General features: G+C 36.9%; 50 protein-coding genes, 3 pseudogenes and 1 riboswitch (2 of these 54 only partly in view). Of the genes and pseudogenes, 47 read left to right on the top strand and 6 right to left on the bottom strand.

The window, feature by feature from the left end; all coding sequences use genetic code 11:
- The 18 genes from ABC382_RS10025 to ABC382_RS09940 form a co-directional block, all read left to right on the top strand.
- Positions 1–645, top strand: partial view of an alkaline phosphatase family protein gene (locus tag ABC382_RS10025; protein ID WP_312505259.1) — the 3' portion only. It extends 192 nt beyond the left edge of the window; only the last 645 of its 837 coding nucleotides appear in the window; the start codon falls outside the window, past its left edge; the stop codon is at positions 643–645.
- A 72-nt stretch (positions 646–717) separates the two neighbouring features.
- Positions 718–1,563: an ABC transporter permease gene (locus ABC382_RS10020; RefSeq protein ID WP_274796064.1), complete on the top strand. Its 846-nt coding sequence runs from the start codon at positions 718–720 to the stop codon at positions 1,561–1,563.
- Positions 1,560–2,345: an ABC transporter permease gene (locus ABC382_RS10015; protein WP_274796065.1), complete on the top strand. Its 786-nt coding sequence runs from the start codon at positions 1,560–1,562 to the stop codon at positions 2,343–2,345. Before ABC382_RS10020 ends, ABC382_RS10015 begins: the two co-directional genes overlap by 4 nt.
- Positions 2,342–3,343, top strand: a complete 1,002-nt coding sequence (locus ABC382_RS10010) for an ABC transporter ATP-binding protein (RefSeq protein WP_341385746.1) — start codon at positions 2,342–2,344, stop codon at positions 3,341–3,343. The genes ABC382_RS10015 and ABC382_RS10010 overlap by 4 nt, the downstream gene beginning before the upstream one ends.
- Positions 3,340–4,125, top strand: coding sequence for a DeoR/GlpR family DNA-binding transcription regulator (locus ABC382_RS10005; protein ID WP_312505261.1), 786 nt, complete (start codon positions 3,340–3,342; stop codon positions 4,123–4,125). Before ABC382_RS10010 ends, ABC382_RS10005 begins: the two co-directional genes overlap by 4 nt.
- Positions 4,122–5,132, top strand: a complete 1,011-nt coding sequence (locus ABC382_RS10000; RefSeq protein WP_322605934.1) for a histidinol phosphate phosphatase domain-containing protein — start codon at positions 4,122–4,124, stop codon at positions 5,130–5,132. Before ABC382_RS10005 ends, ABC382_RS10000 begins: the two co-directional genes overlap by 4 nt.
- Positions 5,133–5,243: 111 nt before the next feature.
- Entirely contained in the window at positions 5,244–6,506 is a 1,263-nt protein-coding gene (locus tag ABC382_RS09995; RefSeq protein WP_412926787.1) for a carboxylate--amine ligase, read from the top strand.
- A gap of 217 nt (positions 6,507–6,723) precedes the next feature.
- Entirely contained in the window at positions 6,724–8,268 is a 1,545-nt protein-coding gene (gene miaB, locus ABC382_RS09990) for a tRNA (N6-isopentenyl adenosine(37)-C2)-methylthiotransferase MiaB (RefSeq protein WP_407133107.1), read from the top strand.
- Complete coding sequence (locus tag ABC382_RS09985; protein WP_274796071.1) at positions 8,269–8,706, top strand: YlbF/YmcA family competence regulator; 438 nt, start codon at positions 8,269–8,271, stop codon at positions 8,704–8,706.
- 133 nt (positions 8,707–8,839) lie between these two features.
- Positions 8,840–9,499, top strand: a complete 660-nt coding sequence (gene cotE / locus ABC382_RS09980) for an outer spore coat protein CotE (protein WP_274796072.1) — start codon at positions 8,840–8,842, stop codon at positions 9,497–9,499.
- A gap of 128 nt (positions 9,500–9,627) precedes the next feature.
- Positions 9,628–12,198: a DNA mismatch repair protein MutS gene (gene mutS, locus ABC382_RS09975; RefSeq protein WP_412926786.1), complete on the top strand. Its 2,571-nt coding sequence runs from the start codon at positions 9,628–9,630 to the stop codon at positions 12,196–12,198.
- A gap of 15 nt (positions 12,199–12,213) precedes the next feature.
- Positions 12,214–14,079: a DNA mismatch repair endonuclease MutL gene (gene mutL / locus ABC382_RS09970; protein ID WP_274796074.1), complete on the top strand. Its 1,866-nt coding sequence runs from the start codon at positions 12,214–12,216 to the stop codon at positions 14,077–14,079.
- Between the two features lie 18 nt (positions 14,080–14,097).
- Positions 14,098–15,591 (top strand): glycerol kinase GlpK, encoded by a 1,494-nt coding sequence (gene glpK / locus ABC382_RS09965; protein ID WP_274796075.1) that lies wholly within the window; start codon positions 14,098–14,100, stop codon positions 15,589–15,591.
- An 18-nt stretch (positions 15,592–15,609) separates the two neighbouring features.
- A complete protein-coding gene (locus tag ABC382_RS09960) occupies positions 15,610–17,256 on the top strand; it encodes a glycerol-3-phosphate dehydrogenase/oxidase (protein ID WP_274796076.1) in 1,647 nt (548 codons plus the stop codon).
- 3 nt (positions 17,257–17,259) lie between these two features.
- A complete protein-coding gene (locus ABC382_RS09955; RefSeq protein ID WP_412926785.1) occupies positions 17,260–18,177 on the top strand; it encodes an alpha/beta fold hydrolase in 918 nt (305 codons plus the stop codon).
- Positions 18,164–19,066, top strand: coding sequence for a tRNA (adenosine(37)-N6)-dimethylallyltransferase MiaA (miaA, locus tag ABC382_RS09950; RefSeq protein WP_322605928.1), 903 nt, complete (start codon positions 18,164–18,166; stop codon positions 19,064–19,066). Before ABC382_RS09955 ends, miaA begins: the two co-directional genes overlap by 14 nt.
- Before the next feature lie 118 nt (positions 19,067–19,184).
- A complete protein-coding gene (gene hfq / locus ABC382_RS09945; RefSeq protein ID WP_274796079.1) occupies positions 19,185–19,415 on the top strand; it encodes an RNA chaperone Hfq in 231 nt (76 codons plus the stop codon).
- Positions 19,416–19,512: 97 nt separating this feature from the next.
- Complete coding sequence (locus ABC382_RS09940) at positions 19,513–19,815, top strand: rhodanese-like domain-containing protein (protein WP_274796080.1); 303 nt, start codon at positions 19,513–19,515, stop codon at positions 19,813–19,815.
- A gap of 45 nt (positions 19,816–19,860) precedes the next feature.
- On the opposite strand, the gene ABC382_RS09935 is transcribed toward ABC382_RS09940, so the two are convergent.
- Positions 19,861–20,256 carry a hypothetical protein gene (locus tag ABC382_RS09935; RefSeq protein WP_312505493.1) on the bottom strand — a complete coding sequence of 132 codons (396 nt, stop codon included), beginning with the start codon at positions 20,254–20,256 and terminating at the stop codon, positions 19,861–19,863.
- A 258-nt stretch (positions 20,257–20,514) separates the two neighbouring features.
- On the opposite strand from ABC382_RS09935, the gene ABC382_RS09930 reads away from it, so the two are divergent.
- Together ABC382_RS09930 and cobT are read left to right on the top strand one after the other, a co-directional pair.
- Positions 20,515–21,369 (top strand): DMT family transporter, encoded by an 855-nt coding sequence (locus tag ABC382_RS09930; protein WP_322605926.1) that lies wholly within the window; start codon positions 20,515–20,517, stop codon positions 21,367–21,369.
- A gap of 41 nt (positions 21,370–21,410) precedes the next feature.
- Positions 21,411–21,586: riboswitch (cobalamin riboswitch) on the top strand.
- Positions 21,587–21,675: 89 nt separating this feature from the next.
- Positions 21,676–22,731, top strand: coding sequence for a nicotinate-nucleotide--dimethylbenzimidazole phosphoribosyltransferase (gene cobT / locus ABC382_RS09925; protein ID WP_412926784.1), 1,056 nt, complete (start codon positions 21,676–21,678; stop codon positions 22,729–22,731).
- A gap of 53 nt (positions 22,732–22,784) precedes the next feature.
- Here the strand turns inward: cobT and ABC382_RS09920 are convergent, their stop codons facing one another.
- Complete coding sequence (locus ABC382_RS09920) at positions 22,785–23,390, bottom strand: trimeric intracellular cation channel family protein (protein ID WP_274796084.1); 606 nt, start codon at positions 23,388–23,390, stop codon at positions 22,785–22,787.
- Between the two features lie 341 nt (positions 23,391–23,731).
- Between ABC382_RS09920 and ABC382_RS09915 the strand changes: the two genes are divergently transcribed.
- From ABC382_RS09915 to glnA, 3 genes are all read left to right on the top strand, one after another.
- The gene (locus ABC382_RS09915; RefSeq protein WP_412926783.1) at positions 23,732–24,982 is read left to right on the top strand and encodes a methionine gamma-lyase family protein; all 1,251 of its coding nucleotides are present in this window, start codon (positions 23,732–23,734) and stop codon (positions 24,980–24,982) included.
- 148 nt (positions 24,983–25,130) lie between these two features.
- A complete protein-coding gene (locus ABC382_RS09910) occupies positions 25,131–25,508 on the top strand; it encodes a MerR family transcriptional regulator (RefSeq protein WP_274796087.1) in 378 nt (125 codons plus the stop codon).
- 55 nt (positions 25,509–25,563) lie between these two features.
- Positions 25,564–26,898, top strand: a complete 1,335-nt coding sequence (gene glnA, locus ABC382_RS09905) for a type I glutamate--ammonia ligase (protein WP_274796088.1) — start codon at positions 25,564–25,566, stop codon at positions 26,896–26,898.
- A gap of 82 nt (positions 26,899–26,980) precedes the next feature.
- Here the strand turns inward: glnA and ABC382_RS09900 are convergent, their stop codons facing one another.
- Entirely contained in the window at positions 26,981–27,289 is a 309-nt protein-coding gene (locus ABC382_RS09900) for a CotD family spore coat protein (RefSeq protein ID WP_274796089.1), read from the bottom strand.
- Between the two features lie 362 nt (positions 27,290–27,651).
- Here ABC382_RS09900 and ABC382_RS09895 point away from each other — a divergent pair, with 362 nt between their 5' ends.
- The 6 genes from ABC382_RS09895 to ABC382_RS09870 all read left to right on the top strand — a co-directional run bounded on the left by ABC382_RS09895 (position 27,652) and on the right by ABC382_RS09870 (position 34,379).
- Positions 27,652–28,656 (top strand): ABC transporter substrate-binding protein, encoded by a 1,005-nt coding sequence (locus ABC382_RS09895; protein ID WP_412926782.1) that lies wholly within the window; start codon positions 27,652–27,654, stop codon positions 28,654–28,656.
- Between the two features lie 129 nt (positions 28,657–28,785).
- Complete coding sequence (locus ABC382_RS09890; RefSeq protein ID WP_412926781.1) at positions 28,786–29,802, top strand: FecCD family ABC transporter permease; 1,017 nt, start codon at positions 28,786–28,788, stop codon at positions 29,800–29,802.
- Positions 29,795–30,835 (top strand): FecCD family ABC transporter permease, encoded by a 1,041-nt coding sequence (locus ABC382_RS09885; protein ID WP_412926780.1) that lies wholly within the window; start codon positions 29,795–29,797, stop codon positions 30,833–30,835. Before ABC382_RS09890 ends, ABC382_RS09885 begins: the two co-directional genes overlap by 8 nt.
- A 45-nt stretch (positions 30,836–30,880) precedes the next feature.
- Positions 30,881–31,708: an ABC transporter ATP-binding protein gene (locus ABC382_RS09880; RefSeq protein ID WP_412926779.1), complete on the top strand. Its 828-nt coding sequence runs from the start codon at positions 30,881–30,883 to the stop codon at positions 31,706–31,708.
- A complete protein-coding gene (locus ABC382_RS09875; protein ID WP_412926778.1) occupies positions 31,705–32,472 on the top strand; it encodes an IucA/IucC family C-terminal-domain containing protein in 768 nt (255 codons plus the stop codon). Before ABC382_RS09880 ends, ABC382_RS09875 begins: the two co-directional genes overlap by 4 nt.
- A 551-nt stretch (positions 32,473–33,023) precedes the next feature.
- On the top strand, positions 33,024–34,379 hold the full coding sequence (locus ABC382_RS09870; protein ID WP_412926777.1) for a YjiH family protein: 1,356 nt from the start codon (positions 33,024–33,026) through the stop codon (positions 34,377–34,379).
- Positions 34,380–34,684: 305 nt separating this feature from the next.
- Here ABC382_RS09870 and ABC382_RS09865 read toward each other — a convergent pair whose 3' ends face one another.
- A complete protein-coding gene (locus ABC382_RS09865; RefSeq protein WP_322611454.1) occupies positions 34,685–34,846 on the bottom strand; it encodes a general stress protein in 162 nt (53 codons plus the stop codon).
- Positions 34,847–34,962: 116 nt separating this feature from the next.
- Here ABC382_RS09865 and ABC382_RS09860 point away from each other — a divergent pair.
- From ABC382_RS09860 to ABC382_RS09830, 7 genes and pseudogenes are all read left to right on the top strand, one after another.
- Positions 34,963–38,772, top strand: a pseudogene (locus ABC382_RS09860) (lectin-like domain-containing protein); the annotation flags it as partial.
- A gap of 36 nt (positions 38,773–38,808) precedes the next feature.
- Positions 38,809–40,977 (top strand): annotated as a pseudogene (locus ABC382_RS09855) (isopeptide-forming domain-containing fimbrial protein); the annotation flags it as partial.
- A 33-nt stretch (positions 40,978–41,010) separates the two neighbouring features.
- Positions 41,011–42,288, top strand: a complete 1,278-nt coding sequence (locus ABC382_RS09850; RefSeq protein WP_409264026.1) for an isopeptide-forming domain-containing fimbrial protein — start codon at positions 41,011–41,013, stop codon at positions 42,286–42,288.
- Between the two features lie 372 nt (positions 42,289–42,660).
- Positions 42,661–42,852, top strand: coding sequence for a hypothetical protein (locus ABC382_RS09845; protein ID WP_322611448.1), 192 nt, complete (start codon positions 42,661–42,663; stop codon positions 42,850–42,852).
- A gap of 264 nt (positions 42,853–43,116) precedes the next feature.
- Positions 43,117–43,737 carry an alpha/beta fold hydrolase gene (locus ABC382_RS09840; protein WP_412926776.1) on the top strand — a complete coding sequence of 207 codons (621 nt, stop codon included), beginning with the start codon at positions 43,117–43,119 and terminating at the stop codon, positions 43,735–43,737.
- Complete coding sequence (locus ABC382_RS09835) at positions 43,712–43,936, top strand: alpha/beta fold hydrolase (protein ID WP_412926775.1); 225 nt, start codon at positions 43,712–43,714, stop codon at positions 43,934–43,936. The genes ABC382_RS09840 and ABC382_RS09835 overlap by 26 nt, the downstream gene beginning before the upstream one ends.
- A gap of 62 nt (positions 43,937–43,998) precedes the next feature.
- Positions 43,999–44,565, top strand: coding sequence for a TetR/AcrR family transcriptional regulator (locus ABC382_RS09830; RefSeq protein WP_312505300.1), 567 nt, complete (start codon positions 43,999–44,001; stop codon positions 44,563–44,565).
- Between the two features lie 127 nt (positions 44,566–44,692).
- Here the strand turns inward: ABC382_RS09830 and ABC382_RS09825 are convergent, their stop codons facing one another.
- Positions 44,693–46,045: a lytic polysaccharide monooxygenase gene (locus ABC382_RS09825; RefSeq protein WP_407133127.1), complete on the bottom strand. Its 1,353-nt coding sequence runs from the start codon at positions 46,043–46,045 to the stop codon at positions 44,693–44,695.
- Between the two features lie 1,450 nt (positions 46,046–47,495).
- Here ABC382_RS09825 and ABC382_RS09820 point away from each other — a divergent pair.
- From ABC382_RS09820 to ABC382_RS09785, 8 genes and pseudogenes are all read left to right on the top strand, one after another.
- Complete coding sequence (locus tag ABC382_RS09820; RefSeq protein WP_274796101.1) at positions 47,496–48,479, top strand: ketoacyl-ACP synthase III; 984 nt, start codon at positions 47,496–47,498, stop codon at positions 48,477–48,479.
- A gap of 199 nt (positions 48,480–48,678) precedes the next feature.
- Positions 48,679–48,963 carry a hypothetical protein gene (locus tag ABC382_RS09815; protein WP_274796102.1) on the top strand — a complete coding sequence of 95 codons (285 nt, stop codon included), beginning with the start codon at positions 48,679–48,681 and terminating at the stop codon, positions 48,961–48,963.
- 122 nt (positions 48,964–49,085) lie between these two features.
- Entirely contained in the window at positions 49,086–49,484 is a 399-nt protein-coding gene (locus tag ABC382_RS09810) for a hypothetical protein (protein WP_269897391.1), read from the top strand.
- A 392-nt stretch (positions 49,485–49,876) separates the two neighbouring features.
- The gene (locus tag ABC382_RS09805; protein ID WP_322611451.1) at positions 49,877–50,554 is read left to right on the top strand and encodes a hypothetical protein; all 678 of its coding nucleotides are present in this window, start codon (positions 49,877–49,879) and stop codon (positions 50,552–50,554) included.
- Between the two features lie 336 nt (positions 50,555–50,890).
- Positions 50,891–51,605: pseudogene (locus ABC382_RS09800) on the top strand (tyrosine-type recombinase/integrase).
- A gap of 64 nt (positions 51,606–51,669) precedes the next feature.
- Positions 51,670–52,224 (top strand): hypothetical protein, encoded by a 555-nt coding sequence (locus ABC382_RS09795; protein ID WP_274796106.1) that lies wholly within the window; start codon positions 51,670–51,672, stop codon positions 52,222–52,224.
- A 299-nt stretch (positions 52,225–52,523) separates the two neighbouring features.
- Positions 52,524–53,048 (top strand): P-loop nucleotide/nucleoside kinase family protein, encoded by a 525-nt coding sequence (locus tag ABC382_RS09790; protein WP_322610336.1) that lies wholly within the window; start codon positions 52,524–52,526, stop codon positions 53,046–53,048.
- A gap of 248 nt (positions 53,049–53,296) precedes the next feature.
- Positions 53,297–53,815, top strand: a complete 519-nt coding sequence (locus tag ABC382_RS09785; RefSeq protein ID WP_274796109.1) for an NUDIX hydrolase — start codon at positions 53,297–53,299, stop codon at positions 53,813–53,815.
- A 366-nt stretch (positions 53,816–54,181) separates the two neighbouring features.
- On the opposite strand, the gene ABC382_RS09780 is transcribed toward ABC382_RS09785, so the two are convergent.
- Positions 54,182–55,051, bottom strand: a complete 870-nt coding sequence (locus tag ABC382_RS09780; RefSeq protein WP_274796110.1) for a LysR family transcriptional regulator — start codon at positions 55,049–55,051, stop codon at positions 54,182–54,184.
- Positions 55,052–55,142: 91 nt separating this feature from the next.
- Here ABC382_RS09780 and ABC382_RS09775 point away from each other — a divergent pair, with 91 nt between their 5' ends.
- From ABC382_RS09775 to ABC382_RS09765, 3 genes are all read left to right on the top strand, one after another.
- A complete protein-coding gene (locus tag ABC382_RS09775) occupies positions 55,143–56,330 on the top strand; it encodes an MFS transporter (protein WP_274796111.1) in 1,188 nt (395 codons plus the stop codon).
- A gap of 436 nt (positions 56,331–56,766) precedes the next feature.
- Positions 56,767–57,312 carry a hypothetical protein gene (locus ABC382_RS09770; protein ID WP_274796112.1) on the top strand — a complete coding sequence of 182 codons (546 nt, stop codon included), beginning with the start codon at positions 56,767–56,769 and terminating at the stop codon, positions 57,310–57,312.
- Between the two features lie 349 nt (positions 57,313–57,661).
- On the top strand, positions 57,662–57,671 hold the 5' portion of the coding sequence (locus ABC382_RS09765) for an MBL fold metallo-hydrolase (RefSeq protein WP_274796113.1). It continues 773 nt past the right edge of the window; only the first 10 of its 783 coding nucleotides appear in the window; its start codon is at positions 57,662–57,664; its stop codon lies off the right edge, out of view.

Below are 57,671 nucleotides of genomic sequence, written 5' to 3'. Positions count from 1 at the left end.
GGAGTTACAAGCAATATGACCGTACGTATATCGAATCAAAAAAGTGTCTTTCATGTCGCAAAGGAACATGGTTTGTCCACTGCAGCCTCTGCTTATTATTGGGTAAGTGAGCTATACAATAGAGCGCCATTTAGCCATATGGAGGATAGATTACAGCTTGATAAACAGTTACCTATTGAAAATGGTTTGTTCTATTTCGAGGATCATTATCCTGATAGTCATGTATTTGCTGATGCAGCATGGTTAATGGATCAAAAGCAGCCTGATTTTCTTTATATCCATCCAATGAATGTTGATGATGATGGTCATAAATTTACGGCAGATTCCGCACAATATCGCAATCGAGTTTTAGCAATGGATGCATTACTTTCCTTATTTATTCCTAAGTGTATGGCACAAGGCTATGAGGTCATCGTTACGGCTGATCATGGTATGACAAGTGATGGCAACCATGGCGGAACTACCCATGAGGATCGACATGTCCCGCTGTTTGTCATTTCTGATTTTGTAAAGGCTGGTATTAAAGAAGGGATTATTTCGCAATTACAAATTGCACCATTATGCTGTCATTTATTAGCTATTGAGCCTGCTGATGGTATGGTACCACTCCTACTAGAAGGTGTGTTTACACCAAAAGAAGTTTAAACAATAATAGTCGCTCCACTTTAACAGGAGCGGCTATTATCCCCCTAAGCCGCAAGTAATTTATAGAAAGAAGTGATTGTGTTGATATCGAAGCGGCAATCCATTGCCTGGCTTTCGCCTTTTCTTGTCTTACTATTATTGTTTTTCTTTGTTCCGTTATTTTATATGCTCATAACAAGCTTTCAAAATAGTGAAGGCTTTACGTTGATGCAATATGAAGCCATTTTTACGAATGACTATATTTTACAAGGTTTTAAAAATAGTATTACATTATCCATTATCTCTGCCTTGATTGCGCTAATTGTCACATTGTTCGCGGTCTATGCCATGATGAAATTTTCTGAACCAGTAAGGGAGAAAATTTTAATTTTATCAAATTTAACTTCGAATTTTTCGGGTATTCCGCTTGCATTTGCTTTTATCGTTTTACTCGGAAATAGCGGGCTATTTACCCTATTATTTGAAAAATGGGATATCGATGTACTATCGTCCTTCTCTCTTTATAGTTGGGGTGGTTTATTATTAATCTACATTTACTTTCAGCTTCCGTTATCACTCATGCTGTTATATCCCATTTATGATGGGATTCAGCAACATTGGAAGGAAGCCGCTGCCTTACTAGGCGCATCTAGTTGGCAGTTTTGGATGAAGATTGGTCTACCTATTATGCTACCAGGTATTGTTGGAACATTTAGTGTGTTGTTCGCCAATGCGATGGGTGCGTATGCTTCTGCCTATGCACTAACAAGCAGTAATTATAACCTCGTTGCGATTCGTATTGGTTCATTAATAAAAGGGGATATCTTTGCTCAACCAGAGCTAGCAAGTGCGATAGCGGTCATTCTCGCTGTAACAATGGTCACTGCTATGCTAATTAGTGAGTGGAGCATCTCAAAAACAAGGAGGAAACTTAAATGAAAAAGCGAGGCTTGGCCGATTTATTTTTCCTCCTGTTAGTGGGGTATTTACTATTACCTGTGCTAGCAACCATGCTCTATGCCTTTGCGTCAAAATGGAACAAAACTATACTACCAGAGGGATTGACATTAAAATGGCTTTCTACGTTGTTTCAAGACACTGATTTTATTCAGGCATTTGGACGTTCTGTACTATTAGCCAGTGGCGCTGTAAGTATTGCACTCCTTGTCATTGTGCCAGCCATTTTCGTCATTGTTCTATACTTTCCTACATACGAAAAATGGATACAAATGGCAGTGGTTATGGTCTATTCTTTCCCAGGAATTATTTTAGCAGTAGGGCTTATTCGTGTTTATAGCCAATTTGGTATACCGATGATTTTTGTTGTTTTAGGAGCCTATGTTGTTGGGATTCTCCCTTATATCTATCAAGGAACACGAAATAGTTTACGAAATATAGATGCTAGGCAGCTACTTGATGCAGCCCAATTACTTGGCGCTTCTAAAAAGCAAGCATTTACAAAAGTTTTATTGCCTACTGTTTATCCAGGTTTATTTGCAGGGGCATTGTTATCCTTCTCTGTCTTATTTGGTGAATTTGTCTTGATTAATCTTGTGGTTGGTTCTCGCTTTGAAACAGTTCAGATTTACTTAATGAAAAAGCTTAGCACAAGTGGACATATTGCTAGTGCAATTGTTTTCATTTATATCGTGCTGATGGGTCTATTAACTTTTGTCATTGCGATAGTAACGAAAAGAACGAAAGGTGCTACAAATCTATGAGTTATCTTGTTATTGAAGGACTTCATAAAAAATATGGGCAATCAGCCGTTTTAACAAATATTACTATGGAAATTAAAAAGGGTGAATTCATTACATTGTTAGGGCCAAGTGGCTGTGGGAAGAGTACTATTTTACGAATTGTCGCAGGCTTAACAGACGCAACTAAAGGTAAGATTTCTATTGAAGGAAAAGATATGACTGGTGTGCAACCGAAGGATCGTCAAGTGGGCATGGTCTTTCAATCCTATGCGCTCTTTCCAAATATGACTGTGCAAGAAAATGTTGCCTTTGGTTTACGTATGCAAAAAGTTGCTACTGCTGAAATGGATAAACGAGTTCAAGAAATGCTATCACTTGTTCATTTAAGTGAAAAAGCCCATGCCTACCCAAAAGAATTATCTGGTGGACAACAGCAACGGGTAGCTCTTGCACGAGCCTTAATTGTTCGTCCCAAAGTACTTCTCTTAGATGAGCCGCTTAGTGCGTTAGATGCGCAAATTCGCAAGAAGCTGCAAGCTGACTTAAGAACAATTCAACGAAAACTCAATATGACGATGATTTTAGTCACGCATGATCAGGAGGAGGCAATGGCTGTTTCAGACCGAATATTCGTGATGAATCATGGTAACATAGCCCAAAATGGTACACCGACAGAGATTTATACAAGACCGACTAATGAATTTATTGCTGGCTTTATAGGGCATTACAATATCTTTACTCGCAAGTCATTAGAGAAAATGCTTGGAAAAACTTTAGCAGAGCAATCCACCAAATTTGCCATTCGACCAGAAGCCCTGCATCTTGAAAAAAGAGAGGGGGATTTATGTCTATCGGGGATAGCGAAGCAATCATTAATGAGTGGCAATATTATTCGAACTACATTTGATGGAGAAACCACATTTACAATGGAACAACTCCATCAACAAGGGTATTCGCTTGAAATGGGCAAATCCTATACGTGTTATGTCGCAAAAGAAGATGTGATTGCCCTATTATGACGTACGCAAAACTTGAGAGATTTGAATTTATTTTAAAACAATTAGATATAGAGGGAAAAATAATCGTTGCAAATATTGCCGATGCCCTTCAAGTGGCACCAGAAACAATTCGCCGTGATTTTGATGAATTAGAGCAGCAGCATTTACTAACAAGGGTTCATGGTGGAGCTATTAAATACACCAACGTTCGAAATGAACCTGCTTTTTTACGCAAGCTACAAATGCAAAAAGAAGCAAAGCGCCAAATTGCTCGTATAGCTGCCAAACGCATTTGCGATGGCGATACCATTGCAGTTGATACAGGGACAACAACAGTTCATATGGCCGATTTCTTACTAGCTGTCGATGATATAACTGTTGTAACCAACTCGATCGCGGCAGCTATTCAATTTAATTTAGCGATTGAAGAGCGACGTATGACAGGCAAGGTCATATTACTAGGAGGTACGGCAAATCCTAAACAATCTTCAGTCGCGGGTGCTATGACATTAGAAATGCTAGATAATATGAATTTTGATAAAGCCTTCTTATCTTGTGGTGGTATTAGTGATGGCATTGTTTATGATTACGATTTAGATGAATCTCTAGTTTCTAAAAAGATGCTCAAGCATAGTAAATTGAGTTATTTATTAGCCGATGCATCTAAGATGGATGGGAAATCATTTTTTCAAATCTGTCATCTAGAAGATTGTACAGAAATTCTGTGTGAAAGCACTTGTCCAATAGAATGGCAGGATTATGAGGAAAAATGGACGGTATGTAATGGAGGGAATAGCGGATGACAATAGATTATCATGTGCATTTAGAAGAAGGACCTTATTCATTTCGCTGGCTAGAGCGTACATCACAAGCATTAGATTTTTTCCATCAACATGATGCGATAGATAAAGGTTCGAAGGCACATATGACCGGTCAACTACAGCGACTAGCAAAGCGAGTACAAGGTGGCTGTTATAGCGAGGAGTGGTTAGATTTATATCTTGAACAAGCAAAACAGCTTGGCTTACGTGAAGTAGGCATTGTGGATCATTTATATCGTTTTCAAGAAACGCGTGCCTATTTCGAGCGCTTTATGCAGCTGGATGATAGTGAAATAGGTCAAATCCAGCGATATTGGCTAGAACGTGTTATGACAGAAAATATAACTGATTTTGTTAGTACCATCCAGCAGGCAAAGGAGAAGTGGCGCCAACAGGGCATCGCTTTAAGGCTTGGTATTGAGGCTGATTATTTTGTCGGCGGGGAGGAAGAATTAACGGCCTTGCTAAATGATTATCCTTGGGATTATGTCATCGGTTCTGTCCATTTTGTTGATGGCTGGGGCTTTGATAATCCTCAAACACAATATCTTTTTGAGCAAATGGATCAATCTGCTTTACAACAAAGTTACGAGGAATTTTTTACAACGGTTGAGAACATGATTCTTTCCAATATGTTTGATTTTGTTGCCCATCTTGACAATTTTAAAGTGTTTAATTATCAAGTGGAGAATCATGAATTTAATGAGGCTTGGTATAAACGTATTGCTCAAGCGCTTACGTCAACGCAAACTGCTACTGAAATTAATGCTGGGCTGTATTATCGTTATCCTGTAAAGGAAATGTGTCCTGGCCCTCGTTTTTTACAAACCCTACTGAACCATGGAGTTGCTTTTACAGTGTCCTCTGACGCCCATTTTCCTGATGATTTAGGTAAATATACATTTGCCAATACAGAATTGCTAAGGAGTTACGGTGTTCAATCGGTGGTCGCCTTTGAGCAACGGGTCAAAAAATGGCTAGATTTATAGTGAGAGTAAAAGGCACTTAAGTTTCAGAGTGCCTTTTAATTGTGTTACATAAGTACAATGGAGCTTGCATACAAATGATTAAATTCAATTTAATATGTGAGGCGAGTCAAATTGACATTCATAAATGAACAACCCTTTTTGCCTATTATTATTCAATCGGGTCAGCATGCCTATGGAGTAGCCCGCTCCTTTTATGAAGCCTATCGTATCAAAAGTCTTGTTATTGAGCCTGCTGTAAAGGATAGAAATATTCGTACGCTCCTATTAGGCGGCTCACAAGGCGTTGCCACACAAAATAGCAGTATATTGGAGTTTCAATATGTAGAGAACTTAGATGAGCCTGCCTACTTTGTACAAGCTTTAATCAGAGTAGCACTGCAGTATCAACAGAAGAAATTGATTTTAATCGTTTGTGACTGCTATTACGCAGAGCTTATCATTGAAAATAAAGTACAGCTTGAAAAATATTTTATTTTACCTTATATTGATCAAACTTTGCTTAAGAGGGTGCAAACGAAGGAAAAATTTTATCAGCTTTGTGATCAGTATCAATTAAACTATCCCCAAACCATCATTGTAACTAAACAGCACCTACCGGGTAAACTCCCTTTCCAGTATCCAGTTATCATTAAACCCTCTAATCCAGTGGCCTATACGAATTGTTCTTTTCCAGAAAAGAAAAAAATTTTTTTTGTGCAGGATGCCGCTGAGATGCAGCATATTATTCAATCTATTTATCGTTCTAGCTATCAAGATGCCTTGATAGTACAAGAATTTATTCCAGGCGATGATTCTTCTATCCGTGTACTAGATGTTTTTGTAGGAAGAGATCACAAAGTCAAATTAATGTGTATCAGCACCAAGCTGCTTGAAGATCCATCCCCACAGAATAAAGGTATTTCTTTAGCTGTTATGACTGATTACGATGAACAGCTAATGGAGTCCATCCGGCACTTTTTAGAGGACATAGGCTATAGCGGTTTTGCTAATTTCGATATGAAATATGATGCCAAAGTCGGAGTATACAAGCTATTTGAAATGAATTTACGTGCAGGGGCTTCAAGTCACTATGTGACAGCAAGCGGTTATAATTTAATGCAGTATATGGTGGATGAGTATTTACTTGGCATACATCATGAACGAACGTATGTCCAGACAAAGCATATATGGTCACTCCTTCCACCGAAAACTTTATTAAAATACATGCGGAATGAAAAATTAAAAATAGAAGCAAAGCGTTTAATGAAAGAAGGACGATATACGGATGCATTGCTTTATAAAAAAGATGTAAATATCAAGCGATGGATCAAGCTGAAATTGTATAATCGATACTTACATGTAAAGTATCACAAGTACTTTCATGAAAGTGATTGATTAAATAAGTGAATAACAGGATTGAACGTCTAAACTGCAGGATAGCACTTAAAATTTAAAAGATATAATGGATAGATATACTTCCAACTTGCTGTAATTAAGTCGAATCCCCGACATTTGAGGCGCAAACCTTGTAGGAAGTATCAACTATTCAGTATAATAGTAAAATGGAAATTCAAGTGCATGGATTTCGTTTGAAAGGAGTTACCTGATTGCGATGAATGAGGAACAACGCTTAGCTAATCAACAGGTCAATCAACCAAAAAAAGAAGACAAGCCTGAAAAGGATTATAGTAAATATTTTGAGAGGGTCTTTACAGCTCCTTCCTTAAAAGATGCTAAAAAACGTGGCAAAGAAGATGTTAAATACCATAAGGATTTCAGCATTGCCGAGGAATTTGCAGGCATGGGTAAAGATCGTACTTTTTACATTCGTACTTATGGCTGCCAAATGAATGAGCATGATACAGAAGTAATGGCCGGGATTTTTATGCAGCTTGGCTACACACCAACAGAGGCGATTGAAGAGGCTGACGTTGTCTTACTGAATACATGTGCTATTCGTGAAAATGCAGAAAATAAGGTATTTGGAGAACTAGGTTTCCTACTAAAATATAAACGTAAAAACCCAGAAATGCTGATTGGGGTTTGTGGCTGTATGTCGCAAGAGGAATCGGTTGTCAACAGAATTTTAAGAAGCTATCCACACGTCGATATGGTATTTGGTACGCACAATATTCATCGTTTACCAAACATTCTTAAAGAAGCCTATATGTCGAAGGAAATGGTTGTAGAGGTTTGGTCAAAAGAAGGCGATGTCATTGAAAATCTGCCGAAAAAGCGACTTGGTTCTATTAAAGCTTGGGTTAATATTATGTACGGTTGCGATAAATTCTGTACGTATTGTATCGTTCCCTACACACGTGGTAAAGAACGTAGTCGACGTCCAGAAGAAATCATTGCTGAAGTTCGTGATTTAGCGGCTGCAGGCTATAAAGAAATTATGCTTCTGGGGCAAAATGTCAACGCTTACGGGAAGGATTTTGAAGATATCGATTATCGCCTCGGTGATTTGATGGATGAATTAAGAAAGATCGATATCCCACGTATCCGTTTTACAACAAGTCATCCGCGTGATTTCGATGACCATTTAATCGAAGTGCTTGCAAAACGCGGGAACTTAGTGGAACATATTCATTTACCTGTACAATCTGGCTCTAATGAAGTTCTAAAAATTATGGCTCGTAAATATACACGTGAGCATTTCCTTGGATTAGTAGACAAAATTAAAGCCGCAATACCTGAAGTTACCTTAACGACAGATATTATTGTTGGCTACCCAAATGAAACAGAGGAGCAATTCGAGGAAACATTGTCGTTATATCGTGAAGTGGGCTTTGAGGCAGCATTTACGTATATTTATTCTCCTCGTGAGGGAACACCAGCGGCTAAAATGATTGACAATGTACCCGAAGAGGTCAAAAAAGAGCGCCTTCAACGTTTAAATGAAGTAGTGGGTGAATACTCTCGCAAAGCATTGGAACGATTAAAAGGTGAGATAGTCGAAGTTCTAGTTGAAGGTACAAGTAAAAAACGCGATGATGTCTTAGCTGGCTATACGCGAAAAAATCGTCTGGTTAACTTTAAAGCGCCAGCTGAAGTAATTGGTCAATTAGTAAAAGTTAAAATAATAGAGGCTACCTCTTATTCGCTTACTGGTGAATTTGTAGAAGTCGTAAAAAATGAAAAGGTGGAAGCGTAAATGACACAAGTCTTATATACAAAAGAAGATTTAATTAAAAAATCACATGAAATTGCACATATGATTGCGAATACGCCAGAGGTTGAATTCTTTAAAAAGGCAGAGGCACAAATTAATGAAAATCAACAAGTACGTGAACGTATTGCAAGTTTAAAAAGCTTACAAAAACAAGCTGTTAATTTCCAACACTTAGGAAAAGAAAAAGCATTGAAAATGATTGAAGATAAAATCGCTAAAATTGAAGAAGAAATTAATGACATCCCAGTTGTGCAACAATTTAAAGAATCACAAGGCGATGTGAACGATTTATTGCAACTTGTTTCGAATACAATTGCTAATAATGTAACAAATGAAATTATTCGCTCAACAGGTGGCGATGTACTTCGCGGTGAAACAGGTTCATACGTAGAAAACTCTCAGCCAGGTAGCTGTTCTTAAAAAATCATAGAAATGAAAGCTCGAATGACAGCATTCGAGCTTTTTTATGTCTTCTTCTATAGAAGGACTCTATCCTATAGTAGACATCTCATGGAAAAGAATCTTGCCGAACCATTACATTCTCTAAAAATATATGTTCACCCAATGGGCGCTACCTGCATATGATGGAGTGAAAAGAGTCGAAGGAGGAATTGCGCTGAAACGTTTACGACAAATCGTGACGAAAGCAGTAGTTGCCAAAGGGAAGAAGAGAACGGAAGAACGTGTCACATTATCACCAACAAATAAACCGACAAGTATTTTAGGATGCTGGGTTATCAATCATACGTGCTCTGCAAAAAGAGTCGGGAAATTTGTTGAAGTAACAGGGAAATTTGATGTCAATGTATGGTATGCGTATAGTAACCATTCGAAGACAGCTGTGTTTTCCGAAACAGTTCACTATAAAGACAAAGTGAAGCTTCACTACCGAGAAGGCGAGATTAGCGTTGGTGAGGATGTTCGAGTACGGGTGTTACAAGAACCAAATTGTATTGAAGCGGTCATCTCTCCATGTGGTACAAAGTTTGAAATTGTAGTAGAACGTGAAGTAGTAGTTGAAGTAATGGGTGAAACAACAATTTGTATTAGTGTCCATCCATTAGACTATGAGGAAGATTGGAACTTTAATGATGAAAGCTCATCATCATCGTCATCAAGCTCAAGCTCAAGTTCAAGCTCATCTTCGAGCTCTGATGGTGAAGGTAGGTATGTGTTAGAGTCTTCATCGTTTCCTGATGAACGACCAAGATAAATCTAGAAAACATCATTTTTTGATACATGCGGAACGCTAGCATCTTAAAAAAGGTGAATCAAGCGTTTCGCATGTATCTTTTGTTATAATAAAAATATCTATTAGGCAAGAGCGAGGTAAATATTTATATGACAACATATACACCAATGATGCAACAGTATCTACAGGTTAAAGAAGATTACAAAGATGCCTTTTTATTTTTTAGATTAGGCGACTTTTATGAAATGTTTTTTGAGGATGCCATTAATGCCTCACAAATTTTAGAAATTACATTAACGAGCCGAGATGCAGGGGCAAAAGAGCGAATACCCATGTGTGGGGTGCCTCATCACTCGGCTAAAAATTATATTGAAACACTTGTACAAAAAGGGTATAAAGTGGCGATTTGTGAACAAACAGAAGATCCAAAGCAAGCAAAAGGTGTGGTAAAACGGGAGGTCGTTCAATTGATCACACCAGGTACCATTATGGAAGGTAAGGCGCTTGACGGTAAATCTAACCATTTTATTGGAGCAGCAGAGCAATTGGATGACACAACTTTTGGCTATGCTTATTTAGATTTATCAACAGGCGAAGCAGTTGCTTCTTCTATAGAAGGCGATGGAAAAGCTCTTTTAATGCAAATGCAAGCTTACGGCATTCGGGAGCTTATTGTGACTGATAGTTTACAACTATTGTTAGCAGAGCATGCCGTCAATGAGGGAATTGTGCTTTCAGTTGAAACTAATGAAATGCCGATCGATCAAGCAGCAAGCTATTTAGAAGCGGTCCCACAACCATTACAAATTGCATGTCTGCGTTTGTTAGCTTATATTGACCAAACACAAATGCGTTCCTTATCACATATTCAAGCATTCACATTTAATGAAATAAAAAATTATTTACGAATTGATTCTAGTTCTAAACGAAATTTAGAGCTGATTCAATCGATTCGTGGCGGAGACCAGAAAGGGACACTTTTATGGCTGCTTGATGATACTGTAACGGCGATGGGTGGGCGTAAATTAAAGCAATGGCTTCATCAACCACTTGCCACTCGATCAGCTATAGAAGCAAGATTAGAGATTGTAACCGATTTATTGGAAGCATATTTTGTGCGAACAGAGCTGCAAACAGCCTTAAAACAAGTATATGATTTAGAACGCTTGGCCGGTCGTGTTGCTTTTGGTAATGTGGGTGGACGTGATTTAGCTCAATTGCGTGATTCACTACGCCAGGTACCAACCATCCAGCAACAATTGCTGGATGCAGACAAGGAAACGCTTCACCGATTGGGTCTAGCACTCGATACATGTACAGATGTTGAGGCACTGTTAGCAAAGGCAATCACAGATAATCCGCCTATTACCATTAAAGAAGGAGACGTCATCCGTGATGGCTTTAATGAACGACTAGATGAGCTTCGCTATGCTGCTCGTAATGGCAAGGATTGGATTGCTCAGCTTGAACAAGAAGAGCGGATGAAAACGGGTATTAAGAATTTAAAAATAGGCTATAATCGAATTTTTGGTTACTATATTGAAATTACAAAATCCAATATCCATTTAGCGGATTTAACTCGCTATGAGCGTAAACAAACACTAGCTAATGCAGAGCGCTATATTACCCAGGAGCTAAAAGAAAAAGAAGCGTTAATTTTAAATGCAGAGGAAGAAAGCTTAACTTTAGAGTACAATCTGTTTGTGGAAATTCGAGATGCATTAAAAGCATATATTCCCCGTGTCCAAGCACTCGCAGCAAGCATTAGCGAGCTAGATGTTTTACTAAGCTTTGCAAGTGTTTCAGAAAAGTATCGTTTTACGAAACCAGAATTTCATGGTGGACGTGCCTTAGAAATTATCGAAGGCAGACATCCCGTTGTTGAAAAAATGTTAAATAAACAAATGTATGTACCAAATGATTGTGTGTTAGAAGAGCAGAACAATATGATGCTCATTACAGGGCCAAATATGTCTGGTAAAAGTACCTACATGCGTCAAGTTGCCTTGATTGTTGTGATGGCGCAAATGGGCTGCTATGTACCTGCTGAAAAAGCGAAGCTACCGATTACCGATCAAATTTTTACTCGAATTGGGGCGGCTGATGATTTAGCAGCAGGACAATCCACATTTATGGTCGAGATGCTTGAATCCCAGCATGCCATTATGCACGCAACGAAAAATAGCCTGATGCTATTTGATGAAATTGGGCGTGGAACATCGACGTATGATGGTATGAGTTTGGCCCAGTCAATGATGGAATATATTCATGACAAAATCGGAGCCAATACGTTATTTTCTACGCATTATCATGAGTTAACAGCACTTGAAAAGGATTTACCTCGTTTACAAAATGTACATGTCTCAGCCACAGAAAAAAATGGGACGGTTGTCTTTTTGCATAAGGTAAAAAAAGGAGCTGCTGATAAATCCTACGGTATTCATGTGGCGCAGCTTGCGCAATTACCAGAGGAAATTTTAGCGAGGGCACGTGTATTGCTAGAGAATTTTGAAGCAGGTAAAGAAGTAGTAGCCGAAAAACAGGAAATAGCCGAACAACCCGTGCAAATGTCCTTATTTGCTGAGGAGGAATCAATTTTGCCAGCTGAGGCAGAGGTGCTAAAAAAATTAGAAAAAGTAAATATTTTAGGAACTTCACCAATGCAGGCAATGAATATTTTATATGAACTACAGCAAGAGCTTATTAACGCCAAAAAATAAAGGAGTGATTCGTTAGTGGGAAACATACAAATTATGGACGAGTGGCTATCCAATAAAATCGCAGCAGGAGAAGTGGTAGAAAGGCCAGCTTCTGTTGTCAAAGAGTTAGTTGAAAATGCTATTGATGCTGGAAGTACGTCCATTGATGTGTTTTTACTAGAAGCGGGTCTTACTTCTATTCAGGTAATTGATAATGGTGGCGGTATGGATGAAGAGGATGCCTTAATGTCATTCTCTCGCCATGCTACTAGTAAAATTCATCAGGAACATGATTTATTCCGCATTCGTACATTGGGGTTCCGTGGAGAAGCATTGGCATCGATTGCTTCTGTTTCTAAAATGACATTAATTACATCGAATGGGGAATCTGGAACACATTTAGAGCTTGAAGGGGGACATATTCTAACACATAAGCCCGGTCCCTTACGTAAAGGAACGGATTTAACGGTTTCACAGCTCTTCTTTAACACACCCGCTCGCTTAAAATATATGAAAACTATTCAAACTGAACTAGGGCATACAATAGACTTGATGAATCGCCTCGCGCTTAGTAATCCTCAAATTGCGTTCAGATTACTGCATAATGGTCAACAATTATTGCAAACGAATGGACGAGGAGATGTGCAACAAGTTCTTGCTGCTATCTATGGTATACATAATGCCAAGAAAATGGTGTCGTTCCAGGGAGAGTCACATGACTATCGAATTTTTGGCTTTGTAACCTTGCCAGAGGTAACACGTGCATCTAAAAATTATATGTCCTTATTTGTTAATGGTCGCTGGGTTAAGCATTATTTAGTACAAAAAGCAATTGTAGATGCCTACCATACGTATTTACCTATCGAGCGTTTTCCAATCGTTGTCCTCTACATTGAAGGTGATCCATATTTAACAGATGTCAATGTGCATCCTGCGAAGCATCAGATTCGTTTAAGTAAAGAGCCAGAGCTTTTGAAATTAATAGAAGAAACCATTCGAGAAAAAATTCGCAGTGTTATTCGCGTTCCACAAATGGAGAAGAAGGAAAAAAGCGTCAAACCTGTGACGGAGCAATTAAATATTTGGAAACCTGCGCCCAAGATAGATGTTGAGAAGATGAATGCAATCGTAGAAAAACTGTACGATGTACAAACTATTCAAGAAAATAATCAACAGTCAGTTGAGCCAGAGCCTATTCCTGATGTTGTGGGGGATAAGGATAATTGGCAGCCAGCCCCTCAAATAGAGACTAATGAGGTTGAAGAGGTAAGCATTGTAGAACAACAAGAAGTATTAGAGGATGAGCCAACGAAAGAACCGTTTCCCGAACTGGAAGTAGTAGGACAAATCCATGGCACATACATTGTTGCACAAATGGAGGATGGTTTTTATTTAATTGATCAGCATGCTGCACAAGAACGGATTAAATATGAGTTTTTCCGTGAAAAGGTTGGTCAGGTCAATCCACATGAACGTCAGGCATTACTGCTCCCACTAACATTCCACTATGCTGCCGATGAGGCACTTATTTTACGAGAACATAAGCAAGAGTTAGAAGCTGTAGGTGTATTTTTAGAGGAATTTGGACAGTCATCTTTCGTTGTCCGTGAGCACCCAAGTTGGTTCCCACAAGGGGATGAACAGGAAATCATCGAGGATTTAATTGAACAAGTGCTGACAACGAAAAAGGCTGATGTCAAAAAGTTACGTGAAGCAGCAGCCATCATGATGAGCTGTAAAAAATCGATTAAAGCCAATCATTTTCTAACAAAAGAACAAATGGAAACATTGCTGCGAGATTTACGCAATGCAGATAATCCATTTACATGCCCACATGGACGTCCAGTGCTTATTCACTTTACATCGTATGAAGTGGAAAAAATGTTCAAACGGGTAATGTAGTAAGAAGGGAGAATAGGAATGGGCGAATTTATTTTAGCGATTGATCAAGGAACGACAAGTTCAAGAGCCATTTTATTTAATAAAAAGGGTGAAATTGTTCATGTAGCACAAAAAGAATTTCAACAAATTTTCCCGAAGGCTGGGTGGGTAGAGCATAATGCAAATGAGATTTGGGGTTCTATCTTATCTGTTATCGCCGCTGTATTAACTGAAAGTGGACATGAAGCAAGTGAAGTCCATGCAATTGGCATTACCAATCAGCGGGAAACAACGGTTGTCTGGGATAAACAATCAGGTCAGCCAATTTACAACGCTATTGTCTGGCAATCACGCCAAACACAGGATATTGTGAATACGTTAAAAGAACAAGGACATGAAGAACTATTTCAGCAAAAAACAGGATTACGTTTAGATGCTTATTTTTCAGCCACAAAAATAAAATGGATTTTAGACAATGTGGAGGGTGCACGTGAACTCGCTGACAATGGAGACTTGCTATTTGGAACGATTGATTCTTGGATTGTTTGGCGATTATCAAAGGGAAAGGCCCATATTACGGATTATTCAAATGCAGCACGAACAATGCTTTATAATATTCATAAATTGCAATGGGATGAGGAACTTTGCAAGCTGTTAGATATCCCTATGTCCATGCTCCCTGAAGTGAAAAATTCATCAGAAATTTACACAGAAACTGCTCCAAGTATTTTCTTTGGTGAAAAAATTCCAATTGCTGGTATTGCAGGTGATCAACAGGCAGCTCTATTTGGGCAAACTTGTTTTACCAAAGGAATGGCCAAAAACACGTACGGCACAGGCTGTTTTATGTTAGTAAATACGGGACAGCAGGCGGTAACATCTGAGAATGGATTATTGACAACCATTGCATGGGGAATAGATGGGAAAGTGACTTACGCATTAGAGGGTAGTGTTTTTGTAGCTGGGTCAGCTATCCAATGGCTACGGGATGGACTACGAATGATACGCACCGCCGAAGATTCTGAAACCTATGCTACAAAAGTAGATGATACGGACGGTGTCTACGTTGTACCCGCCTTTGTGGGACTAGGTACTCCTTATTGGGATACAGATGCTCGTGGTGCCATTTTTGGCTTAACACGAGGAACGTCTAAAGAACATTTTATCAGGGCAACACTTGAATCACTAGCTTATCAAACGAAGGATGTACTAGATGCGATGGAGGAAGCGGCTGGCACACCAATTGAAGTGCTGCGTGTAGATGGTGGGGCCGTCAAAAATCAATTTTTAATGCAGTTCCAAAGTGATATTTTACAGCTCCATGTAGAGCTAGCAAAGCTCAATGAATCAACAGCACTAGGCGCGGCCTATTTAGCAGGGCTTGCTACTAGCTTCTGGCCAAACCAAGAGGCTTTATCGGCATTATGGATGAGTGGTCAAACCTACCAACCACAAATGGATGAAGAACAAGCCACAGCTCTTTACACAGGCTGGCAAAAGGCTGTAGAAGCTACACGAATTTTTAAATCATAGCTATTGGGGGAAAAAAGTATGTTTTCATATGAGCATCGTCCAAAAATTTTATATTATCTTGAGCACTATAGCTTTGACGTATTAGTCATTGGTGGAGGGATAACAGGTGCAGGTATTGCATTAGATGCTGCATCGAGAGGACTTTCAGTTGCATTAATAGAAATGCAGGATTTTTCAGCCGGTACCTCTAGCCGTTCAACAAAACTTATTCACGGCGGTTTACGTTATTTAAAGCAATTTGATGTGGGTGTCGTAGCAGAAGTGGGACGTGAGCGTGAGATTGTGTATGATAATGCGGTTCATGTAACAACGCCTGAAAAAATGCTCTTACCTTTATATAAAAAGGGCTCGCTCGGTCCTTTCACAACATCTCTAGCATTAAAGGTATATGACAGATTAGCAGGTGTAAAAAAACATGAACGAAGAACGATGTTAAACGCTCAAGAAACACTAGCATTAGAGCCATTACTCAATCAAGATGGACTTGTTGGTGGCGGCTATTATGTTGAATATCGAACGGATGATGCACGTCTGACGATTGAGGTATTAAAGAAGGCTGCTGAATATGGTGCACTGTGTCTTAATTATGCAGAAATGAAGGAATTTATTTACGAAAAGAAAAAGCTTGTTGGCATTAAGGTGGAGGATCATTTAACGGGGAGAATACTCGATGTTCATGCTGCACAAATTGTCAATGCTACAGGGCCTTGGGTAGATGAAGTGCGACAAAAAGATAAAGTAGCTGATAACAAGCAATTACGATTAACAAAGGGTGTTCATATTGTCCTAAAACAAAAGGACTTTCCACTGAAGCAAGCTGTTTATTTTGATATTGCCGATGGGCGTATGGCCTTTGCCATTCCACGAGATGGCAAAACCTATGTAGGGACAACTGATACTGTCTTTGAAGGTGATCCTGTACATCCTATTGCAACCCAGCAAGATGTGGATTATTTAATTGATGCAGCTAAACGTGTTTTTCCAACAGCTACAATTACTAGAGAAACAATTGAATCCACTTGGGCAGGAGTACGCCCACTAATTTATGAAAAAGGAAAGGACCCTTCTGAAATTTCAAGAAAAGATGAAATTTGGACGGCACCAAGTGGTTTAATGACGATTGCAGGTGGAAAACTCACAGGTTATCGTCAAATGGCAGAGACAATTGTAGATAAAATTGTTAAGGTTCGTCGTTATAAGCATGCGAGTGAATGTTTAACTCGTGAGCTATCACTCTCGGGTGCAAAGGGAATCAACGCTATTAATTTCCCTGACTATATAGCCTATAAAGCACGAGAAGGTGTCCAATATGGCTTGAATTATGATGAAGCCAAACAGCTTGTACAAAAGTATGGTACGAATGTTGATGCGTTATTTGATCGTGTGAAATATTTACATGAACATGGCAGTACAATGCCTTTAGCCTTACATGCCATGCTATTGTATGGCATTGAAGCAGAAATGGTCTATACACCGAGCGACTTCTTTATTCGTCGTACTGGCTTGTTATACTTTGATATTGAAGCAGTGAAGCTCTATAAGCAACAAGTGGTTCAAGTAATGCAACAACACTTGAATTATACGGAAGAACAAAAAAATACTTATATAGCTGAATTAGATCAAGCTATCATGGATGCGACAAATTTTGTAAATGAAGGGGAGTAAGGGATGGAGCGTTATATTCAAATGTCGGATGATCAATTTGTCTTCACGCGAACATTGGAGCCATCAACGCCATGCATTGGTCATATACACATTTTGCATGGTATGGCAGAGCACAGTGGTCGTTATGTAACATTTGCCAAAACACTCAATGTATTTGGCTATGCTGTAACGATGCACGATCATCGTGGACATGGTGAAACGGCCGCTTATAATGGCACATTAGGCTTCTTTGCTGAAGAAAACGGCTTTGAACGTGTTGTAAAAGATGCCCATGAAGTGATAATGCAATTACATGCACCGTTTGCAGATGTCCCATTCATTCTATTTGGTCACAGTATGGGTTCATTCATTACACGGCGTTATATTCAACTATACGGAGAGCAAGTTGATAAAGTAATACTTTGTGGTACCGGAAATGTTACAGCTTTGCATGCAGTGGGAAATATTGTCGCTAAAGCATTAGCGAAGGGACTTGGTAAAGAGTCGGAAAGTAATTTGTTAAATCAGCTGAGCTTTGGTAGCTTTAATAAACAGTTTCCGAATCCAAAAACTGCCTATGACTGGCTATGCTCAGTACAGAAAGAAGTCCAAAAGTATATTGATGATCCCTATTGTGGCTTTATTCCGACCAATCAATTTTTCGTTGATTTAACGTCGGGCTTAACAACACTAAATCGTAAAAAAGAATTAGCGAAGGTAAGACAAGATCTTCCTATCCTCTTGATTAGTGGTAGTAAGGATCCCGTAGGTGAACAGGGGCTAGGGGTTTACGCAGTTGCTGAACAATTAACTGCGGTAGGTGTAAAAGATGTAACGGTTTATTTATTTGAGGATAAGCGGCATGAGATTTTAAATGAAGACAATCAAGAAGAAGTCTTTCAAGTTATATTACGGTGGTTAAAAAAATATGATACAAACTAGATTACAGCAGGCAGAGGTCGTAGCTATTGTGGGGCCAACTGCTTCTGGGAAAACAGCTTTAAGTATTGAACTTGCAAAAAAATATAATGGTGAAATCATAAATGGTGACTCCATGCAAGTTTATAAAGGACTGGATATAGGGACTGCTAAAATTACGGAAGAAGAGATGGAGGGTATCCCACATCACCTACTAAGCTTTTTAGAGCCGACAGAATCTTTTTCAGTGGCAGATTATCAAAAACTAGTGCGAGCCAAAATTGCAGAAATCCAATCTCGACATAAGTTACCCATTATAGTAGGTGGCTCGGGCTTATATGTACAAGCTGTCTTATATGATTTTCAATTTACTGATGAAAAAGTCGATGAGGCTGCACGTAAAGCCTATTATGATGAATTAGCAAAGCTTGGCCCAGAGGCAATGCACGATAAGTTAAAACAACTAGACCCTCAAACGGCTGAAACGATACATCCAAACAATACTCGACGTGTGATTCGGGCATTGGAAATGTTAGAATTAAGCGGTGTATCCAAAGCTGCAGAAGCACAAAATCGAGGTGAAGTGCCTCTATACAAGCATGTCATTTTAGGGCTAGGTCAAAATATGTCACGTGAAGTGCTGTATGACCGCATTAACCATCGTGTTGATTTGATGATGGAAAAAGGTCTTTTAGAAGAGGTTAAAGGATTATGGCAGCAAAATATTCGAGATGTTCAGTCCATACAAGCGATTGGTTATAAGGAACTATATGATTATTTGGATGGAAAATGTTCCCTTGAGGAAGCGATAGACAGTTTAAAACAAAATTCTCGCCGCTATGCAAAAAGACAGCTTACCTATTTCCGCAATAAAATGGATGTCTATTTTATGACGACACATGAGCAATTATAAAAGTTGACATATTTTCTTGCTAATTAAAGAAATATTTCTAAAAATTACTAATTGATAAATTGGTAGAACGTGCTACTATAGGAATGAAGAGGTAGAAAGTTAGTAGGGAGGCTATTTGATGAAATCAATCAACTTGCAAGATACGTTTTTGAACCAACTACGTAAAAACAGTGTTTTTGTAACTGTATTTCTGTTAAATGGATTTCAGTTAAAAGGGACTGTGAAATCATATGATAATTTTACAGTTTTATTATTAGATGCTGAAAATAAACAGCACCTAATCTACAAGCACGCCATTTCTACATTCGTTCCAGCTAAACAAATAGATTTTTTAGAGACAGAAGCATAAAAAGATAGTATTAAACAGTTAGTGTTCTCCACACTGGCTGTTTTTTTTTCTTCAGGCTATAATGATAGAGGAAATTGATATTTGGAGGACGAGTTTTATGAAATCGATGGAAACAACGCAATTATTAGATCTATTGGATGCTAATGAAGACCTATATATTATTGACGTTCGAGAAGACGAAGAAGTAGCGCATGGCATGATTCCTGGCGCTCAGCATATTGCCCTTGGGACAATCCCAGAGCGTTTAGATGAATTAGATGTAGAAAAGCCGTATATTGTTGTATGTAAGGCTGGTGCTCGTTCTGCGAATGCTTGCGCCTATTTAGAAGCTCAAGGATTTGATGTAACAAATCTTGAAGGCGGCATGCTTGCATATGATGGAGAATTAGAATTTAAATAATGTGATACGTAAAAAGAAAGAGTGCCTACTCTTTCTTTTTTAGCTCTATTCTTTTAATGAATTCATAATGTAACCAAAGTTTTCTGCAAAATTGTTATAAAGATTCACATTTTTTTGTCCTTTAATCTTTGCAGCATAACTGGCAAAGTTCAAACCAGCCCCGTAAACTTGTAGTGCACCATTCGCAAGATCCCCCTTTTGGAGAAGCTCAATACCATCCTTTAAAAAATTGTCACTTTCATCAAAGTGACACTCCGTAATGTATTTATGTCCGCTATGAAATAATTTTAAATTTTTTATAATTGTATGTGCTGTTTCTTCGCTGATAGATGCGTCGATGTCCATTAATAACTGATTAATTGGTTTTACGAGCTGGGCATACAGGCTATCATGAGTTTCACATGTTTCAGCAATGGCGTTTCTTAATTCTTTTGCATTCATCGTATCTTCTCCTTTTTCATCATTTAGATTATTGAATAATTTACCTCATTTTTTCAAAGACAAACTCTCCTGAATTTTCAGAAATATGTTATGATAACATGAAATGAAGGAGGGATTTTGTATGTTTCGATCAATAGCACCCCCAACAATGTCTTTACATTAGAATCTACTGTTTAGGCATCCGATAACTGATTGCTCATTCTTATTAGATTCTACTGTATAGGCTCAAACTATATGCGTAGAAAGTAGGAATTTTTAATGAGCGGAAAATTAGCATTTGTATTATCTATGGTTATTTTTGGTGCTGTCGGTGTTTTTGCAAGGTATATTCCTTTAGCTTCTAGTGAGATTGCCTTTTGGATGAGTGGCATTGGTGCTTGTTTTTTACTAGTAATTTTTATTTATAAAAAGGAAAGCTTTGCAAGAAGCGCTATTGTCCTGAATAAATGGCCGTTATTAATTTCAAGTGTTGCTTTATGTGGAAATTGGATATTTTTATTTCAGGCGTATAAGGAAACGACCATTGCTAATGCTGCCCTAAGTTATTATTTTGCACCCGTATTGGTCATCTGTTTATCGCCTATTATTTTAAAAGAAAAGCTAGTTGCAAGAAAAATAGTTTATGTTGGTGTAGCACTTATCGGTCTTTTTTTGATAATGCAAAGTCAGAACGCAGAAAATAGTGGACACTTAATTGGTATTGTCTATGGTCTGATTGCGGCATGCTTTTACACCCTACTAACATTTACAAATAAAAATATTCGCGGGTTAAAGGAACCACATAATACGATTATCCAACTCTGTTTAGCTGCATTTTTCCTCAGCCTCTATATTGTAGGAACGACGGGTTTTCAGGTGATGCAAATAAATTTTGCTTCTATTCTATTACTCATCGTATTGGGCATTGTCCATGCAGGTATAGGGTTTTATTTATTCTTTTTAGGCATGTCACAGCTAAAAGGTCAAAGTATAGCTATTCTTAGCTATATTGATCCACTGACATCATTAGTGATCTCCACGATGATTATTGGAGAAAAAATGACGCTGCTACAACTAATAGGAGCCATTCTCCTATTAGGCTCCACATTACAAAGTGAAATCGAAAAAGTGTAAAAGGGTTTGACAGGAAGAATAAGCTGTCGTAGATTTAAAGTAATTTAATAAAAGCATTAGGTGCCCAAAGGGGAGAATAGGGAATAAAGTGAAAATCTTTAGCGGACCCGCCACTGTATAAGGGAGTTCTATAGTAAATACCACTAGCGCGTTGCTGGGAAGGTGCTGTGGAATGCTGAACTTGAGCCAGGAGACCTGCCTATTTGCTTTAAAAGGTATGGATGATGGAAAAGTCTGTAGTTTATTTGTTGTGACGATAAACTACAGGCTTTTTCTTTTTGTCTTAAAAGGAAAGGAGAAATTATCATGCAATTACTACAAAACACGTTACAAAACATCCAAGGTGCTGACATGAAAACGAGGGAGCAAGCAAGAAAGCGTATAGATGCTCTCTGTAAGCCCCCTGGTAGTTTAGGAAAACTAGAGTCCATTGCTGTGCAGCTTTCTGGGATAACTGGACAATTATATCCGCTCGTTGATAAAAAGGTCATTATTGTCTGTGCTGCTGATCACGGTGTTTGTGAAGAAGGTGTAACCACGAATCCACAAGATGTTACGGTCTTTCAAACATTAAATTTCCCTCAAGGTGGTACAGGCGTTTGTGCAATTGCAAACATTACCAATGCCAAGGTTGTCACAGTAGATGTAGGGGTGAAAGAAGAGATTCCACACGGTGCAGGTGTCATCATCAATAAAATAAAGTACGGTACAGACAATATTGCAAAAGGACCTGCCATGTCTAAAGAGGAAGCCATTCAAGCAATTGAAGTAGGAATTCATGTGGCGACAGAGGAAATAGCAAAAGGGGCTAATGTACTTGGCACAGGTGAAATGGGCATTGGTAATACAACACCTAGTGCTGCTATTTTAGCTGTATTGACTGGATGTGATCCAATTGAAGTAACAGGGTTTGGGGCAGGTGTAGGCAATGGTGGCATTGCTCATAAAGCAGCGGTTATTAAAAAAGCTATTGAGGTCAATCAACCAGACCCTCAAGACGGTTTAGATGTATTAGCTAAAGTCGGGGGCTTAGAGATAGGGGCCATGGCTGGTATCATACTAGGGGCAGCTGTCCATCGTAAGCCGGTTGTGATTGATGGTTTTATTTCAACTATTGCCGCACTTATCGCATATAAGCTTGAACCGAAAGTAAAAGATTATATTATCCCTTCCCATGCTTCAGAGGAACCGGGTGCTAAAATTGCCGCAGCGTTACTCGGCATTGAACCAATGCTACATATGAACATGCGCTTAGGAGAAGGCTCTGGTGCCGCCTTAGCTTTTCCCATTTTAGATGCAGCCTGCTCCATGATGAACAATATGGTGACGTTAGAGGAAGCGATGCAACTATTAGCTAAATAAAAAAGGAATAAGCCTGTATAGTTCCAATACTATTTGGGCTTATTCCCCACTCATTATGCTCGATTTAGCTTACGTAAAGGCAAACGCCATTTCATCATATAGGAAAGAATGCGTAACACTGTGATGATGGCGAATAAAATATAAAGGAAGATGTCTCCTGTAAACACTTCAAATCCAATAATTAGCCCTGCAAGTGCAGCCCAAACACCATACACCTCATCTCGTAGAACTAATGGTTTACGTCTAGCCAATAAATCACGCACAATGCCGCCACCCGAACCAGTTAAGACAGCAGCTACTATCACAGCACTAATAGGCATATCTAGTTTCACGGCATACAACGCACCTTGAATTGCAAATGCTGATAAGCCAATCGCATCTGTGAAGTTACCCCAACGATGCCAATGCTGAATCAAATGATGAGGGAAAATAAAAAATATAGTAATCGCTGCTAACGCAATTTGAAACATCATATCCTGCCCCCATAAGGTCGTGACAGGTAGTCCAATAAGTAAATTTCGAATAGCCCCTCCGCCAAAAGCAGTTACAATTCCGAGTATATAGACGCCGAATAAATCGTATTCTTCTTCCATGGCAATAATTGCCCCAGAAATAGCAAAGGCAATTGTTCCGATAATACTAAAAACCTCCCAAGCCATTCCTTTCACCCCTTCTATTAATAAATAAACTTCTTTTTATGTTAAAAGACTTTTCTTGTAACAAAATCTATGGATTTATGAGCCAAATTCAGTCATTAAACACGCTTCTTGAAACAAGTCCGCACATTAGCTTAGCGTAAAATGCGCTTAGAAACAATAGGCAAGTTTTGCAGGTACACATACAAATTGTTAAGATGATAATGAAATAAAGAAAAAGATCTGTCATGAGCGTTGATATACCAGTAGTTGATTAGCAAATTCTAGAGAGAGTTAGTTCAATTTAGATCATAAAAATCTTACTGATTGAAATGCGGGACAACGGTGAAATGGAGAAGAAAAGAATGACGTTTACATCTAACTTATCAGTACAAACGCTATCATTAGCAGCACAAATAGAGGAGCGAGTTCGACCTTATCATGCAAAGGTCGAAGAAATGGCATTTTATAATCAACAGAAGGTGCTAGCAGCTTTCAGAAAGCATCAAGTAAGTGATTATCATTTACATCCATCAAACGGCTATGGCTATGATGATGAGGGACGCGATAATCTAGAGCGTGTTTATGCGGAAGTATTCGGTGCAGAGGCTGCCATTGTACGACCACAAATCATTTCCGGAACACATGCGATCACGCTTAGTCTATTCGGTGTACTTCGACCTGGTGATGAGCTGCTTTATATTTCTGGTCAGCCATATGATACATTGCAATCTATTGTCGATGGTGGTGACAAAGATACAGGCTCCTTGAAAGATTATCAAATCGGCTATCGCCATGTCGATTTACTGAATAACCAAGAAATTGATTGGACAGGTGTGGAAGCGGCTATTACTCCGCAAACTAAAATGATTGCAATTCAACGATCTAAAGGTTACGCGACACGACCTTCCTTTACGATTGCAGAAATTGCGGAAATGTGCGCAAAGATTCGTCAATTGGCCCCACAAGCGGTCATTTTTGTAGATAATTGCTATGGCGAGTTCGTAGAAGCACAGGAGCCTACAGAGGTTGGGGCTGATTTAATGGCCGGCTCACTGATAAAAAATCCTGGTGGTGGTTTAGCTAAAATTGGTGGCTATATTGCAGGCCGTGCCGATTTGGTGGAGAAATGTGCCTATCGCATGACATCTCCGGGTATTGGGGCAGAGGCGGGGGCTACATTAAATACACTAGGAGATTTTTATCAAGGATTCTTCCTAGCACCCCATGTCGTATCACAAGCATTAAAAGGGGCAATCTTTACGGCAGCCATGCTAAAGGAAATCGGGATGAATACGTCTCCAAGCTATAAGGCGAATCGCACGGATTTAATTCAATCTGTTTCATTCCAAACGGCACAGCAAATGATTGCCTTTTGTCGTGAAATACAAGCCAATTCCCCAATAAATGCCCATTATGCACCAGAACCAGCCTATATGCCCGGCTATGAAGATGATGTCATCATGGCTGCGGGAACATTCATCCAAGGCTCTAGTATTGAATTGACAGCAGATGGTCCAATACGTCCGCCGTTTACAGCTTTTATACAGGGTGGACTGACATATGAACATGTGAAGTTTGCTATTTGCAGTGCTGTTCAAGCTATTCAAAAATAATCATGTGGAAATTAAAAATTTGAACAGTTTTTTACAATTTTCTAGCACTTTTAAAAAAATAACATTGTCATGTCAGGAAACCTTACATGCTTGGTTGACAGTGAAAAAATTTCGTTATATGATAAGCGGGTATTGGAGGAGGACTTAAATGAGTCGTGAAATTAGACGAACTATGCCGTTATTATCGATGAGTATTGTGATGCAATTAACTGAACTTTCGGCACGACAAATTCGTTATTATGAAGAACACCATTTAATTGAGCCGCACCGAACAGAAGGCAACCGTCGAATGTTCTCACTAAATGACGTCGACACATTGCTTGAGGTTAAAGACTACTTAGAACAGGGTATGAATATGGCAAAGATTAAAAAAATATTTGCTAAAAAGCAAAATCCTGTTGCTACAATTGATGAGCAAGATTTAAGTGATTCAGAATTACGCCAAATCATGCGAGAAGAAATGCGACAAGCACAGCGCATGCAAAAATCATCCATCCGACGTGGGGATTTATCTCGATTCTATTAATTAATAGGGTAGGGTAAACATAAAAGCTAGACAAATTATAGGAGTGTGGAAAACTGTGGGTAAATACACAAAAGAGGACATTAAACGTCTCATCGAAGAAAAAAACGTAAGCTTTATTCGTTTACAATTTACAGATATTCTTGGCACAATTAAAAATGTTGAGATTCCTGTAAGTCAATTAGACAAAGCACTAGAAAATAAAATGATGTTTGATGGCTCATCTATTGAAGGTTTCGTTCGAATCGAAGAATCTGATATGTATTTATATCCTGACCTCGATACTTTCGTAGTATTCCCTTGGACTTCTGAAAAAGGGAAAGTAGCACGTTTTATTTGTGATGTTTACACTGCGAAAGGCGAACCATTTGCTGGTGACCCACGAAATAACCTAAAACGTATTCTTAAAAAAATGGAAGACATGGGCTTTTCAAGCTTCAATTTAGGGCCTGAGCCAGAGTTCTTCTTATTCAAATTAGATGCAAAAGGCGAGCCAACGTTAGAAGTAAATGACCATGGTGGTTACTTCGATTTAGCTCCAACAGATCTTGGTGAAAACTGCCGTCGTGATATTGTATTAGAGCTAGAGGAAATGGGTTTTGAAATTGAAGCCTCTCACCATGAGGTAGCTCCAGGACAACACGAAATTGACTTTAAATATGCTGATGCTGTTACTGCATGTGATAACATCCAAACATTCAAATTAGTAGTGAAAACAATCGCTCGTAAACATGGCTTACATGCTACGTTTATGCCAAAACCATTATTTGGTGAAGCGGGCTCTGGTATGCACTTTAACGTATCACTATTTAAAGGCAAAGAAAATGCATTCTATGATGAATCGACTGAATTAGGACTTTCTGAAACAGCTATGCAATTTATGGCGGGTGTTCTAGCACACGTACAAGGCTTCACAGCTGTGACAAACCCAACAGTTAACTCTTATAAACGTCTAGTACCTGGTTATGAAGCACCATGTTATGTAGCATGGTCTGCACAAAACCGTTCACCACTCATTCGTATCCCATCAGCTCGTGGGCTTTCAACTCGTGTAGAGGTACGTTCAGTGGACCCTTCAGCAAACCCATATTTAGCGATGGCTGTTATTTTAGAAGCAGGTCTTGAAGGTATTCGTCAAAGCTTAACACCACCTGCAGCTATTAATCGCAACATCTATGTAATGACAGAAGAAGAGCGTCAAGCAAATGGTATTGAAAACCTACCTGCAGCATTAGATGATGCTTTAACATTACTTGCAAAAGATAAAGTAGCACAAGCAGCATTAGGCGAGCATATTTATGCAAACTTTAAAGAAGCAAAAGAAATCGAGTTCGATATGTACCGTACAACAGTCCATCAATGGGAACGCGATCAATATTTAAAAATGTATTAATCATAAAAGATAAACCGAGTGGCTTATGAGGTCACTCGGTTTTTTTCGTCTAAATTTCTGTGTACGGTTAGACAGTTTTTTATTAATACCCCATATGTTTATGATGGTGTGGCATATGGCAAGGGTTAGGCGGCATACCGCACATTGTATGTGTTTCACAGCATTCATTAACGACAGATTCTGTGCATGGGAAATAGTATTGATGATCTATCATATGTTTGTTCACTGTTGTTACATGTGCTGGTTGTACGTGTGGAACAACTGTATGGATATAATTTGTGCGTACATATTGCTCTGGTGGTAAAAATTGTGGTGGATCAAATTGCGTTGGCATTGTTTGTGGCGGACAGCAGTGTGGACCTTTCGCCGGATGGCGTCTTCGTTGAAACATGTTATAACCTCCTGTTTTGATAAGTTGTAGTTCATTATTAAGATATGAGATATATGTCGATAGGGTCTATTTATTTGCCTATTAATGCATAGGTAAATCTAACAAGTAGCTAATTTGGTAGAAATTATAAAATCAACTTGCCTACATCTAGGAGTGAAATAAAAGTATCAAGATGAAGGATTTAACCTTTTTCTTTACTGTCAAAACTAATACATCAATGTCCTGAATTTTTTATTTAAAATAAATTTTGATGAAAAGAGTACGTTTTTTGAAAAAATAGATATTGTCATTAAAACAGTCGTACAGTATACTCTTTAATTGATAATGATTATCGTTATTAATTAAATCTTAGGAGGGTATGTATGCCAAAATTATCGCTACAAAGGAAAGACTTTTTTATATTTTTTACACTGCTATTTAGCTTTGCGCTCTTATTAGTTGGATGTGGGGAGTCAACATTGAACTCCAGCAGTTCACAAGAAAATGACAAAGCAGAAGTAAGTAACACGGAATCCTCTAGTCGAGAGATTAAACATGCAATGGGCACTACCACAATTAAAGGAACACCTACAAAAATCGTTACCCTTTACCAAGGGGCTACAGATGTGGCAGTAGCGTTGGGCATTAAGCCAGTTGGGGTAGTAGAATCTTGGGCTGAAGCACCTATTTATAATTACTTAAAAAATGATCTTGATGGTGTTGCAATTGTTGGACAAGAAACTCAGCCAAATCTTGAAGAAATTGCAAAGCTTAAACCAGATTTAATCATTGCTTCTAAAGTCCGTCATGAGGAAATTTATGATCAGTTATCTCAGATTGCACCAACAGTTGCTCATGAAACGGTTTTCGATTTCAAAGGGACAGCTGAAATGATGGGGCAAGCAATGAATCAAGAAGAAAAAGTTAAAGAGGTATTAGGGGATTGGGATACTCGAGTGGCTGATTTCCAAACAAAGATTCAAGAAAAGCTGGGCGATAAATGGCCATTCCATGTATCTGTTGTTAACTTCAGAGCAGACCATGCACGAATATATGTAACTGGGTATGCGGGCTCTATTTTAGCAGAGCTTGGCTTTCAAGGCCCTAAAAATTTAACAGATGATTCATTGGAAATCGTGAAACTAACAGACAAAGAAAGCATTACACAAATGAATGCTGATGTTATTTATATGTTTATGGAAAATGATGAAGCAGTCAAAAAAGTTTATGAAGAGTGGACAAATCATCCACTATGGAAAGAGCTTGATGCTGTAAAGGCAAATCAGGTTTATCAAGTAGATGAAATAAATTGGAATCTAGCTGGTGGGATTATTAGTGCTAATTTAATGTTAGATGATATTTATGACAAATTTGAATTAGAAAAATAGTGAAGGAGATAAGGGCTGTTTAGGTGTTGGAGAATGCTTGAACAACAGCCCTCTCCTGTAGTGTTAGAGATTTCGAAAACTACAACCCTATTCATAAGATAAAATGTGGATCAGAAAGTTGGCATAAAAATGAGAATTATTCTTTCTAGTACTTCGATGAAACAAACAGGCTTATTCATCAGTTGTGTGATTCTTTTGCTGGCATTTATCATTAGCATAGCCATTGGTCAAACTTCCATTCCTTTCTCGTCAATCTACGATGCCATGTTTCATTTTGATGCTGCTGATAAGGAGCATGTTATCATTCGAACATCTAGATTTACAAGAGCTGTAATCGCTACAGTAGTTGGCGCAAGCCTTGCTATAGCAGGGGCATTAATGCGAGCATTAACAAGAAATCCTTTAGCAGCTCCTGATATTTTAGGAATCAATGCAGGAGCCATATTTTTTATTGTCAGTGCCATTACTCTTTTTTCCATTCAATCTTTAATGAGCTATATCTGGATTGCCTTTTTAGGGGCGGGCATTGCGGGAACAATGGTGTTTTTCTTAGGTTCATTAGGTAGAGATGGTTTAACACCAATTAAAATAGTATTAGCTGGTGCAGCGATTACAGCTCTATTTGTCTCGTTTACGCAAGGGCTTTTAGTAATTGATGAACAGGGTTTACAAAGCGTCCTTTTTTGGTTAGCGGGGTCTGTGTCAGGACGTAGCATTGAAATGCTTGTACCTGTATTACCTTTTATTTTAATAGTAACAATCGTGACGATATTAATGGGGCGTTCTATCAATATTTTACAATCTGGTGATGATATTGCAAAAGGTTTAGGTCAACGAACAATGATCACGAAAATTACTCTAGGCATCATCATTATCATACTTGCAGGTAGTTCAGTTGCTGTAGCAGGTTCAATCGGTTTTATTGGATTGATTGTCCCTCATATTGCCATCAATCTTGTTGGCACAGATTATCGTTGGATTATTCCGTATAGTGCAATATTAGGAGCGATATTGCTGCTGTTAGCTGATATGGCAGCTAGATATGTTATGATGCCGTTAGAACTCCCAATTGGTGTAATGACTGCCTTAATCGGAGCTCCTTTCTTTATTTATATTGCACGAAAGGGGCTAGCTAAAAATGTCTAATTATATGTCGGTACGAACGAAATCTAATCGCATATCTTTTCAAATTGCCAAAAGAACTTGTTGGGTGTTACTTCTGCTAAGTTTATTAGTAGGCATCATATCAGTCCTTGCTCTATCTGCGGGTAGTGAGTTTATCCATCCATTCACAGTGGTGAAAGAACTATTCGGCTATGCTAATAGGGATTATGATTTTGTCTTACATACATTAAGGCTCCCGCGTGTGTTGATGGCATTGTTAGTTGGTGCTGCGCTAGGTGTTGCCGGGTTACTATTACAAGGAATTATCCGCAATCCACTTGCGGCTCCAGATATTATCGGAATAACGAGTGGAGCATCCATGGGTGCAATTATCTTTATCGTGTATTGTATGGGGTCAATCAGCATTCAATTTTTACCGTTAGCTGCTATATTAGGTGCTGCTATAATCTCCTTTATCATCTATCTTCTCTCGTGGAGAAAAGGTGTAACACCTATTCGCATGGTCCTCATTGGGATTGGTATTTCTGCTTTAGCAAAGGCAGTTGTGACCATGTTACTTGTTATGAGTGAGGTGGCAGCGACAACGAAGGCCTATTTATGGCTAACAGGTAGTTTATATGGGGCGAATATGCAGGATGTGTATTTACTCTTACCGTGGGTGGCCATTTTATTGCCATTAACATTTATGTTGGCAAGAACGGTGAATGTAAAGGAACTGGGAGACGAAATGGCAATAGGGCTAGGGGTCAAAGTTCAAAGGTATCGTTTACTTTTTTTACTTATTAGTGTGATGCTAGCCGGTTCAGCAGTCGCTTTTGCTGGTGGAATTGCCTTTGTAGGATTAGTAGCTCCTCATATTAGTAGAATGCTTGTGGGGCGATCCTTTGCTGGATTAATTCCGGTGACAGCTATTATTGGTGGCATTATTGTTATCGTAGCCGATATTGTGGCACGAACAGCCTTTTTACCAAAGGACTTACCAACAGGTGTATTTACAGCTGCAATTGGCGCACCTTTCTTTATATATTTACTATTTAGAACGCGCAATCAATAAATTAATATAGAAGAATAGGAAAGCGGAGAAGAAGGTGACAGGAATATGAGAAATGTCTTAGAAGCACAAGATTTAAATGTTAGTTATGGAGATAATCTTATTTTGGAGGATTTGAATCTTCAAATACCTAAAGGGAAAATAACGGTACTAGTAGGTGCCAACGGTTGTGGAAAATCCACGCTACTTCGAACGTTTGCACGACTTCAAAAAGCGAAGTCAGGTGACATATTATTAGAAGATGATCAACTACATGCCATTTCTACCAAAGAAGTGGCAAAACGTTTAGCTATTTTACCACAGGGTCCTGTTGCGCCTGAAGGATTAACCGTCCAACAATTGATTAAGCAAGGTCGCTATCCCCATCAAAGCTGGTTAAAGCAATGGTCTACTGAGGATGAAAAAATTGTGGAGAATGCACTTACGGTTACACAGATGACTAAATTTGCTGATCGACCAGTGGATGCATTATCTGGCGGTCAAAGGCAACGTGTGTGGATTGCCATGACATTGGCTCAAAATACAGATCTTATTTTACTAGATGAGCCCACAACTTATTTAGATATGGCTCATCAAGTAGAAATTTTAGATTTACTATTTGATTTAAATGAAAATGAAGGCCGTACTGTTGTCATGGTGTTACATGATTTAAATTTAGCATGTCGCTATGCCCATCATATTGTTGCTGTGCGTGATAAACAAATTTATGCGCAAGGTAAACCTGAGGAAGTGGTAACAGCCGAGATGGTACAGGCTGTCTTTCGTATGGACTGTACCATAATAAAAGATCCGTTATTTAGTACGCCATTATGTGTCCCTCATGGTAAAGGACGATCAGTGAATGAGGAGATTTTAGAGGAGGTAGGGATCAGTTGAGTGTAAAACTGTCAGCTGAAGAAATAGCCATACTTGTAAGAGATTATCGATTGACGAAGGAACCCATTATAGATTCAAACTACTCTTTATGCGCTCAAGAATTATTGAATACTAAACAAGCTTTAAAATATTTACAAAAAATTGCACCTTTCTTCCAATCTCCATCTATTCTCGTTACAGCATCGCTATTTGCTAAGCGCTACAGTGTTTTAACTATGGCTTCAGCGTTTTATGCGATGTCGAGATTTGATAAAGGTATACCTGTTCATATCGACAATATCTGGATAGAAGCAGAAAATAATGCAAAGCCGTGGCTTCCCAAAATTCGATTAATCGATAGCACGGTCTCAGAGCCTATACTAGACCGTAATCAATGGCGTGATGAGGTTCTTAGAGGAATTTTTGCTGACAATCTTGCGAAAGTATGGCAATCTTTAATAATTATAACGAAGATTCCAAAAACAATCTTGTGGGAAAACACCGCAATTTATGTCAATTGGTTATATGAAACAAAATTAAAAGAAGATGCCAGCGAGCAAGAGCTAGCACGAATCCAAGAAGATTATCATTACATAGTAAAGCAAGCGCCAGGTATCCTTTTTGGTGAAAGAAAAAATCCTTTAACCCACTATTGTGGACCTAAAGTGACAATTGAGGAATCCGAGCATCCAGTTCGACTGAGAAAAACGTGCTGCTTCTACTATCAAACCTCTGATGAAACAAAAGACTTTTGCATCTCCTGTCCTAAAATAAAAAGACCATAATAATCCCAAAGTGAGTGAATAGACAACTTATCATTGTATAGTTGTCTATTCACTTATTTTATCTTCAGCCCCATTCTTTTTTTCATTAATCTAGAATGAAGTTTATTTTAGAATATATTATTATATAAGTATAACAAAACAATAATTACATGTATAAATATTCAGAAAATTGTAAGGTTGAACCAAACATATTGTAGCGTTTACAATAGTTTTATAACACAATTATGTTATAAAAACATGAATGAAGTAAGTCTTTTTCTGGCTAAAACTCAAAACTTCAAAGTTTTTATAATAGTTCTATAACAGAGGGAGGAAAGAGGTATTGAATGAAAACGGCATATCCTAGCTCGTAGAACGTGGCAACAATCAAAGGGGAGGAAAGTAATATAGTTAATTATTAACACTATATGTATTGTTGGTATGTATTAAAATAGTTACAGGTAATTTTGTTTGGTATGAATGTTATAGTAGCAATTTTCTATATGACTAGCTAAAAATACATAATGATCAAGCTTTCTTGCGTAAAAAGAGAAATGGGGTTTTATAAAAAAATGAAAAAATATTCTAGTTCTACATATTTCTATTTTATTATTCCTTCTTTAATCGGTATTTTCTTATTCATGACACCGGTATTAACTGAAGAGGGGTGGAAAGTACCAATAGCAATATTAGCAAATATTCTTGCGGGGATTGTGGCTCCAGTTATTAGTTACTTTACGATCTTAATGTTTGCGATTTCAGCACTTGGAGCACTTATTGCTAAATTTATTCCTCGAAAAAATGCGAAAGAGCCTAGTATTTTAGATACATTGTTTTATGTAAATTGGTTTTGGACGATAACACGATTTATCGGATTAATTTTTGCTTCCATGGTTGTCTTTAATTTTGGACCGTCTGCGATCAACAATGAAAATACTGGTGGACTACTAATGGATCCGAATGGTGGACTTGTGACGTTCCTATTTACCATTTTTTTATTTGCTGGATTCCTCTTACCTTTTTTAACAAATTTCGGTTTACTTGAATTTTTCGGCACAATGATGGTAAGAATCATGCGACCCCTATTTAAGAGTCCTGGTCGTTCTTCAATCGATGCTCTTACATCATGGGTTGGTGATGGTACGATTGGTGTGTTAATGACTAGTAAGCAATATGAGATGGGGAACTACACGAAGAAAGAAGCAGCTATTATTGCGACAAGTTTCTCGGTTGTATCTATCACATTCTGTATCGTTGTATTGGATACTGTGCACCTGGCACGCTATTTTATTCCTTATTATTTAACAGTTGTGCTTTGTGGGATTGTGTTAGCCATTATTATGCCAAGAATTTATCCACTTGCTAAGAAGGAAGATACATATATAGATGGTACGCCAGTAGACTATTCGCGTGAAAAATTGCCAGAAGGCTATAATTCTGTCTCACATGGTCTAGAAAACGCTCTAGCTGTTGCCCATGCAAACCGAGATCCACGTCAATTTTTAAAAGATGGATCTAGAAATGTCATTGATTTATGGATTGGAGTTGCTCCGATTGTAATGGCTTTCGGAACAATTGCCTTAATGCTTGCCGAATTTACAAGCATCTTTGTGATTTTAGGGAAGCCATTTGAGCCAATTTTAACAGTACTCGGTTTACCTGAAGCAGCAGAAGCGGCTCAAACGATGGTTGTAGGCTTTGCCGATATGTTCCTACCTTCAATTTTAGGAGCAGGAATCGAATCGGATGTTACTAGATTTGTTATTGCAGTGGTATCTGTTTCACAGCTGATTTATATGTCAGAAGTGGGTGGCCTTATTCTGGGTACAAAAATTCCATTGAAATTCTTCGATTTAGTTGTTTTATTTATCCTGCGTACACTGATCACTCTACCAATTGCAGCATTGATTGGTCACTTACTCTTCTAAATAAGGAAAAGGAAGTTTAGTTTTAAAAAATAATAGATCACCATTTTAAGATAAGAATCATTAATCTATAACAAATTTTGAATAAAAATCCTGTGTTTATATGCAGGGTTTTTTCTTATTCCATAATCGAGCCATATTATCGAAGAAGATTCTTTAATGAAGAAGATGAAAATTTCATTGACAATAAAGAAGGATGTTTTATACTGACTTGGTTGAAAGGCTATCTGGAATACAGAGTCGACGGAATACGAGGAGGACTTGTAAAATGAAAAACAAACTCGGGAATTTACTTCCCGAGTTTGTTTTTACTTATTGGCAACAATGACCAATTTACCTGTATCCAGTTCCTTTTCGAATTGAGCAGCTTCCGATTCACTTAATCCGACAGAAGCTAACTCGTTGCGGAGTTCATCTCCACGGGAATTCACCAGGTTCTTCATAGTAGTCAGGAACCCTTGCTCGCCAATACCAGCTTCTTCTGTCCCGAGTGAGGGGGGATATTGTTTTTAATAAAAAATTTCTATTTAGAAGGGGGAGTTACTTAGTTTGATTGTAAATATTACAACTACATAGGAGGAGAATAATGAGACGTAGCATATATTGTTCTAGGAAACTTAGCATATTCCTAATTTTCGTATTACTATTTCAAAGTCTGTCTTCTTCAATTATTTCTCTAGCTAGTGCAGAGGAGTTAATAAATAATTATACAGATAATTTGTATTTTACTGAGAAAGGCCAAAATGAGAGAATTCAAGAGTTTAAAGTAGAAAACCAAGTAATCTCTTTGGACTTAGTCTTACAAGAAGGACAAGATACAGATACTAAATCAAAGTTGCAACTGCCAGAAGGGTTATCCCTGAAATTGGATAATCCTTTGCAAGAAGGACTAACTTATGATGAAAACACTCAAACAGTATTTGTGGATTGGACCAAATTTACTCTTGTAGGAGATAAGAAAAGAGTTTCCTTATCCCTTTCTAGTAGTCTTACTGATAATGTAAATATTCAGGCAACAATGGAGCAAAATGGTCAAATTTTTTATTCACAGCCATTGAACATTACACCTGTACCCTCTGAAACGCCATCAACTACTGAGGCAACATCAGATGAAAATATAACATCTAATGAGAATACAGCACCAGATGAAAATGCAGTTCCAGAGGAAATAATTGAAGAAACACCAGAAGAAGAACAACCTATTAAAGAACAGCCTACAGAAGACAATCATACTTCTTCAGAAATGTCTTCTTCGCAAGATGCAGCCATTACTTATACAGACCAAGATATTATGGCAAATGCTACTGGCTCTAATCCTTGGCTTACGTATAAGTTCGATAATTTTCCAATGGATACAGTGAATCAATTATTTACTTTAAATGGAACTGCAGCGGTACCGGGTGGTTCCGATATTATTCGCTTGACATCTGCAACTCCTCTACAAAGTGGAGCCGTCTTTAACAAAGATGCAATGTGTCCTAAAAACAATTATTCATTTAGTACAGCATTTTCTTTTAGTATGAATAATGCAAATCCTGCAGGTGCAAGTGATGGATTGACCTTTACGATTTCAACTAAATCAACTAGCGAAAAGGCAGATGGAGGCGGTTTGGGATATTATGGTATAAACCCAAGCTTTGCCGTTAAATATGATACATTCTTAAACGATGTTTATAAAGATCCATCTTCAAATTACATTGGACTTGCAGAAAATGGATCAGTGGTAAATCAGACAGGTCGATTTACAGATTTGAATCAGTATAATACAGATAATGGTACCAATTTTGTTTTATCTAACGGTACTCAGTATTATTCTTGGATCGACTATGACGGTTTAAGCCAGATTGTTCAGGTTCGTTTAGGTACTTCACCGGATAGGGCTAGTTCTAATATAGTACTAAGTGTGAACAACGTAGACCTTGGTGCTATATTTGGCGGACAACCGATTCATGCTGGGTTTACCGCGTCAACAGGATATCCCAATTATGAGAACCATGATATCAATAGCTGGTATTTTGTGAATGATTTGGCTCCTATTACGACACTTAATCCTCAAAATAATTACAAGCAAGCACCTAGTAGTGTGCAATTAGCGACAGAGCCAAACGGTAATTCTGGGGAATATAATGTGACGGCAACCTTATTAGATCCATTAGGCAATCCAGTTTCAGGAGCATCTCTTGATACTTTCACTTCAACAAGTGGAGTATTAACAGGGCCAAACGGAGAAGCACTGGCAGATTTAGTTTCGGATACAGAAGGAAAAATACATGCAGTTTTAAAAAATGCTGATTATTCTATGGATAATACGCTTAAAGCCACTATTGGTTGTAAAGAAGATACGGCAACAATCCCAGCTTCGAACCAACCACCAACTGATCCGCCAACAGAATCCTGTCCAGCACCAGTAGCATTGATTAATGGTAGTTTTGAAGAACCGACTGCAAGAATGCCGGGAGATACAGGTTCACCAGGATCTGAACATGCATGGCAGTATTTCTTGGAAAGTGAAGTTCCAGGATGGAAAACATCAGCATCCGATAAATTTATTCAAATTATGAAATCAGAATACCTTTATGGAGGTATGGAAATTAACCCTCCAAATGGGAATCAATATGCTGAGTTGAATGCTGAACAAGTATCGGCACTATATCAAGATGTTAAAACAACACCAGGTCAAACAATTTATTGGCGATTAGCCCATAAGGGAGGGCTAGGTGTAGATACAATGGCTGTACAAATAGGTTCAGCCAATATTGATCCAAAAAGTCTTCCGACTGTTAAAGAAATTACGACTGATAAAGACGAGTGGGTATATTATTCAGGGTCCTACACGGTACCAGCAGGTCAAACAACCACAAGGTTTGCTTTCAACTCTATCGAGGCAGCTGGTGGAGATCAACGTTGGGGTAATTTATTAGACGACATTTTCCTGGGAACAGAACCTTGTGTTACCGCAGAAAAAACTGTCTCACCAAAAGGCGACGTTTACCCTGGTGATGAGTTAACGTATGAAGTAAACGTGAAGAATAATGGCGGAGATATTGCAGCGAATGCAGTGTTTGAAGATGCTATTCCGGAAGGTACCGAATATGTACCAGGCTCATTAAAAATTACCAATGGTCCTGGCAAAGGCGACCTGACAGATGAAGATGACAGCGACAAAGGTCAGTTTGATGACAATAAGGTAATCGTCAAGTTAGGTGATTTGCAAAATACGAGCACATTGCCAGATGGCGTTACTGTTCAATTTAAAGTAAAAGCGTTGGCAAGCTATGAAGGAAAGATGGTAGCGAACAAAGCGCAAGTTAAATTTAAAAATCTATTAAAAAATACAGATGAATCAACTTCATCAAACGAAGTAACAAGCAAGGTTGTCGAAAGCACGACACCGCCCGACGCTTGTGCAGCACCAGTAGCATTAATTAATGGTAGTTTTGAGGAGCCAGATTTGCTGAATCTTCCTGTTAATTCTGTCTATCAAGACGGTAAAGTTTGGAAGACTATTTATGATGATTTTGTTCCAGGATGGAAAACTACTGATAGTTCAAGATCTATAGAAATGGGATCTCCAAAACTGGGTATATACCCTGATGTAAATAGCAAATATCACTATATGACCGATGTTCCACATGGAGAGCAATACGTAGAATTAAACGCTTATGAATTTGGTCAATTATATCAGGATGTAAAAACAACACCAGGGCAAACCATTTATTGGCGTTTATCACATAGAGCTGCATATGAATATCAGACGCATGGATACGATAAAATGGCTGTAAGAATCGGTTCCATTACAACTGCTCCTAGTGCTCTACCGGTTGTTGAAACAATAAGCACTCACACTTCTGATGGGTGGAAGGAGTATCGAGGAACTTACACAGTTCCTGCTGGCCAAACTGTCACACGCTTTGGTTTTGAAGCAGTTGAATCTGTTCTAGGGCAACCTGATGCTGGCAATTTCTTAGATAATATCTTTCTAGGAACAGAATCATGTGTCACCGCAGAAAAAACCGTCTCTCCAGAAGGCGAAGTATCTGCTGGTGATGAGTTAACGTATGAAGTGACTGTTAAAAATAACGGTGGAGATATCGCATCTAATGCGGTATTTGAAGATGCTATCCCGGCAGGTACAGAATATCTACCAAATTCATTAAAAATTATCAGTGGTCCTGGCAAAGGCGATTTAACTGATGCCGATGACGGTGACAAAGGTCAATTTGATGGCAACAAAGTCATTGTTAAGCTGGGCGACTTGCCAAATACGAACACACTGCCAGATGGCATTACGGTTCAATTTAAAGTAAAAGCTCTAGTAAGTGCTGGTACAACAGTAGCGAACAAAGCGCAAGTAAATTATAAGAATTTATTAACAAACAAAGAAGAAACAACAAATTCAAATGAAGTATCTACGTTAATTAATCAAAATGGTCCAGTTCTACAATCTGAAAAAGTTGCAGTGCTAAAAGAAAAAGCTGTTGCTAATACTGATGCAGCAAATCCAGAAGTTGGAGATACATTACTGTATACGATTTATACCCAAAATACTATCTCTAATAGCATGATTAAAAATTTAGTTATTTCAGATGCTATCCCAAAAGGGCTTGCATACCAACCTGGTAGCTTAAAAGTAGATGGAGTAGCAGTAACAGATGAACAAGATACAGATAAAGGCCATTTTATAGATGGGGTTATTACAGGACAATTCGGTGATATTACGGATATGGATTGGCATGTATTAACGTTTGAAGTAAAAGTACAAGCTGGTCAAGCAGGATTGGATATTAAAAATGTAGCGACAGTGACAGGCGATAATATTCCAACCCCAGATAAACCGGAAGAGGTAGTCAATGTTTATCCACGTGGCGCACAATTAGCGTCGGAGAAATCATCGACTATTAAAGAAAAGGCTTCAGGAAATACAGATAAGGATCACCCAGAGGTGGGCGATACGCTCCTGTATACAATCAAAACGCAAAATACGTTAGCAGATAGTCTAGTTAAAAACTTAGTCATCTCGGATGCGATACCAAAAGGACTTGAGTACCAATCAGGTAGCTTAAAAGTAGATGGCGTAGCAGTAACGGATGAACAAGATACAGACAAAGGCCATTATGCCAACGGCACTGTAACCGGCCAATTCGGTGATATTACAGATACAAACTGGCATGAACTAACGTTTGAAGTAAAAGTACAAGCTGGTCAAGCAGGATTGGATATTAAAAATGTAGCGACAGTGACAGGCGATAATATTCCAACACCAGATAAACCGGAAGAGGTAGTCAATGTTTATCCACGTGGCGCACAATTAGCGTCGGAGAAATCATCGACTATTAAAGAAAAGGCTTCGGGAAATACAGATAAGGATCACCCAGAGGTTGGAGATACGCTCCTGTATACAATCAAAACGCAAAATACGTTAACAGATAGTCTAGTTAAAAACTTAGTCATCTCGGATGTGATACCAAAAGGACTTGAGTACCAACCAGGTAGCTTAAAAGTAGATGGAGTAGCAGTAACAGATGAACAAGATACAGACAAAGGCCATTATGCCAACGGCACTGTAACCGGCCAATTCGGTGATATTACAGATACAAACTGGCATGAACTAACATTTGAAGTAAAAGTCCAAGCGGGTCAAGCAGGATTGGATATTAAAAATGTAGCGACAGTGACAGGCGATAATATTCCAACCCCAGATAAACCGGAAGAGGTAGTCAATGTTTATCCACGTGGCGCACAACTAGCGTCGGAGAAATCATCGACTATTAAAGAAAAGGCTTCAGGAAATACAGATAAGGATCACCCAGAGGTTGGAGATACGCTTCTGTATACAATCAAAACGCAAAATACGTTAACAGATAGTCTACTTAAAAACTTAGTCATCTCGGATGCGATACCAAAAGGGCTTGAGTACCAACCAGGTAGCTTAAAAGTAGATGGCGTAGCAGTAACAGATGAACAAGATACAGACAAAGGCCATTATGCCAACGGCACTGTAACCGGCCAATTCGGTGATATTACAGATACAAACTGGCATGAACTAACGTTTGAAGTAAAAGTCCAAGCGGGTCAAGCAGGATTGGATATTAAAAATGTAGCGACAGTGACAGGCGATAATATTCCAACCCCAGATAAACCGGAAGAGGTAGTCAATGTTTATCCACGTGGCGCACAACTAGCGTCGGAGAAATCATCGACTATTAAAGAAAAGGCTTCAGGAAATACAGATAAGGATCACCCAGAGGTTGGAGATACGCTTCTGTATACAATCAAAACGCAAAATACGTTAACAGATAGTCTAGTTAAAAACTTAGTCATCTCGGATGCGATACCAAAAGGGCTTGAGTACCAACCAGGTAGCTTAAAAGTGGATGGCGTAGCAGTAACAGATGAACAAGATACAGACAAAGGTCATTATGCCGACGGAACTGTAACCGGCCAATTCGGTGATATTACAGATACAAACTGGCATGAACTAACATTTGAAGTAAAAGTCCAAGCGGGTCAAGCAGGATTGGATATTAAAAATGTAGCGACAGTTACAGGCGATAATATTCCAACCCCAGATAAACCAGAAGAGGTAGTCAATGTCTATCCACGTAATCCAATTTTGGAATCTAGTAAAACTGCTGTGAATGCACAAACAGGAAAGAACAATTTTGAAGTTGGAGACACGATAGTTTATACAATTAAATCACGTAATAAAGTATCTGAAAGTATCATTAAAAACTTTACGATTACAGACAAGCTTCCTACAGGCATACAATATGTAGAAGATAGTATTAAAGTTAGTCATAATGGTAAAGGTTCATTCAGTAATGGCGCTGTAATCGCGGAATTTGGTGATGTGAAAGATACGGAATGGTATACAGTCTCATTTGAAGCTAAAATCTTGTCGGGACAATCCGGCGAGGAAATCAAAAATATTGCTGCTGTTGGTGGAGACAATATTGATGATCCGGATAAGCCAAGTACGGATATCCAAGTTTTACCGGTTGATATAAAGTTAACTAAAGAAGTAGATAAAGCAAAAGCAAATATAGGTAGTCTTATAACCTATACAATTGAAGCTAAAAACGAAGAAAAAATTGAATCTTGGAATGGTACAATCAAAGATAAACTACCTGCTCATGTTGAGCTAGTTCCAGGGTCTACTATTTTAAATGGCAAAGAATTAATGGATACTGATGTTTGGAAAAATGGTGAGTTAATTATTCAACCGGTCGTATTAAAAGCGGGGGAAACAGCTACTATTAAGTTCAGAGTAAAAGTGTTACCAAGTGCTTTAAATGCAACAATAGAGAACATAGCAATTGCATATGACTCAAAAAATAATGAAATTACAACACCTCCAGCTAAAACAGAAGTGGTTCAGGTAGTTCCGGATGGCAATACTAATACAGACGGTAATACTGGTACGGATGGTAATACTGGTACGGGTGGTAATACTAGTACGGGTGGTAATACTGGTACGGATGGTAATACTAATACAGATGGTAATACTGGTACGGATGGTAATACTGGTACGGATGGTAATACTGATACGGGTGGTAATACTGATACAGACGGTAATACTGGTACGGATGGTAATACTAATACAGACGGTAATACTGATACGGATGGTAATACTAATACAGAGGATAATACTGGTACGGATAGTAATACCAATACAGACGGCAATATTGGTATGAATGGCAGTTCTAATACAGACAGTAATACTAGTAAAGATGCTAATAGTATTGATAGTAATACCAATGAAAGTAATATTACCCCAGAAGACTATACGAAAAAAGAGAAACAGCAAATATTGCCTCAAACAGGTGAAAAGCAGACAGGTTTTATGAACCTTATCGGTATTCTCTTGGTTGGATTTGCACTTTTTGGTCTTCTGAATAGAAAAAGAGTTTAGAAAAGATATTTATTAATTAACCAACAACAACAGTACCTGAAAGTATATCCAAAATTGGGTAACCAAAGGTACTGTTGTTTTTGTTTAAAATTACATTTAATAGCATTGTATCAGATATCGAACAGATGCATGTTGTTTTTAAATCGTTTCTATAATGGTGTTTTAGTAAAAATAACTATGTGTTTAAACTATTTTAGGCCAGGGACTTTAGATGAAAAACGTTCTTTCAACATCGGTCGCATTTCTTTAATAAGGAATGGGTCTTTTTTCAATTAAGGACAATTTTATTGAACAACCCTTTTTCTAAAATAACTGGATATTTATGGTGATAATTAGGATAATTAATTTATAAGATTAACGAGGTGATATGGTATGGATTTAAAAGCTTTAATAAAATCTGATATTAAATTCAAAAAAATTTGGGAAAGTTCTTGTAAGAATCATCGAGTTCTATATTTTCAGATAGATAAAGATGATAATGGAATTGAAGCTCATTTCCATCCATATGGAGAAGATCATCCTAATTTTAGAAGGAGAATTGACTTATTATACCAGAAAAGGTAGTAATAATCGAGTACTTCATTCCCCAATTGCTGTTCATTTTTATTTTCATGTAAATAAAAGTATTTAATTGTGTTTGACTACTAGGAGTAAAAAAGAGTATAATCACTTTCGTTATGGAACGTTCATTCCAGAAAAGGACAGACTACTTTCATCAAAGGTAGGAAGCAATTGAGTCGAAGTGACTCTTTTTTTAAACTCTTTTCGGAATGATTGTTCCATAATGACTTGGAATAACAATAAATGATAATATGGAGGGTTATTAATATGACTCAAAGATTAACAACAGCTTCAGGCCATTTTGTATCTGTGGGAGGCAACGTAAACTTATATGTAGAAGATGTCGGTGAAGGGAAGCCGGTAGTATTCATACATGGTCTTCCTGTCGGGCAAGCAATGTATGAATACCAAAGAAACGTTCTTCCTTTCAAAGGGATTCGCTACATTGGTATTGATTTAAGAGGTTTCGGTAAATCTGACCGTCCGCTCAATGGCTATTCGTACAATCAATTTGCGGATGACATTCGCAGGGTGTTTGAGCAGTTGGAGATTAAAAATGCTACCCTTGTGGGCTTCTCAATGGGTGGAGCCATTGCAGTGAGATATATGGCAAGACATCAAGGCTATGGCGTTTCCAAAATGGTGCTTGCTTCTGCAGCTACACCTCTCTTCACGCAAAGATCGGATTATCCATATGGCTTGCCAGTTGAGGTTATGGAGTCTCTTATAGAAGCTGCACAGCAAGACCGTCCACAGCTGATTGAAGATTTCAATAGCACTTTGTTCCATCAAAAGCCAAGCCAAGCTTTTATTGACTGGTACAATCGCATGTCTTTGGATACAGAATCCCGTAGCTTTTGCAATGTCACTAAAGTGCCTTGCTTATGAAGATTCACGAGAAGAATTGAACCAAATTCATGTGCCTGTTTGTATTTTCCAAGGCAAAAATGATACAATGCCTTTTGAACCTCAGATTAAAGGGTTTCCAAATGCAGAAATTATCGTATTTGAAGAAAGCGGCCATGGACTCGTGTTTGAAGAGAAGGAAAAGTTTAACGCTGAGATTCTAAAGTTTGTGCAAGCTTAAGTGACACTTGAGTTTCACGCACCTTTTTTGCCGCTTAAGGTTGTTTTGTGAAGAGGTGGGTTATGAGCAGAAGAAAAAGTTTTGAAATTCCTAAAGTATTGGATTTGGCCATCGATGTGTTTTGGCATAAAGGGTATGAGGGTTGTTCTATGCAGGATTTGGTGGAGCAGCTTGGACTTAGTCGAAGCAGTATTTATGAGACTTTTGGAAGTAAAGAGGATTTGTACCTTCAAGCTTTGGAGCGTTACGACCTTCAATCCAAACAACAACTGGGGTCTATCTTGTATGAACAAGGTTCGGCGAAGGAACTACTGTTGCGATATTTTCATGAGGTTATCGAATATACGGGCCGCCGTAGCTGTTTTATGGTGAATGCCTCGTTAGAGCTGGCAGCTTCCCATCAGAAGGTATATAATCTGGTCAAAGCTAATATGGCTGAGAACGAGGAAGCCTTTTACCAACTGCTAGAACGTGCGGTGCAGAGCGGTGAGCTGAAGGGAACCTGGGATATAAAAGCATTGGCCCAATACCTGGTTAATGTTATGCATGGGATTACAGTGACCACTGTAACTGCGGATCGTGAAATGCTGGACAATATTGTGCGCAATTCACTTTACTTTCTGCCGTGAGCACAAGAGAATACAATAGAAGGAGCTGTACGTTTATGTACAGCTCTTTTTGGTGTTTATAAAGATAGTGTCGTTTACTTAGTAATCGGCAAGAACGTTATAATAATTTGTTTATTACACTTAATTTTTATTGGATTTCTTTCCATAAAGACAACGCGTTGATCCAATTTGGATCTCCGTATCCTTGATAGCTTTGAACAGCTTCATAATTCTTTCCTTGGTATTCTACCTTATCTCCTTTTGTATACGCCTTAAACGGATTCCATTGTTCATAAGAAGCTCCGAGGTCTTTTGTTGTTACAGTTAAAATTGGACTTTTAATGGATTCATTTCCAGCTGTATCTACAGAAGTTACTGCATACTTATATGTTGTATTTGCTTGGAGATTCTTGTCCATAAATGATGTAGTTTTTGATGTCCCAACAACAGTCATAGGTTCAACTTGTGTCCCTTTATATATAACATAATGGTCAACTGCTACATTATCCTCTGATGCAGTCCACATTAAGTCTACACTAGAAGATGTTACTCCCATTGAGTGTAGTGCAGTCGGTTGCGTTGGTGTTTCTGTATCTGGAACAGTGTGCATTGTCTCTACAACTGTCGATTCGCTTTCATTAGAAACATTTCCAGCAGCATCTACTGCTTTTACTGTATATGTATATCTAGTACTCGCTTTTAAATTTTTATCTGTGAATGATGTTCCTGGTACCACGCCAACTACTTTACCATCTCGTAATACCTGATATTCTTTTACACCCACATTGTCTGTAGAGGGATTCCATTTTAGTTCAGCACTGTTAGAAGTAACTTTTGTTGTAAGTAATCCATTTGGTTGAGTTGGAGCTTCTTTATCTACGTCTCCATTATTCACCAAATTAACATCAATTGCACTATAGAAGGCATTTGAAGTATCAGCTACATCCCAAACAGCTAGAATAATGTGGTACCCACTACGATCAGTTGGGACGTTAATTGTATGAGTTAAATTATTCGATGCGGCAGAACCATTATGTTCAACAGTACCAATCAGTTCAAGATCAGCACGAGATAATGGTTTATTAGGATTCCAACCACTTTTTGTAATATAATAATGCCATTTACTTGTTAAATGAGGGGCAGTATATTTCCATGTAAAAGTATTTAATCCTCCTGTAATCGTATTCTTAAACCAACGATCTGCAGTTTGTTGATCAAGGATACCACCAAATAGGCCCCCAGCAGATGCGATTTTACCATCAGCAGGTCCACTTTGTGGAAATCCTTTAGGTGCCTCTAGACTTTGTGGCTCGTACATAACGTTTCCACACATTAAGTTAAGTGCCCCATAATTTTGAGTACATAAAGCAGCTCTGCTAGCAGGTTTTTCAACAAACCCATGAGCATATGCATTTGGCGCCATTGAAACACCTATGATTCCAGCAGCTAAAATGGTAGCACTTAATCCTTTTTTGCTTAATTTTGTGAATTTAGTATTCATATAACTAGTCTCCTTTTGTTGGAATTAGAAAGCAACTAGTATGATAGCAATATATTAATAATTATTCAAAGTCTGTATATATAGTTAAATTGTAATGGTTAATAAAAACAATTTGTTTCAATATGGTTAGTTATATAGTCCTTAATCGGATATTTATCTTATTTTTTGGACTTATTTTCTATTAAAAATAACATGTTATTTTATAAAAATCTTTAATTCTATTAAAATTTGTCAATTTCCGTACAGTTACTCTTCTCATCCATGTAATGACATAAAAAAAGTAGTTAGATTGAAACGAAACACTCAAATATTGCAACATGAAGTATCTAGCTAAAGCTCCTTTTGTTCAAAAATAGACTAAGAAGCAATATTGTAATAATTGGTGAAATTGTAGTAACTTAATTTAAATAACGGGAAGAACCCGCTTCAAGAAACCATTATGACATGGGCTTTTAAACATGGCATGGTATTTGAAGCGGGTTCTTTTTATTTATTGAAAAGAAAAGATTCGAAGGGAAGATAACTAATGTATTGAGTGCTTTGCATCAATACATACGATTATAATTTAACATGTCCATAAACATGAAAAATGCAAGGAAAGTGAATAATTTATTGATAATCAGCCAAATTTTTATTATTGTCTGCCAGTATTTATATTTTGTTATCGCTTCAGTTGAATTTTTATATCCCATTTTTAATTATCAGCATTCTCATAGGTATTATATAATGCAATCTAAAAAATATAATAATAATAAAAAGAATTCATTTATTGTGGAGTCTTTTTATTATGTCTGAGTAATCTGGTTTATCACTCACTAAGACTAAGAATGGAAATCTAAGATTGGAAATGAATAATTTTAAACTAAGGTAGGAGTTAACCTACCTTAGTCGGGCGGACAAAATAACAGGAAAATGATCGAACTTTTTTTAAAAAATCTTATACTTAATCTAAAAAGAGTAACTAACTACATTTTATCAATCATTTTTTAAAATGTAATTTTTGATAAGGAATGAGGGATATTTTTTAATCAATCTTTATAAAGCTACAAAAAGTTATAATCTAGTTTTAAATTGTATGTAGTATTCATTACGCTTCGTTTCCATCTTTCTTTTATTCCTTCAAAATTCCTTATGGCTTGAACTTACAATTTATAAGGAATATATTTCAAACTTTATTTGTCATATACAATTTTATAAAAAAGATTGATCATTTATAACAAAGCTCGATTATTTAAAACAAAGATTAACATTTATAATATAGTTTGATTAAAATTCCTTTGTTGATATGCAGGATTTTTTTGTTCAACTATCGGGCCATTTAATGGAGTAAGGTTTATTGAATTAACTGTGCATCCGGTAAAAAAAATTTTTTTACCCATTATTAGTACCTAGTGCTAGTAATAAGTGATAAAATAAAGGAGTAAAAATTTCTAAATAAGGTGGTTTTTTTATGTCCGTATCTAAAGCTCGTATTACTGCCATAGGTTCATATGTACCTGAAAGAAGGTTAACAAATTACGATTTAGAAAAATTAGTTGAAACAAACGATGAATGGATTGTTAAACGTACTGGTATTAAAGAACGAAGAATAACAAATGAAGAAGAATTTACAAGTGATTTAAGTTATAAAGCCGTAAGAAATTTAATGGAACGATACGATAAATCAGTAGATGACGTCGATATGATTATCGTCTGTACATTAACTCCTGATTTCAAAACTCCAAGCGTGTCTTCATTAGTCCAAGCAAAGCTAGGTATTAAAAATTCTGGAACTATTGATTTAAACGCTGCTTGTGCAGGGTTTACTTATGGATTGCATGTAGCAAATGGATTAATTACTTCTGGTTTACACAAGAAAATTCTTGTTATTGGAGCAGAAACTCTATCTAAAGTTACTGATTATGAGGATAGATCTACCTGTATTTTATTTGGAGATGGTGGAGGAGCAGTACTTGTAGAGTTCGACGAAAAAAAACCAAGTTTTCTATCCTCACATTTGGGTTCAGAGGGGGAAAAAGGAAAAAGCTTATATTGTTCCAATTTATCAAATCGTATGTTTGAAGAGGATTTAATTAATAGTGATAAAATCGTTCAAAATGGACGCGAGGTTTACAAATGGGCTGTTACTACTGTTCCTAAAGGTATGCAAACTGTTATGAAAAATGCATCTATCCCTTTAAGTGATGTTGATTGGTTTGTACCTCATAGTGCAAATTTAAGAATGATTGAATCAATATGTGAAAAAGCTGATTTCCCGATAGAAAAAACATTATATAGCTTAGTTGATTACGGTAATACTTCGTCGGCTACAATCCCATTATCACTAGATAAGGGTATACTTGAAGGGAAAATCAAAAATGGTAACAAGATGTTATTGTATGGCTTCGGTGGTGGTTTGGCATATGCTGGATTATTAATTAATTGGAATATATGATAATTTGTTTATAGCTTTCTTATCTACTTCACACTTTCGTTGTTCATCAATCGGGCGCTTTTCTGAAATAGGAAAGCGTCTTTCTTCATGGAAAGGGCCAGATTGTTGAATAACAAATTTTCGCTAAATATTGCCAAGTGAGGGTTTGGGAACAATTTAATTACAATTTATGTCTATATTGAAAAAGGGAGGTGTCATTTTGTGGTTAATATTAGGTCTTATTGCTATAGTAGCAACTTTTATAAATCTTTATATGTATACAACAGGTAAAGATTATAAACTTGCGATGACAACCGGGTTATCATTTACAGCACTGACACTCTGTGCAGAACATAGCCTTGTATCTAATTGGGTAAAAGTTGAAGATTGGACGGCTTTATTGGATGTTGCACCTTCTATGGAAAAGGCGTTATGGTTTCTGACAATTGTTTCTATTTTACTAAATATAACACCTATACTTTTAGAACTAAAAAATAAAAAATAATTACTTATTGTTGTTCATTTGGATTTACAACGTTAAGAGCAAAAAGTCCCCAAATCTCGCTTTGGGAAGGTTATACTTTAATTAATTTAAAAGTATAGCGATTTTGATACGGAGGTGTTGAAATGTATACTCAAAAAATAATGTTAGCTTTATTTTTATTTATTTTTCTTTTAACAGGCTGTGGATTAGAAACGAAAACACTTACGGAATTTTATAAAAACGACCTTGAAGATGTTACTAAAATTCAAGTACAAGATGGAGGTACAGGTTATTCAAAAATCACAACAGATAAAAAAGTAATTGATGAGTTTTTGAGTGAAATCAAGGATGTACAATTTATACCTGAAGAAAATCAAGAAGATAGAGCTGGATTCCTTTATTCCATTACCCTTTATGAAGATGAACAAATGACTTTTATATTTACAGAAAATTATGTAAATGACTATTACTATTATACAGAGCCTGATATTTATCCAATAGTTGATAGCTTTTATAAAAATCTCAAAGTTGAAGAAGAATAAGTTTCCTTATGCAACTAACCATGTCCCTAAGAATGGTAGGTTAGTATTTAAACTAACGGGATACTTTAGTGTAACATGGATTTATAACGCATACATCAATAAACAAAAAAACGTTCCCAAAATCAAAGTTAGGTAACAAAACTTCGTTTGGGGAGCATTTCTTGTTCAACTAACGGAGTGCTTGAGTTGAATAACGATCTTCAATAATCGGGCGCTTTTCCGTAATAAGGAAAGCGTCTTTCTTCATGAAAAGGGCCAGATTGTTGAATAAAATCATTTTCAATTACATTATGTTATCAAACCAGGGTTTGGAAGGTTTTACCTCCATTAACTTAGCAAATCGGTAGAATAGTCAGTAAAATTCCGAGAACACTAAAATGAGGTGTTTTCATATGAAAAAAATTCTTATTTTAATGATTGCTATCTCTCTTTTTACTGTTTTATCGAAGGCGATAGCTACGACAAATGACTATGATGAAATTGCTAGGTCTGATAAAGTGGGCGTTTCCATTTATGCAAAAAAGCTAAATGGATATGGATTATATACAAATTTTAAAATTGATTTTCAAGGTAGTATCCTTTCAAAACCTTATTGGATAAACACAACAAGTCCTACTTGGTCTCCTGAAATTATCTACGAGGATATCAGTCAAGATGGAAAGAAAGAGCTAGTTATAATTTTGACTAAAGATATTGGCACGGGTGTTTTAGAATGCGAAGTTCATGTTTTTCAAACACAACCGCGAAAATCAGATAAAACACAGAGTCAGATACCAGTTGAAGTACCTGTTGATGAACCATTAGCGATATTATTAAAAAACGTAAAGACCGAGTTAACACCAAACAAGGCAAGTGTTAGTATTGGTGACAAGAAATATACAGTTGATATTAAACCTTTGGGTATCCAACCTGGAAATTTATTTGATGAGATATACTTTGGTAATCTTATCAACTTTGAAATAAAAAACAATCAACTTGTTGCAAAGCTCGGAGGACAAATCTCTCCTGTAGGAGGATATATAGGGATATTCAAATCATCTATATATACAAAGATAAAATGTATCAAGTAAAATCAATTAAATTTATACCTCATGAATAAAGAACGGTCTTCCACAATCGGGCGCTTTCCTGGAAAAATGGAAAGTGCCTTTTAGATTAATTAGAGTTCAAAACTATCACTATTTTTTAGGTTGTTGAATATCCTTGTATGAAAAAATCTTTCATTGAACATAATAGAATTTAGAATTAATAGATTTATAGGTAGGAGAGTGAAAGACACATGTTATTATCGCGAAGCATGGAAAAGGTATCAACAGGATAAAAAAATCGAGGGATATTCATCGCTTACATTAAAAACATATTGTTTTCAATACAATCTATTATTACGATTTTTTGGTGATATTGATATGAACGAATTTAATACAGATAGATTAAAGGAATATTTAATACGATCAGGAGACCACTTAAAGCCTTCCAGTTTAGGACATAGGATTCGTTGTGTTAAATCATTATTTAGATGGTCACATGAAGAAGGTTATACTCTAAAAAATCCTGCAGCTAAATTAAAAGAGCCGAAATTAGGTAAAAGGATTCCTAAATTTCTCTCAGAATTAGAGATAGAACATCTAAGGGAAGCTTGTCAAACAACGATGGAGAAAGCACTATTTGAGTTTATGTATTCAACCGGCTGCCGTATTGGTGAAATTGTAAAATTAAATCGAGAAGATATCGATTTTCAATCGAATTCAGTAATTGTACAAGGGAAAGGTGATAAAGAAAGGGAGGTGTACTTTAATACCCGCTGTTCTATTTGGTTAAAAAGGTATTTAGATGAACGAGAGGATAAAGAACCTTGTTTGTTTATTACGGACAGACGGCCGAAAAGGCGAATGAGCATTGATAATTTAAGATATATTATCAAGCGCATATCAAATCGTGCTAGTATAAAAGAGTATACATCCGCATCAATTACGACACAGCTATGCAACACATATGATTAATAACGGTGCGCCAATTGATGTCATTCAAAGTTTACTGGGTCATGAAAAGAGTGAGACTACAAAGATATACGCTCAACTAAGCGGAAAGCTAAGACAAGATTTATACAGTAAATACTTTTAAAAAACTTTCATTCAATCAAGATACTCATGTAGAATTACAATACTTTCTAAAAGGAGGATATATAATGAAAGCAACGAAACTCGTATCATTAGCAATACCTATTCTATTATTAGTAGGTTGTGCGGTAGAAAATAAAGAGTCTACTCCTAAGACTGAGCAGTTAAGCAAATCAACAATGAAAACAGTAATATCAGAGAAACAGTATCCCTATTATATTTGTGAACAATTAGTAGAGTTTCAATACATGAAGGATTTATTCATAGTAAACTCGATGAAAGCTATGGAAGACAAAGAAAAAGAAAAAGATATTTTAAAAACAGCAAACAAGATGGATAAGATTTTAGACAATATGGAATATGTAAAAGTTCCTGATAAATACAAAGACATTCACAAAGACATACAAGTAGGGGTAACAGATGCAAGAAAAGCAATAAAGTTTATTAAAGACGCTAGTAAAGAGGATAAGCCGAATATGCAAGAAGTTGTACTAAAAAGTACTCCACATTTATCAGGTGTGGATGGAGATAATTGGAAAAACGCACTTTATGAGTTAAGTAAGGAAAACAAAGATGCTTATGGTAAAGCACTTGATAAATTAATGAAAGAACATGCGGAATAATATAGTACCATACAACAATTATAAGGGAGTTATGCGTAAAATTAGTTCTTCAACTAACGGGCTGCTTTAGTTTAACACGAATTATGGTTATAATCTTCCACAATCGGGCGCTTTCCTTGAATAGGAGAGTGTCCTTTTTCATGAAAAGGGCCATTTAGTTGAATAACTGCCTCTAAAGAGAATTGTATATTTATGTTAAAATTTAGGGGTAGTTCTTGAGAACAACTTGGTTATTTAATAAGAGTTTTTCGTTATTGCCATAGATACTTTATTTATAGTAGAAGAAGTGAGGGATTAACATGTTTTTTGTTCAAATGTCTGGCTTTCCTGGGTCTGGAAAGTCTACACTTTCTCGTCAAATTGCTGAGCGTACAGGAGCAGTCATAATAGACCACGATATTGTAAAATCTGCTTTATTACAGTCAACAGAAGAAATTCAAATCGAATCAAAATTAACTGGTAAGATTTCATATAATATTGATTGGTCTTTAATTGAATTTTACTTATCACAAGGACAAAATGTAGTATTTGATAGCCCTTGCCTTTATCAAGAAATGGTAGATCGAGGAATTGCTATGTCTAAAAAATATAATGTGAAGTACAAATATATTGAGTGCTACCTTGATGATTTTCAAGAGATTAATTTTAGATTGAAAAATCGAGAAAGAATGATAAGTCAAATAAGTGAGGTAACTTCCGAAGAGAATTTTAAATATACATTAGTCAATAGTAAAAGACCCGCTGATTATCAGTGCTTGGTTGTAAATACTGGCGAACCTATCGATAGTTATATTAATGACGTTGTAAATTACATAAAGAAATGAGTTGTAAATATTTTTTATTCAATTAAAGGGCGCTTTCCTTGAATAAGGAGAGGGTCTTTCTTCATGAATAGGGCCAAATTGTTCAAAAACAATCTTTTAATGGATGTTACCAAATGAGACCTTGGGAACAATTTAGTCAAACAAATATACAAATTAAAGTTGAAATTTTCTTAAAATTCACTTTTGCCAACTTGTTTTACGGTATAATAAAAGGCTAGCTAAAATAAAAATCCATAAGGAGTTTAACAATGGAAAAGTGGGATTTATATGATAAACATCGCAATAAAATAGCGAAACAAATAACTCGTGGAGATGACATGGCATCAGACGAGTTTCATTTAGTAGTACACGTTTGTATATTTAATTCAAAGGGAGAAATGCTTATTCAGCAGCGTCAGCCTTTTAAGAAAGGATGGTCGAATCTTTGGGATATTACTTGTGGTGGTAGTGCTATTGCAGGCGACACAAGTCAGCAAGCTGCTTCAAGAGAGTTATTAGAAGAGTTAGGGATACATTATAACTTTGAAAAAATGCGTCCACAATTTACTATTAATTTTGAACGTGGATTTGATGATTATTATCTCATTGATTATGATTTTAATTTGAATGAATTGACGTTACAAACAGAAGAGGTACAAGCAGTGAAGTGGGCTTCTAAAGAGGAAATTTTAAAGCTAATCGAACTAAAAAAATTTATACCTTATTATGAAAGTATAATTGCGTTTCTTTTTGAAGGACGACATCAATATGGCTCTATTCGTCTTTAAACGGAACATGCAAAGAATTAAACCTATTCATTCAATTTTACTTCCTCAAATGAAGGTTTATAATTTAGTATCTTCAACAATCGGGCGCTTTTCTGAAATTGATCTGCACCCCAAATGTTAAAGTCTTGTCTAACATTTGGGGTGCAGATCAAAATAAGGAAAGTGTCTTTCTTCATGAAAAGGGCCCTATTATTAAAAACATTTTTTAACGAAAGGCTCCAAAACAACGATTGGGGACGTTCCATTACACTTGTTAGGTGTTTTTAAAAAATCTAAAAGGCTATACAAATCCCTTTTTTCTTCCCTTTTATCATGAGTTACATGAATAAAGGAAGCTCTATTTTGAAACGTAATCGCTGCAAATGTTCACTTAAAAACACTTTTTGCCACATGGAGAAATTCCTTAACTGCAGGAGAAGCATTTGCAATAGAATGACAGGCAAGTGCTACTTCACGGCTGTTTTCAATATTTAGTTTGCTGATTTTTATGTTTTGCTGTGTCTTTAAATATAATTCTGGACCTATCGTAATGCCAAGTCCTTCTTGTACCATATTAGCGATGGTTGTACAGTCGTGTACTTCAAAAAGAATAGATGGTTTAATTTGCGCTTCTGCAAATAATTCCTCAACATGTGATTGGTACATCCCTGTTGGCATAATAAAGGATTCATCCATTAAATCATTCATTTCTACTGTTTCTTTAAAATGGAATTGATGATCAGGGTGATAAGCAACTACCATCTTGTCTTTAATTAAAGGAACTAAATCGAAATTTGGATTTGATTTTCCTTTTACTACAAATCCAATGTCAATAATGCCTGAACCCAACCATTCTGTAATTTCCTCATAGGTTCCTTCGTAAAATTTAAATTCTATTTTAGGATGTTTTTTCCGGAATTTCACAAGTAATTTAGGCAATAAGCAAGAAGAAGCACTCGCAAAAGTGCCGATACGAATAATACCTGTTTCCAAGCTTGTCATAAGTGCAATTTCTTGATTAATGACTTCCACTCTTTTCAATATTTCTCTAATATTCGGCAGAATTTTTTGCCCTATTTCTGTAAGTGTTATTCCCTTTTTTCGATCTCGAATTAATAAAGTAACTCCCCATTCAGATTCTAAACTTGCAACTGCATGACTCACGGCTGATTGAGTCATATTTAATATTTCAGCAGTTTCTGTAAAGCTTCCTAGCTCGACTACTTTTGCAATGATTTCGTAGCGCACAATAGTCATGAGTAATTACTCATCTCCTTTATTAAAAACATCAATTTTACTTATATTAACATGGGACCTAAAATAAAAACAGCAGTTCAAATATAAGGAGATGTACAAATTGAAAAATAATATAAATCAACTAATCATCATACTTTTAGCTTTAGGAGCTTTTGTAACAGGAACAGCAGAGTTTGTTGTTTCTGGAATTTTAGAACTGATTTCTTTTGAATTAGATGTTTCAATTTCAATAGCTGGCCAGTTGATTACGATTTATTCTTTATCTTATGCCATTGGAGCTTTGATTTTGGTCATACTAACGTCTAAATTGAACCGTAAAAAAGTGCTTTTATATGCTATCTCTATATTTATTCTAGGAAATCTAGTTGCATTTTTTAGCTATAATTTTGTCTTTCTTATGTTATCCAGAGTCATTATGGCGATGAGTGGAGGATTATACATTGTAGTTGCCACCAATTATGCTGCGCAAATTGCAGTTCCAGAAAAAAGAGGTAGTGCTATGGCAACAGTCATTACTGGTTTCACTGTTTCATTAGTACTTGGAGTGCCTATCGGTACATTTTTAGCTGGACATTTTGATTGGCACTATATTTTCTTAATCATTGCGTTTGGCACATTTTTTTTATTGATAGGACTTTACAAATTATTACCATATATAGAAGGGAACCAACCGTTGCCATTTAAACAACAGGTGCAAATTATTAAAGATAAACGAGTCGTTACAGGTTTAATGACAACGATCTTTTGGATATTAGGATATACTATGGTGTTTGCCTACATTGCTCCATTATTAAGTCATACTGCTGGCTTTTCTATTGAAATGACAAGTATCGCTTTATTTATTTTAGGCACTTTTGCTTTTATTGGTTCACGCTTTGGAGGATATGCGGTAGACAGATGGGGACCTAATCGAACAATATCATTAAGTTTATGTGTTCATATCATCTCTTTATTTGTACTAACATTTACACAGTATAGGGCAGTGGGTGTATTTGTCACACTAGCTTTTTGGGGAATAGCAACTTGGACAACGACACCAGCAAAGCAGTTTTATCTGATTTCACTAAAACCACAATCCTCTGAAACAGTTCTCAGTTTTAATACCGCCTTAATGAATGTGGGAATGATGCTGGGCTCTGTATTAGGAGGAATCATTATTCAATATACTAATATAGAAAATTTAAGCTGGATTGGTGGATTATTCGTTATACTCGCATTTATTTTTATCAGATGTTCTTTCTACCTAAATAAAAAAATTATGAAGCACCATCGACTTTAATGAATTAAAAAGTAATTTCTAAACTCAACTGCCTTGATATTCAGTTGGGTTTTTATTTTTTTAATACTCTTCGAATTTGGCATTTTATAAAAAATCTTGTTGAGGTTATGGAAGGGGAAATCATCACCCACATTTGAGTTGAGAAGGGAGGGGAAATGCATGTTAGAACGAACGTACCTAATGGCAAGTTCGCTGTACATTTTAATGCCTTTTGTAAACGAGTATTGAAGAAGATAACAAGGAACTTTTATTAGAGTATGACTAATGAGTATAGGATTTAATAAACATCTTAGTTATTCCATTATAGGGCCATATTATTGAATAACTTTCTTTATAAAATTTTACCAAACGAAGCTTTGGAAATTTAAAACCGATAAAAATCAATAAAATCCATTTGTGGTATTATTAAAGTAACTTTTTTTGATATGGGGTGGAAATGTTGAAAAGATATTTTTACATAAGCATTTTATTAGGTTCATTGGCTTTATCAGGTTGTATTAATGATGAAGCTGATAACACAGAAGCTACAGCAGAATCGTTGGCTACTGAACGTTCCAAAACAATTCACAAAGATGATAATACTAAAAAGACAGAAGAAGTAAAAGAAGTTGTAAAAAAGGAACCTTTTATCTTAGATGTCACGGATATAGAGAAAGTAGCACCAATAAGAAGTTTTTATCCTATTGCGATTGATGCAGAGATAACGTCTCCTATAGGTGAAATTAAATCCTCTTTTACTCATTCTGGTGATAGTCCATTTAAAATAACCTTACTAAATATTGGTACTGAAAGTTTTTTATACAAAATTCAAAATCTAGATAAAGAAACAAAAATAGCAAATGGTATTTTAAAAAGTAATGAATGTTATGAGAAGATATTTGACGGCTTCCCTGAAGGCATTTATGTCATATCTTCCGTAATAGAAGAAGAAGGGTTCCCTACGGATATAAAACTAAAGGTAAAGGTAGAGATGCTTCATTAACTGATTTGGTTTTTAAGGTGAAAACTCAAAACCTTGTTCAACTTACTGTAGCATTAGTGAAACAAGGTTTTATAAAGTATACATAAACAAACCTAATAACGTTCCCAAATGAAAGTTAGAGAAGACACAAAAACCCAAAAAATGTTGTTTTAAAAGTAACTATTCGTCTTGGGTTCATTTGCTGGTATATTTTTGCGGAAGAAGGATCACTGGGGATTAAAGATGTAGATTTAGATGAGTTAGAGATTATGCTAAATGAAGGTACTCAGTTTGGGTTGACTAATTTTGCAACAAACGAAGATGTAATGTAGAACAAGTAAGGAATAAACTAATTTTTTGGAGGTAAAGTATGATTAAAG

The organism is Lysinibacillus phoenicis (assembly GCF_047238325.1).
GTDB lineage: Bacteria > Bacillota > Bacilli > Bacillales_A > Planococcaceae > Lysinibacillus > Lysinibacillus irui.
The sequence above is the reverse complement of the archived record's forward strand: the minus strand, read 5'-3'. Positions and strand labels throughout refer to the sequence as shown.

What these genes read in the sequence shown, in the direction of transcription:
- ABC382_RS10015 (WP_274796065.1), top strand. Translation starts at nt 1,560, where the DNA reads ATGAAAAAGCGAGGCTTGGCCGATTTATTTTTCCTCCTGTTAGTGGGG.
- ABC382_RS10010 (WP_341385746.1), top strand. Translation starts at nt 2,342, where the DNA reads ATGAGTTATCTTGTTATTGAAGGACTTCATAAAAAATATGGGCAATCA.
- ABC382_RS10005 (WP_312505261.1), top strand. Translation starts at nt 3,340, where the DNA reads ATGACGTACGCAAAACTTGAGAGATTTGAATTTATTTTAAAACAATTA.
- ABC382_RS10000 (WP_322605934.1), top strand. Translation starts at nt 4,122, where the DNA reads ATGACAATAGATTATCATGTGCATTTAGAAGAAGGACCTTATTCATTT.
- miaB (WP_407133107.1), top strand. Translation starts at nt 6,724, where the DNA reads ATGAATGAGGAACAACGCTTAGCTAATCAACAGGTCAATCAACCAAAA.
- ABC382_RS09985 (WP_274796071.1), top strand. Translation starts at nt 8,269, where the DNA reads ATGACACAAGTCTTATATACAAAAGAAGATTTAATTAAAAAATCACAT.
- cotE (WP_274796072.1), top strand. Translation starts at nt 8,840, where the DNA reads ATGTTCACCCAATGGGCGCTACCTGCATATGATGGAGTGAAAAGAGTC.
- mutS (WP_412926786.1), top strand. Translation starts at nt 9,628, where the DNA reads ATGACAACATATACACCAATGATGCAACAGTATCTACAGGTTAAAGAA.
- glpK (WP_274796075.1), top strand. Translation starts at nt 14,098, where the DNA reads ATGGGCGAATTTATTTTAGCGATTGATCAAGGAACGACAAGTTCAAGA.
- ABC382_RS09960 (WP_274796076.1), top strand. Translation starts at nt 15,610, where the DNA reads ATGTTTTCATATGAGCATCGTCCAAAAATTTTATATTATCTTGAGCAC.
- ABC382_RS09955 (WP_412926785.1), top strand. Translation starts at nt 17,260, where the DNA reads ATGGAGCGTTATATTCAAATGTCGGATGATCAATTTGTCTTCACGCGA.
- miaA (WP_322605928.1), top strand. Translation starts at nt 18,164, where the DNA reads ATGATACAAACTAGATTACAGCAGGCAGAGGTCGTAGCTATTGTGGGG.
- hfq (WP_274796079.1), top strand. Translation starts at nt 19,185, where the DNA reads ATGAAATCAATCAACTTGCAAGATACGTTTTTGAACCAACTACGTAAA.
- ABC382_RS09940 (WP_274796080.1), top strand. Translation starts at nt 19,513, where the DNA reads ATGAAATCGATGGAAACAACGCAATTATTAGATCTATTGGATGCTAAT.
- ABC382_RS09935 (WP_312505493.1), bottom strand. Translation starts at nt 20,256, where the DNA reads ATGAATGCAAAAGAATTAAGAAACGCCATTGCTGAAACATGTGAAACT.
- ABC382_RS09930 (WP_322605926.1), top strand. Translation starts at nt 20,515, where the DNA reads ATGAGCGGAAAATTAGCATTTGTATTATCTATGGTTATTTTTGGTGCT.
- cobT (WP_412926784.1), top strand. Translation starts at nt 21,676, where the DNA reads ATGCAATTACTACAAAACACGTTACAAAACATCCAAGGTGCTGACATG.
- ABC382_RS09920 (WP_274796084.1), bottom strand. Translation starts at nt 23,390, where the DNA reads ATGGCTTGGGAGGTTTTTAGTATTATCGGAACAATTGCCTTTGCTATT.
- ABC382_RS09915 (WP_412926783.1), top strand. Translation starts at nt 23,732, where the DNA reads ATGACGTTTACATCTAACTTATCAGTACAAACGCTATCATTAGCAGCA.
- ABC382_RS09910 (WP_274796087.1), top strand. Translation starts at nt 25,131, where the DNA reads ATGAGTCGTGAAATTAGACGAACTATGCCGTTATTATCGATGAGTATT.
- ABC382_RS09900 (WP_274796089.1), bottom strand. Translation starts at nt 27,289, where the DNA reads ATGTTTCAACGAAGACGCCATCCGGCGAAAGGTCCACACTGCTGTCCG.
- ABC382_RS09895 (WP_412926782.1), top strand. Translation starts at nt 27,652, where the DNA reads ATGCCAAAATTATCGCTACAAAGGAAAGACTTTTTTATATTTTTTACA.
- ABC382_RS09890 (WP_412926781.1), top strand. Translation starts at nt 28,786, where the DNA reads ATGAGAATTATTCTTTCTAGTACTTCGATGAAACAAACAGGCTTATTC.
- ABC382_RS09885 (WP_412926780.1), top strand. Translation starts at nt 29,795, where the DNA reads ATGTCTAATTATATGTCGGTACGAACGAAATCTAATCGCATATCTTTT.
- ABC382_RS09880 (WP_412926779.1), top strand. Translation starts at nt 30,881, where the DNA reads ATGAGAAATGTCTTAGAAGCACAAGATTTAAATGTTAGTTATGGAGAT.
- ABC382_RS09870 (WP_412926777.1), top strand. Translation starts at nt 33,024, where the DNA reads ATGAAAAAATATTCTAGTTCTACATATTTCTATTTTATTATTCCTTCT.
- ABC382_RS09845 (WP_322611448.1), top strand. Translation starts at nt 42,661, where the DNA reads ATGGATTTAAAAGCTTTAATAAAATCTGATATTAAATTCAAAAAAATT.
- ABC382_RS09840 (WP_412926776.1), top strand. Translation starts at nt 43,117, where the DNA reads ATGACTCAAAGATTAACAACAGCTTCAGGCCATTTTGTATCTGTGGGA.
- ABC382_RS09835 (WP_412926775.1), top strand. Translation starts at nt 43,712, where the DNA reads ATGTCACTAAAGTGCCTTGCTTATGAAGATTCACGAGAAGAATTGAAC.
- ABC382_RS09830 (WP_312505300.1), top strand. Translation starts at nt 43,999, where the DNA reads ATGAGCAGAAGAAAAAGTTTTGAAATTCCTAAAGTATTGGATTTGGCC.
- ABC382_RS09825 (WP_407133127.1), bottom strand. Translation starts at nt 46,045, where the DNA reads ATGAATACTAAATTCACAAAATTAAGCAAAAAAGGATTAAGTGCTACC.
- ABC382_RS09820 (WP_274796101.1), top strand. Translation starts at nt 47,496, where the DNA reads ATGTCCGTATCTAAAGCTCGTATTACTGCCATAGGTTCATATGTACCT.
- ABC382_RS09810 (WP_269897391.1), top strand. Translation starts at nt 49,086, where the DNA reads ATGTATACTCAAAAAATAATGTTAGCTTTATTTTTATTTATTTTTCTT.
- ABC382_RS09805 (WP_322611451.1), top strand. Translation starts at nt 49,877, where the DNA reads ATGAAAAAAATTCTTATTTTAATGATTGCTATCTCTCTTTTTACTGTT.
- ABC382_RS09795 (WP_274796106.1), top strand. Translation starts at nt 51,670, where the DNA reads ATGAAAGCAACGAAACTCGTATCATTAGCAATACCTATTCTATTATTA.
- ABC382_RS09790 (WP_322610336.1), top strand. Translation starts at nt 52,524, where the DNA reads ATGTTTTTTGTTCAAATGTCTGGCTTTCCTGGGTCTGGAAAGTCTACA.
- ABC382_RS09785 (WP_274796109.1), top strand. Translation starts at nt 53,297, where the DNA reads ATGGAAAAGTGGGATTTATATGATAAACATCGCAATAAAATAGCGAAA.
- ABC382_RS09780 (WP_274796110.1), bottom strand. Translation starts at nt 55,051, where the DNA reads ATGACTATTGTGCGCTACGAAATCATTGCAAAAGTAGTCGAGCTAGGA.
- ABC382_RS09775 (WP_274796111.1), top strand. Translation starts at nt 55,143, where the DNA reads ATGTACAAATTGAAAAATAATATAAATCAACTAATCATCATACTTTTA.
- ABC382_RS09770 (WP_274796112.1), top strand. Translation starts at nt 56,767, where the DNA reads ATGTTGAAAAGATATTTTTACATAAGCATTTTATTAGGTTCATTGGCT.